The organism is Vreelandella aquamarina (assembly GCF_020075495.1).
Classification (GTDB): Bacteria; Pseudomonadota; Gammaproteobacteria; order Pseudomonadales; family Halomonadaceae; genus Vreelandella; species Vreelandella aquamarina_A.
The window spans coordinates 288358-345169 of the sequence record NZ_JABYQT010000002.1; the positions used below are offsets into that span (position 1 = coordinate 288358).

General features: G+C 60.2%; 53 protein-coding genes (2 of these 53 running past the window's edge). 46 read left to right on the forward strand and 7 right to left on the reverse strand.

Annotated features, from left to right (window positions below; genetic code table 11):
- The 8 genes from ftsW to lpxC form a co-directional block, all read left to right on the forward strand.
- Window positions 1–754 carry the 3' portion of a putative lipid II flippase FtsW gene (gene ftsW, locus HW452_RS04010; protein ID WP_224104812.1) on the forward strand. It extends 428 nt beyond the left edge of the window, so 754 of the gene's 1182 nt are visible here — the last part of the coding sequence; the start codon falls outside the window, past its left edge; the stop codon is at window positions 752–754.
- A 53-nt stretch (window positions 755–807) separates the two neighbouring features.
- Window positions 808–1872 carry an undecaprenyldiphospho-muramoylpentapeptide beta-N-acetylglucosaminyltransferase gene (murG, locus tag HW452_RS04015; RefSeq protein WP_425348084.1) on the forward strand — a complete coding sequence of 355 codons (1065 nt, stop codon included), beginning with the start codon at window positions 808–810 and terminating at the stop codon, window positions 1870–1872.
- Between the two features lie 53 nt (window positions 1873–1925).
- Entirely contained in the window at window positions 1926–3338 is a 1413-nt protein-coding gene (gene murC, locus HW452_RS04020; protein ID WP_224105081.1) for a UDP-N-acetylmuramate--L-alanine ligase, read from the forward strand.
- Complete coding sequence (locus tag HW452_RS04025; RefSeq protein WP_224104814.1) at window positions 3335–4267, forward strand: D-alanine--D-alanine ligase; 933 nt, start codon at window positions 3335–3337, stop codon at window positions 4265–4267. The genes murC and HW452_RS04025 overlap by 4 nt, the downstream gene beginning before the upstream one ends.
- 9 nt (window positions 4268–4276) lie before the next feature.
- Window positions 4277–4999 (forward strand): cell division protein FtsQ/DivIB, encoded by a 723-nt coding sequence (locus tag HW452_RS04030; protein ID WP_224104815.1) that lies wholly within the window; start codon window positions 4277–4279, stop codon window positions 4997–4999.
- A 312-nt stretch (window positions 5000–5311) separates the two neighbouring features.
- Window positions 5312–6601: a cell division protein FtsA gene (ftsA, locus tag HW452_RS04035; protein ID WP_106373103.1), complete on the forward strand. Its 1290-nt coding sequence runs from the start codon at window positions 5312–5314 to the stop codon at window positions 6599–6601.
- Between the two features lie 34 nt (window positions 6602–6635).
- Entirely contained in the window at window positions 6636–7811 is a 1176-nt protein-coding gene (ftsZ, locus tag HW452_RS04040; RefSeq protein ID WP_224104816.1) for a cell division protein FtsZ, read from the forward strand.
- Window positions 7812–7948: 137 nt separating this feature from the next.
- A complete protein-coding gene (lpxC, locus tag HW452_RS04045) occupies window positions 7949–8860 on the forward strand; it encodes a UDP-3-O-acyl-N-acetylglucosamine deacetylase (RefSeq protein WP_224104817.1) in 912 nt (303 codons plus the stop codon).
- A 75-nt stretch (window positions 8861–8935) separates the two neighbouring features.
- Here the strand turns inward: lpxC and HW452_RS04050 are convergent, their stop codons facing one another.
- The gene (locus tag HW452_RS04050) at window positions 8936–9394 is read right to left on the reverse strand and encodes a DUF721 domain-containing protein (RefSeq protein WP_224104818.1); all 459 of its coding nucleotides are present in this window, start codon (window positions 9392–9394) and stop codon (window positions 8936–8938) included.
- 107 nt (window positions 9395–9501) lie between these two features.
- On the opposite strand from HW452_RS04050, the gene HW452_RS04055 reads away from it, so the two are divergent.
- From HW452_RS04055 to HW452_RS04070, 4 genes are all read left to right on the forward strand, one after another.
- On the forward strand, window positions 9502–9864 hold the full coding sequence (locus HW452_RS04055; RefSeq protein WP_224104819.1) for a hypothetical protein: 363 nt from the start codon (window positions 9502–9504) through the stop codon (window positions 9862–9864).
- Window positions 9865–9932: 68 nt separating this feature from the next.
- Entirely contained in the window at window positions 9933–12671 is a 2739-nt protein-coding gene (gene secA / locus HW452_RS04060; RefSeq protein ID WP_224104820.1) for a preprotein translocase subunit SecA, read from the forward strand.
- 34 nt (window positions 12672–12705) lie between these two features.
- Entirely contained in the window at window positions 12706–13935 is a 1230-nt protein-coding gene (argJ, locus tag HW452_RS04065; protein WP_224104821.1) for a bifunctional glutamate N-acetyltransferase/amino-acid acetyltransferase ArgJ, read from the forward strand.
- Window positions 13936–14034: 99 nt separating this feature from the next.
- A complete protein-coding gene (locus HW452_RS04070) occupies window positions 14035–14991 on the forward strand; it encodes a Nudix family hydrolase (protein WP_224104822.1) in 957 nt (318 codons plus the stop codon).
- Between the two features lie 93 nt (window positions 14992–15084).
- Here the strand turns inward: HW452_RS04070 and HW452_RS04075 are convergent, their stop codons facing one another.
- Entirely contained in the window at window positions 15085–15999 is a 915-nt protein-coding gene (locus tag HW452_RS04075) for a carbon-nitrogen hydrolase (protein ID WP_317986314.1), read from the reverse strand.
- Between the two features lie 9 nt (window positions 16000–16008).
- Window positions 16009–17058 carry an agmatine deiminase family protein gene (locus HW452_RS04080; RefSeq protein ID WP_224105083.1) on the reverse strand — a complete coding sequence of 350 codons (1050 nt, stop codon included), beginning with the start codon at window positions 17056–17058 and terminating at the stop codon, window positions 16009–16011.
- A gap of 233 nt (window positions 17059–17291) precedes the next feature.
- On the opposite strand from HW452_RS04080, the gene HW452_RS04085 reads away from it, so the two are divergent.
- Together HW452_RS04085 and HW452_RS04090 are read left to right on the forward strand one after the other, a co-directional pair.
- On the forward strand, window positions 17292–18533 hold the full coding sequence (locus HW452_RS04085; protein ID WP_224104823.1) for a lipoprotein-releasing ABC transporter permease subunit: 1242 nt from the start codon (window positions 17292–17294) through the stop codon (window positions 18531–18533).
- Window positions 18534–18591: 58 nt separating this feature from the next.
- A complete protein-coding gene (locus HW452_RS04090; RefSeq protein WP_224105084.1) occupies window positions 18592–19302 on the forward strand; it encodes an ABC transporter ATP-binding protein in 711 nt (236 codons plus the stop codon).
- Here HW452_RS04090 and HW452_RS04095 read toward each other — a convergent pair.
- Entirely contained in the window at window positions 19299–19850 is a 552-nt protein-coding gene (locus tag HW452_RS04095; protein ID WP_224104824.1) for a DUF2062 domain-containing protein, read from the reverse strand. The two genes, HW452_RS04090 and HW452_RS04095, sit on opposite strands and share 4 nt — an antisense overlap.
- A gap of 97 nt (window positions 19851–19947) precedes the next feature.
- On the opposite strand from HW452_RS04095, the gene HW452_RS04100 reads away from it, so the two are divergent.
- The 6 genes from HW452_RS04100 to murB all read left to right on the forward strand — a co-directional run bounded on the left by HW452_RS04100 (window position 19948) and on the right by murB (window position 27237).
- Entirely contained in the window at window positions 19948–22215 is a 2268-nt protein-coding gene (locus HW452_RS04100) for a DNA internalization-related competence protein ComEC/Rec2 (protein WP_224104825.1), read from the forward strand.
- 55 nt (window positions 22216–22270) lie between these two features.
- Window positions 22271–24007, forward strand: a complete 1737-nt coding sequence (gene msbA, locus HW452_RS04105) for a lipid A export permease/ATP-binding protein MsbA (protein WP_224104826.1) — start codon at window positions 22271–22273, stop codon at window positions 24005–24007.
- The gene (gene lpxK, locus HW452_RS04110) at window positions 24004–24999 is read left to right on the forward strand and encodes a tetraacyldisaccharide 4'-kinase (protein ID WP_224104827.1); all 996 of its coding nucleotides are present in this window, start codon (window positions 24004–24006) and stop codon (window positions 24997–24999) included. The genes msbA and lpxK overlap by 4 nt, the downstream gene beginning before the upstream one ends.
- Before the next feature lie 13 nt (window positions 25000–25012).
- A complete protein-coding gene (locus tag HW452_RS04115; RefSeq protein ID WP_224104828.1) occupies window positions 25013–25222 on the forward strand; it encodes a Trm112 family protein in 210 nt (69 codons plus the stop codon).
- Complete coding sequence (gene kdsB, locus HW452_RS04120; protein WP_224104829.1) at window positions 25222–25992, forward strand: 3-deoxy-manno-octulosonate cytidylyltransferase; 771 nt, start codon at window positions 25222–25224, stop codon at window positions 25990–25992. The genes HW452_RS04115 and kdsB overlap by 1 nt, the downstream gene beginning before the upstream one ends.
- A gap of 216 nt (window positions 25993–26208) precedes the next feature.
- On the forward strand, window positions 26209–27237 hold the full coding sequence (murB, locus tag HW452_RS04125) for a UDP-N-acetylmuramate dehydrogenase (RefSeq protein ID WP_425348085.1): 1029 nt from the start codon (window positions 26209–26211) through the stop codon (window positions 27235–27237).
- 64 nt (window positions 27238–27301) lie between these two features.
- Here the strand turns inward: murB and rne are convergent, their stop codons facing one another.
- On the reverse strand, window positions 27302–30565 hold the full coding sequence (rne, locus tag HW452_RS04130) for a ribonuclease E (protein WP_224104831.1): 3264 nt from the start codon (window positions 30563–30565) through the stop codon (window positions 27302–27304).
- A gap of 660 nt (window positions 30566–31225) precedes the next feature.
- On the opposite strand from rne, the gene HW452_RS04135 reads away from it, so the two are divergent.
- From HW452_RS04135 to sppA, 3 genes are read left to right on the forward strand one after another with little or no spacing between them, the layout of a single operon-like run.
- Window positions 31226–32167 carry an RluA family pseudouridine synthase gene (locus HW452_RS04135; RefSeq protein WP_224104832.1) on the forward strand — a complete coding sequence of 314 codons (942 nt, stop codon included), beginning with the start codon at window positions 31226–31228 and terminating at the stop codon, window positions 32165–32167.
- A 27-nt stretch (window positions 32168–32194) separates the two neighbouring features.
- Complete coding sequence (locus HW452_RS04140) at window positions 32195–32845, forward strand: HAD family hydrolase (protein WP_224104833.1); 651 nt, start codon at window positions 32195–32197, stop codon at window positions 32843–32845.
- Between the two features lie 51 nt (window positions 32846–32896).
- A complete protein-coding gene (sppA, locus tag HW452_RS04145; protein WP_224104834.1) occupies window positions 32897–34006 on the forward strand; it encodes a signal peptide peptidase SppA in 1110 nt (369 codons plus the stop codon).
- Window positions 34007–34016: 10 nt separating this feature from the next.
- Here the strand turns inward: sppA and HW452_RS04150 are convergent, their stop codons facing one another.
- Window positions 34017–34616 carry a Maf family protein gene (locus HW452_RS04150; protein ID WP_224104835.1) on the reverse strand — a complete coding sequence of 200 codons (600 nt, stop codon included), beginning with the start codon at window positions 34614–34616 and terminating at the stop codon, window positions 34017–34019.
- A gap of 148 nt (window positions 34617–34764) precedes the next feature.
- On the opposite strand from HW452_RS04150, the gene HW452_RS04155 reads away from it, so the two are divergent.
- The 15 genes from HW452_RS04155 (at window position 34765) to HW452_RS04225 (ending at window position 47862) form a co-directional block, all read left to right on the forward strand.
- Window positions 34765–35313 (forward strand): YceD family protein, encoded by a 549-nt coding sequence (locus HW452_RS04155; RefSeq protein ID WP_224105085.1) that lies wholly within the window; start codon window positions 34765–34767, stop codon window positions 35311–35313.
- Window positions 35314–35348: 35 nt separating this feature from the next.
- On the forward strand, window positions 35349–35519 hold the full coding sequence (rpmF, locus tag HW452_RS04160; protein ID WP_224104836.1) for a 50S ribosomal protein L32: 171 nt from the start codon (window positions 35349–35351) through the stop codon (window positions 35517–35519).
- Between the two features lie 43 nt (window positions 35520–35562).
- On the forward strand, window positions 35563–36582 hold the full coding sequence (gene plsX, locus HW452_RS04165; RefSeq protein ID WP_224104837.1) for a phosphate acyltransferase PlsX: 1020 nt from the start codon (window positions 35563–35565) through the stop codon (window positions 36580–36582).
- Window positions 36583–36736: 154 nt separating this feature from the next.
- Window positions 36737–37696, forward strand: coding sequence for an ACP S-malonyltransferase (gene fabD, locus HW452_RS04170; RefSeq protein ID WP_224104838.1), 960 nt, complete (start codon window positions 36737–36739; stop codon window positions 37694–37696).
- 69 nt (window positions 37697–37765) lie between these two features.
- Window positions 37766–38509, forward strand: a complete 744-nt coding sequence (gene fabG / locus HW452_RS04175) for a 3-oxoacyl-ACP reductase FabG (RefSeq protein ID WP_224104839.1) — start codon at window positions 37766–37768, stop codon at window positions 38507–38509.
- A gap of 124 nt (window positions 38510–38633) precedes the next feature.
- Window positions 38634–38867, forward strand: coding sequence for an acyl carrier protein (acpP, locus tag HW452_RS04180; RefSeq protein ID WP_008956801.1), 234 nt, complete (start codon window positions 38634–38636; stop codon window positions 38865–38867).
- A 193-nt stretch (window positions 38868–39060) separates the two neighbouring features.
- Window positions 39061–40299 carry a beta-ketoacyl-ACP synthase II gene (gene fabF, locus HW452_RS04185; protein ID WP_224104840.1) on the forward strand — a complete coding sequence of 413 codons (1239 nt, stop codon included), beginning with the start codon at window positions 39061–39063 and terminating at the stop codon, window positions 40297–40299.
- A 6-nt stretch (window positions 40300–40305) separates the two neighbouring features.
- Complete coding sequence (pabC, locus tag HW452_RS04190) at window positions 40306–41106, forward strand: aminodeoxychorismate lyase (protein ID WP_224104841.1); 801 nt, start codon at window positions 40306–40308, stop codon at window positions 41104–41106.
- Window positions 41107–41130: 24 nt separating this feature from the next.
- Window positions 41131–42138: an endolytic transglycosylase MltG gene (gene mltG / locus HW452_RS04195; RefSeq protein ID WP_224104842.1), complete on the forward strand. Its 1008-nt coding sequence runs from the start codon at window positions 41131–41133 to the stop codon at window positions 42136–42138.
- Between the two features lie 61 nt (window positions 42139–42199).
- Complete coding sequence (tmk, locus tag HW452_RS04200) at window positions 42200–42853, forward strand: dTMP kinase (protein WP_224104843.1); 654 nt, start codon at window positions 42200–42202, stop codon at window positions 42851–42853.
- Window positions 42844–43830: a DNA polymerase III subunit delta' gene (locus HW452_RS04205; RefSeq protein WP_224104844.1), complete on the forward strand. Its 987-nt coding sequence runs from the start codon at window positions 42844–42846 to the stop codon at window positions 43828–43830. The genes tmk and HW452_RS04205 overlap by 10 nt, the downstream gene beginning before the upstream one ends.
- Before the next feature lie 23 nt (window positions 43831–43853).
- Window positions 43854–44183, forward strand: coding sequence for a PilZ domain-containing protein (locus tag HW452_RS04210; protein ID WP_224104845.1), 330 nt, complete (start codon window positions 43854–43856; stop codon window positions 44181–44183).
- Between the two features lie 45 nt (window positions 44184–44228).
- Window positions 44229–45059 (forward strand): TatD family hydrolase, encoded by an 831-nt coding sequence (locus HW452_RS04215; protein ID WP_224104846.1) that lies wholly within the window; start codon window positions 44229–44231, stop codon window positions 45057–45059.
- 32 nt (window positions 45060–45091) lie between these two features.
- On the forward strand, window positions 45092–45658 hold the full coding sequence (locus tag HW452_RS04220) for a DUF1285 domain-containing protein (protein ID WP_224104847.1): 567 nt from the start codon (window positions 45092–45094) through the stop codon (window positions 45656–45658).
- Window positions 45655–47862 (forward strand): ATP-dependent helicase, encoded by a 2208-nt coding sequence (locus HW452_RS04225; RefSeq protein ID WP_224104848.1) that lies wholly within the window; start codon window positions 45655–45657, stop codon window positions 47860–47862. Before HW452_RS04220 ends, HW452_RS04225 begins: the two co-directional genes overlap by 4 nt.
- 31 nt (window positions 47863–47893) lie before the next feature.
- On the opposite strand, the gene HW452_RS04230 is transcribed toward HW452_RS04225, so the two are convergent.
- The gene (locus HW452_RS04230) at window positions 47894–49558 is read right to left on the reverse strand and encodes an electron transfer flavoprotein-ubiquinone oxidoreductase (RefSeq protein WP_224104849.1); all 1665 of its coding nucleotides are present in this window, start codon (window positions 49556–49558) and stop codon (window positions 47894–47896) included.
- A gap of 384 nt (window positions 49559–49942) precedes the next feature.
- Between HW452_RS04230 and HW452_RS04235 the strand changes: the two genes are divergently transcribed.
- The 8 genes from HW452_RS04235 to HW452_RS04270 form a co-directional block, all read left to right on the forward strand.
- Entirely contained in the window at window positions 49943–50692 is a 750-nt protein-coding gene (locus HW452_RS04235) for an electron transfer flavoprotein subunit beta/FixA family protein (protein ID WP_224104850.1), read from the forward strand.
- A gap of 55 nt (window positions 50693–50747) precedes the next feature.
- Window positions 50748–51674, forward strand: coding sequence for an electron transfer flavoprotein subunit alpha/FixB family protein (locus HW452_RS04240; RefSeq protein ID WP_224104851.1), 927 nt, complete (start codon window positions 50748–50750; stop codon window positions 51672–51674).
- A 208-nt stretch (window positions 51675–51882) separates the two neighbouring features.
- Window positions 51883–52494: a superoxide dismutase gene (locus HW452_RS04245; protein WP_224104852.1), complete on the forward strand. Its 612-nt coding sequence runs from the start codon at window positions 51883–51885 to the stop codon at window positions 52492–52494.
- Between the two features lie 250 nt (window positions 52495–52744).
- Window positions 52745–52966 carry a glutaredoxin-like protein NrdH gene (gene nrdH, locus HW452_RS04250; protein ID WP_106373061.1) on the forward strand — a complete coding sequence of 74 codons (222 nt, stop codon included), beginning with the start codon at window positions 52745–52747 and terminating at the stop codon, window positions 52964–52966.
- Between the two features lie 9 nt (window positions 52967–52975).
- Window positions 52976–53413, forward strand: a complete 438-nt coding sequence (nrdI, locus tag HW452_RS04255; protein WP_224104853.1) for a class Ib ribonucleoside-diphosphate reductase assembly flavoprotein NrdI — start codon at window positions 52976–52978, stop codon at window positions 53411–53413.
- Window positions 53395–55578 (forward strand): class 1b ribonucleoside-diphosphate reductase subunit alpha, encoded by a 2184-nt coding sequence (gene nrdE, locus HW452_RS04260; RefSeq protein WP_263433544.1) that lies wholly within the window; start codon window positions 53395–53397, stop codon window positions 55576–55578. The genes nrdI and nrdE overlap by 19 nt, the downstream gene beginning before the upstream one ends.
- Window positions 55579–55649: 71 nt before the next feature.
- Window positions 55650–56621: a class 1b ribonucleoside-diphosphate reductase subunit beta gene (gene nrdF / locus HW452_RS04265; protein WP_224104854.1), complete on the forward strand. Its 972-nt coding sequence runs from the start codon at window positions 55650–55652 to the stop codon at window positions 56619–56621.
- A gap of 37 nt (window positions 56622–56658) precedes the next feature.
- Window positions 56659–56812: the start of an NUDIX hydrolase gene (locus tag HW452_RS04270; protein WP_224104855.1), read on the forward strand. 263 nt of this gene lie beyond the right edge of the window; only the first 154 of its 417 coding nucleotides appear in the window; its start codon is at window positions 56659–56661; its stop codon lies beyond the right edge, outside the window.

The window sequence follows — 56812 nt, forward strand, 5'->3', positions numbered from 1 at the left end:
ACGCCAGCGCGCATTTACGCTGTGGCGGCCTATCGCAGTGCTTGCGGTGCCCGCAGGGCTGCTGTTTCTGGCGCCGGATTTCGGCGGCATGGTGGTCTATACCACGTGCGTGATCGGCATGCTGATGATGAGTGGCGCATCGCTTGTGCTGCTGATCGGCAGCGGTGGGGTGCTTGCGTTCGGGGCGGTGATGCTGGTGGTGCTGGAGCCTTACCGTCTGGCGCGATGGACCAGCTTTCTGGACCCCTGGGCCGATCAGTTTGCGACCGGTTATCAGCTGACTCAGGCGTTGATCGCCTTCGGGCGTGGCCATGTGACCGGCACGGGGCTCGGTAACAGCGTACAGAAACTCCACTATCTGCCCGAGGCGCACACCGATTTCATCTTTGCCGTTATCGCCGAAGAGCTCGGCATGATCGGCGCCATTGTCGTCATCTTGATGTTTACGCTGCTGATTGGTCGGGCCATGTGGATCGGGCGCAAGGCCGAGCTTGCCGGCCACCTGTTCGGCGCCTACGTAAGCTATGGCATCGGGTTCGTTATCGCTTCCCAGGCATTCATCAACATGGCGGTGAGCTCGGGGCTTTTGCCCACCAAGGGGCTGACCCTGCCGCTGATCAGCTACGGTGGCTCCAGTCTTCTGGTCATTGGCATGATGATCGGACTTCTGCTGCGCGTCGATGCCGAGACGAGGCATCGTCCGCGCCGGGCGCCGACCCCCTACAAGTCACGTCGCGAACCGCGATTATCGTAATAACATACAAGGAGTCGTGTGTGACCACGAGCGCACCTAAACGCGTCTTGATCATGGCAGGCGGAACCGGCGGACACGTGATTCCCGCGCTTTCACTGGCGCGTGCGTTAAGTGCCCAGGGCGTCACCGTGGAGTGGCTGGGCAGCCCGCGTGGCATTGAAAACCGTCTGGTGCCCGAGGCGGGTATCAAGCTGCATACGATTGCAATAAGCGGGCTGCGCGGCAACGGCGTCGCCGGCTGGCTGAAGGCCCCGGTGAATCTGAGCCGCGCCGTGCTTCAGGCGCGAGGCGTCATCAAACGCTTCAAGCCTCAACTGGTGGTGGGGCTTGGCGGCTTCGCCAGTGGCCCGGGCGGGCTTGCCGCCTGGCTTTCGCGAATCCCGCTGGTCGTTCACGAGCAAAATGCGGTTGCCGGGTTGACCAACCGCGTGCTGTCCCGGCTTGCGACCCGTAGCTACGCCGCGTTTGCCGAAGCCTTTGGCAAGCGGGCGGAGGTGATCGGCAATCCGGTGCGCGAAGAAATCGCAGCGATTGGGGAGGCGCCACGCCGTGCTGACGAGCTGACAGGTCGTCCACTGCGTCTATTGGTGGTGGGCGGCTCGCTCGGAGCGGTCGCGCTCAACGAGCGCTTGCCGCAAGCCGTGGCCGCCCTGGCACGCGAGAAGCGTCCGGAGATACGTCACCAGGCAGGCAAGTCGCGCGAGGCGCAGACCCTTGAATGCTATGTTCAGCACGGCGTGTCGGCCGAAGTCACTCCCTTCATTGACGACATGGCCGCCGCCTACGCCTGGGCGGATCTTGTCGTGTGCAGGGCAGGTGCGCTTACCGTGGCCGAGCTTGCCGCGGCAGCCAAGCCATCGCTTCTGGTTCCTTTCCCGTTTGCCGTTGACGATCACCAGCGGGTAAACGCCGAGGTGCTGGTCAAGGCGGGGGCAGCGCTTTGTGTCGTCCAGTCGGCGCTGACCCCTGAGCGGTTGACCCACTATTTAAGCGATCTACTAGAGCCTGCAACGCTTGCGCTGATGGCCTCGCGGGCGCGCCAAGCGGCCCACCTTGAGGCCACCGAGCGCCTGGCCGATGGATGCCTGGCGATACTCAATAAAGGAGAAGCAGAGTGACCGACTCAGTAACCCAACCCCAAGCATCGCGCCTGAGCCCGAGTGGTCCGGGCATGCGTCGCATACAGCGTATTCATTTCGTGGGGATTGGCGGTGCGGGCATGTGCGGTATTGCCGAAGTATTGGCAAACCAAGGTTACAGCGTCAGCGGTAGCGACATGAAGGCATCGGCCGTCGTCGAGCGGTTGCGCGAGTGCGGTATTCAGGTAGCGATCGGTCATGCCGAATCGAACGTTACAGGGGCTGATGTAGTAGTGGTCTCAAGCGCGGTAGACGAGACCAATCCGGAAATTCGCTGGGCCCATGAGCATCGCGTGCCGGTCGTGCGGCGGGCGGAGATGCTGGCCGAGCTGATGCGCTTTCGTCACGGTATCGCCGTGGCCGGTACTCACGGCAAGACCACGACCACCAGCCTGACCGCGACGCTTCTGGCCGAAGGCGGGCTCGATCCGACTTTCGTGATCGGTGGCCGGCTGACCAGCGCCGGCGCCAATGCGCGCCTGGGCGAAGGCGACTACCTGGTAGCCGAGGCCGATGAATCCGACGCCTCCTTCCTGCATCTTCAGCCCATGATGTCGATCGTCACCAACATCGATGCCGATCACATGGCCACGTATGGCGGTGATTTCGAGCGACTCAAGAGTACCTTTATCGAGTTTCTGCACAACCTGCCGTTCTACGGGTTGGCCGTACTGTGCATTGATGACGGCCATGTACGCGGGCTGTGCGAGCAGATCAAACGCCAGTTCGTCACTTACGGCTTCGACGCCGATGCCGACTACCGTATCGTGGACTTCACCCAGCAGGGTGGCGAGGTCAGCTTCACTGCTCTGCGTCCGGGCGGCGCGGCGCCCCTTGATGTTCGCCTGGCCATGCCGGGGCGCCATAATGCCTTGAATGCCATGGCGGCCATCGTGGTGGCAACCGATGCTGGCGTCAGCGATGAGGCCATCCTGCGTGGGCTGGCAGGCTTTGCCGGGGTAGGGCGGCGCTTTCAGGTACACGGCCACTTCCCGGCGCCCAAGGGCGAAGGTCAGGTCATGCTGGTCGACGACTATGGCCATCACCCGCGGGAAGTGGATATGGTGATTCGCGCGGTGCGCGCCGGTTGGCCAGAGCGCCGATTGGTCATGCTCTACCAGCCTCATCGCTATAGCCGCACCCGCGACCTCTACGAAGACTTTGTGCGTGTTTTATCGCAGGTCGATACGCTGGTGCTGCTGGATGTGTACAGCGCCGGCGAAGCACTGATCGCCGGCGCCGATGGCCGGGCGCTGGCAGGCTCCATCCGTCAGCGTGGCGAAGTCGACCCGCTGTTTGTCGAGCACAAGCAGGAATTGCCCGCGCTGCTGGCCAACGTCCTGCGGCCTGACGACATTCTGATTACCCAGGGCGCGGGCGATATCGGCGGCATATCCCTTTGCCTGGCGCAAGCGAAACTGGCATTGAGCGAGGTGACACTATGAGCATCGGTGGCGTCTCCACGGAGAATGTGGTCGTGGTGTACGGCGGCTCGTCCGCTGAGCGCGAGGTTTCGCTGAAAAGCGGCGCGGCCGTTCTAGAAGCACTCAAGCGTCAAGGGATCGATGCCCAGGGGTATGATCTGCGCGACAAGGGGCTGGCCGGACTCGAGGCGCTGGCGCCGTCAGTGGTGTTCATTGCCCTGCATGGCCGGGGAGGCGAGGATGGCACCCTGCAAGGCGCGCTCGAACTTCTGGGCATTCCCTATACCGGCAGCGGGGTGCTCGCCTCGGCGCTGGGCATGGACAAGCAGCGTACCAAGCAGGTGTGGCAGGCAGCCAAGCTGCCCACGCCGCAGAGCATCATGCTCGCTGACGACGCAGACTGGGACGGCGTGGTGGCAACGCTTGGTCTGCCGATGATGGTCAAGCCCGTGCACGAAGGCTCGACCCTCGGTATCAGCATCGTCAAGACCCGGGAGGCTCTGAAAGCGGCCTATCGGGAAGCGTCCGAGTTCGATGCCCGGGTCATGGCCGAGCGGTTCGTGGTAGGCGATGAATACACGGTGGCACTGCTCGATGATCAGGTGCTTCCGGCCATTCGCGTGGAGGTGCCTGGCGGCTTTTACGACTATGAAGCCAAGTACGTTTCCAACACGACCCAGTACCATTTGCCTTGTGGGCTTTCACAAGCTGACGAAGCCGCGCTTGCCAGGCTCTGCCGCGACGCCTTTGTTGCTATTGGCTGTGAAGGGTGGGGGCGGGTGGATGTCATGCGCGACGCCATGGGCCAGTTCTGGCTGATCGAGGTCAATACGGTGCCAGGCATGACGGACCATAGCCTCGTTCCCCAGGCTGCTGCCCATGCGGGTATCACCTTCGATTCACTGGTGGTTCAGATTCTCCAGACGGCCGGCAAGCAGGGCGTGTCATGATGAGGCCGTATGAAAAAGCGTAATGCTTGGTTCGGCATCATTCTGCTGGCGTTGCTTGTGGGAGCGGGAGGGCGTGCTCTCTGGCTCTGGCTCGATCGGCCTATCGAGCGCGTATCGATCCGCGGCGAGTGGGAGTATGTCAGCGCCGATTATCTGCGTACCCAGCTTGCACCGCTGGTTCAGGGCGCGACCTGGCTATCGGTGGATCTGGGCGTATTGCGCAACCAGGCCATGCAGATAGGCTGGCTGCACGAAGTGCGTATCTCGCGTGAATGGCCCAACGCGTTGGTGTTCGAGCTGGTGGAGCAGGAACCCGTCGCCCGCTGGAACGATGACTTCCTGCTCAACCCCGAGGGCGAGCCGTTTCCCTACGCCCCGCTCGAGGTGCCCAAAGGATTGCCGGACCTCGCCGGCCCGGACGGCAGCAGTGAGGAAGTGCTAGCCTACTATTACCGTTTGACGCCCCATTTTGAAAGCCTGGCCCTAGGGCTTTCGCAGCTGCGCCTGGAACCGCGCGGCGCATGGCGCTTGCAGTTAAACAATGGCACATGGGTAATGCTGGGAAGACGCGATCACGAAGTTCGCCTGGCACGTCTGTCAGCCTCCTGGCAGCGCGAACTGGCGAGGTTTGGTGAGCATATTCGCTATATCGATTTACGCTATCCCAACGGCGTGTCGGTTGCTTGGCACGGCGAGAGTGATTTTGAAGCGACGGATGAGGAAGAAGAGTAAGGGAGAGTTTGGACGCTGTCTTCCTGGTCGATGTGAGTAATCGCCAACGCTGAAAAACCACGCCTGTGGGGTTTAAATTAACGTCTAAGCCCATTATTGTGGGCTCGAATCAGTCGTATTCTGGCGATTGTTTCTATAGTATGGGCATTTGAGGGGTTATATTGGATTTCTGCTCTTCCAGCGGCGTTTAAAGATAATTAGCAGTTAACGCTAATTAGCTGAACGAGTTGTATCCAAAGTGATGGGTTAGTTTACGGTTAATACCACTGTTTATTTTATTATCGAGAACATTACAAGGAGAATTCCCGGCTCATGGCAGGCTCACCCAATGCATCTAATATGGTGGTCGGGCTGGACATCGGAACGTCCAAGGTCGTCGCAATTGTCGGGCAACCTACTGACGATGGCGGCATAGAGATTGCTGGCATCGGCTCGCACCCTTCGCGTGGCATGAAGCGTGGTGTGGTGATCAATATCGAATCAACGGTCCAGTCCATTCAGCGAGCCGTCGAAGAGGCCGAGCTGATGGCTGGCTGTGACATCCACTCGGTCTATGTCGGTGTGGCGGGCAGCCATATAAGCTCGATGAACTCTGACGGCGTAGTGGCCATCAAGGAGCGCGAAGTCACTCCTTCCGATATCGATCGGGTAATCGACTCCGCCAGGGCACGCGCCATTTCGGAAGGCCAGCGAGTGCTTCACGTGCTGCCCCAGGAGTTCTCGATCGATGCCCAGGGTGGCATCCGCGAACCTCTTGGCATGTCGGGCGTGCGCCTGGAGGCGCAGGTTCACCTGGTAACGGCGGCGCTGAACGCCGTCCAGAACATAGAGAAATGCGTGCGGCGCTGCGGGCTGGATGTCGATGCCATCATTCTGGAACAGCTGGCCTCGAGCATGGCAGTGTTGACAGAAGACGAGCGCGAGCTGGGCGTCTGCATGGTGGATATCGGCGGTGGCACGACCGACATGGCCATTTTCACCGAAGGGGCGATTCGTCATACCGCAGTCATCCCGATTGCCGGTGATCAGGTCACCAATGACATCGCCATGGCGCTGCGCACACCGACTCAGCACGCCGAAGAAATCAAGGTAAAGTATGCCTGCGCGCTGACCCAGTTGGCCGCAAGCGATGAAATGATCAAGGTTCCCAGTGTGGGTGATCGTCCGGCACGTGACCTGTCACGGCAGGCGCTTGCCGAAGTGGTCGAGCCACGTTACGAAGAGTTGTTCACACTGGTAAGAGACGAATTACGCCGTAGTGGCTATGAAGACATGGTGGCCGCTGGTGTGGTACTCACCGGCGGTACCTCACGTATGGAGGGTGTAAGCGAGCTGGCAGAGGAGATTTTTCACATGCCCGTTCGTATTGCCTGTCCGCAAAACGTTAGAGGTTTGGCGGACGTAGTGCGTAACCCCATCTATGCGACAGGTGTCGGCTTGTTGCATTATGCGTTGCAAGAAGTGCGGCATGGGCAAGGTCTAGAAAGCCACGGGGGAGTGGTTGCTGCCCATAAAGGGCGCAACGAGCTTGCCCGGCGTGATATCAAGGAAGGCCATTCGGCGCTGGCGAGAATCAAGGGCTGGTTCAAAGGAAATTTCTGACAGGGCCGCAAATGCGGTTCAGGAGACGGGGCTTATGTTCGAATTAGTAGACAACGCACCCTCGAGTAGTGCGGTCATAAAAGTAGTCGGGGTCGGTGGTGGCGGTGGTAATGCCGTCAACCACATGGTCGAGAGCAATATCGAAGGCGTCGAGTTCATCTGTGCCAACACCGATGCCCAGGCGCTTAAACGCGTATCTGCAAAAACGGTTCTACAGCTTGGTGGTGAAATTACCAAAGGGCTGGGTGCTGGCGCCAATCCCGAAGTGGGACGCCAGGCCGCGATGGAGGATCGTGATCGGATTGCCGAACTTCTGGAAGGTGCTGACATGGTCTTCATCACCGCCGGAATGGGCGGTGGTACCGGTACCGGCGGTGCGCCGGTGGTTGCTCAAGTGGCCAAGGAACTGGGCATTCTCACAGTGGCGGTCGTGACCCGACCCTTCCCGTTTGAGGGTCCCAAGCGCATGCGTGCCGCCGAAGAGGGCATGAAGGAACTCTCGGAGCACGTCGATTCGCTGATCACCATTCCCAATGAAAAGCTTCTATCCGTACTGGGCAAGAACGCCACGCTGCTGACCGCGTTCAGTGCTGCCAATGATGTTCTGCTTGGCGCCGTGCAAGGCATTGCCGAGCTGATCACAAGCCCCGGTATCATCAACGTCGACTTTGCCGACGTACGCACCGTCATGTCCGAAATGGGCATGGCCATGATGGGAACCGGTGGCGCCACCGGCGAGAACCGCGCCCGTGAAGCGGCCGAAAAAGCCATCCGCAGCCCGCTGCTCGAAGATATCGATCTGCACGGCGCGCGTGGTATCCTGGTCAATATTACCGCTGGCCCCGATCTGTCGATTGGTGAATTCAACGACGTGGGCGCCACGGTTCAGGAGTTTGCTTCCCAGGAAGCAACCATCGTTGTCGGAACTTCCATCGACATGGAAATGTCCGACGAACTGCGTGTTACGGTCGTGGCAGCTGGCCTTGACGGCAGCAAAGCCAAGGTGGCTGCGCGTGAACCGGCTCGCCGTTCGGCAGCCGAATCTTCGGACTACCGCAAATTGCAGCAGCCAACCGTCATGCGTCAACAGGCAACTGCCCGTGCCGAAGCCCCGGAGCATGCGCCCAAACCGCGTCCAGAGAAGAGTCGCACAGCTGATGCCGACGATTATCTGGACATTCCTGCATTCTTGCGCCGTCAGGCGGATTGAAGTAATCAACGGTTCACGCGAGCAGCAAACGAGTGTTTTATTGATTAAAACGCTCGTTTGCTGTTAAAGTGAACACTGTTTGATAACTCCTATTCCTCCCTCGCGGTACTTCCGTCATTAGAGTTCGACCACTGCCCATGATCAGACAACGCACCCTACAAAATGTTATCCGCGCCACTGGAGTGGGTCTGCACTCCGGCAAGAAAGTCCATCTGGCTTTGCGCCCGGCGCCGGCAAACACCGGGATTGTGTTTGTAAGAACCGATCTGGAACCTGTGGTTCATGTACCCGCTCGCGCCGAGCTTGTCGAAGACACCAAGCTTTGCACGGCCCTTTCCTACGAAGGCGTCAAGGTCGCGACCGTCGAGCACTTGATGTCGGCTTTTGCAGGCCTTGGCATCGATAATGCCTACGTTGATCTGAGCGCGCCGGAAGTGCCCATCATGGATGGCAGCGCCAGCCCGTTCGTCTTTCTGATTCAGTCAGCGGGTATTCTCGAGCAGGAAGCGCCGAAGAAGTTCATCCGTATCAAGCGGCGCGTATCGGTCACCGACGGTGATAAAGAGGCCGTCTTTCTGCCCCACCAGGGCTTCAAGGTCTCGTTTGCGATCGACTTCGACCATCCTGTATTCGAACAGCAGAAGCAGACGGCACAGATCGACTTCTCGACTACCTCTTTCGTCAAGGAGGTTTCACGAGCCAGGACGTTCGGGTTCATGAAGGATCTGGAGTTCTTGCGCTCCAACAACCTGGCACTCGGCGGCAGTCTGGATAACGCGGTAGTGGTGGATGATTACCGGATCGTCAACGAGGGTGGCTTGCGCTACGAAGACGAATTCGTCAAGCACAAGGTGCTGGACGCGATCGGTGACCTATACCAGCTGGGACACAGCCTGATTGGCGAATTCCACGGCACCAAGTCAGGCCATGCGCTCAACAACCAGCTGTGCCGCGAGCTGATGGCTCAGCCAGATGCTTACGAAATCGTCACCTTCGAAGGTGAAAAGGCGGTGGCGCCGATCTCTTACGCCGCCTCTGCCATGGCCTGATGAGCGGGTAGCCTGCCTGACCTGAGTAAAAAGCACCGCCTGGCGGTGCTTTTTGCATTTTGACGCGCCGCTGTCCTACTGCCTGGGCGCATGCGATGCAAGCCGTTCGAGGGCCTTGCGCAGCGACGGGTCTTGGGTGTCGCTGGCACACTCGGCAAGTGTCTTGCCGGCATCGGCGGAAAGGCTTCGCGTATTGCGCGGCGGGGCTTGAACCGGACGAACAGGGCGCACCTTGAAGGTGAAGCCACTTACTGTCTCGAAGCCCGGCAGTTGATGAAGCAGCGCCAGGAGACGGCGCTGCTCGAAGCGCAGCCAGGTCAACCAGCTTGCCTGGCCGCTGATCAGCGTAAGCCGGCCTTCCTTGAAACCACCCACGAAGATATGACTGCGCATCTCTTCTGGCAAGTGGGCTCTTAGATGAGATTGGGCCTGATCGATCAAGCGAGATTGGCGCATAAGCTTGCCGATATCGCCCGACTTGCTGAGCAGTCGGGAGATGGGCTGTGCGTGAGAACGCTTAACCTTTATACTCATACGCTTGATTCCTGAGATAACCCTTTTAATTTTCTGAACCGTAACCATATAGATTGGATTGCGTTACTGGATGCAGAGCCTAACATGCCGAGGAGCCAACCCACAGTATGTCATCAACGCTTCATGACTTTTCAGCCATGCCGCGGCGTCAACGCCGACATGGTCTAGCGCGTTGGTGGCTGGCCGGGCTTCTGGTGAGCTGTCTGCTTCCCAGCAGTCTAGTTCCTTCCGATGCATTTCGCGCCGCCGAGCGCAGCATTCACGTCTGTTTTTGGGTGCCCGCCATCTTGCGAGCCCAGTCGCACTGGATCGCCAGGCGCAAGCGCGCGCTCAAGCGCTGGTCCCGGCGCATCAAACGTATTGCGACAGTACGCCTCGTTCTGCCTGAATACCGGGCTGATCATCGCCGTGTAGCCGCCTGGGATGTATTGACCCAGCGCGGCCCTCCAAGTGCGCACCTGGTTTTCTGACTTATCTTTTTTGCCTTTACAGAACAGGGCGAAACCCTTCGGGTCGCTCGTGATGATGTGGAAATTTCATGATTAATAATTTGTTACGCAAAGTAGTCGGCTCCAAGAACGACCGTGAAGTCAAACGCATGCAAAAGAGCGTGCAGAGTGTCAACGCGCTGGAAGCTGAATTTGAAAACCTCTCGGACGAGGCGCTGCAGGGCAAGACATTCGAGCTGCGTCAGCGTCTAAAGGATGGCGAGGCGCTGGACAACCTGTTACCCACTGCCTTCGCCATCGTGCGCGAGGCAAGCAAGCGTGTCATGGGCATGCGCCACTTCGATGTTCAGATGGTGGGCGGCATGACGCTGCACCGTGGCCGTATTGCCGAAATGAAGACCGGGGAGGGCAAGACCCTGGTGGCCACGCTTGCCGTCTACCTCAACGCGCTACCCGAAAAGGGCGTGCACGTGGTGACCGTGAACGACTACCTTGCTCGCCGTGATGCCGAATGGATGCGTCCGCTGTATGAATTCCTGGGTCTTTCCGTCGGCGTCATCTTTGCCGGGCAGACTGGCGAAGAGAAGCGGCATGCCTACAAGTGCGATATTACCTACGGTACCAACAACGAGTTCGGGTTTGATTACCTGCGCGATAACATGGCGTTCTCGCTGGAAGACAAGGTGCAGCGTGGACTGCATTACGCCATTGTCGATGAGGTGGACTCCATCCTGATCGATGAGGCTCGAACGCCGCTGATCATCTCCGGGGCGGTGGATGAAAACACCCAGCTCTATAACGTCGTCAACAAGTTGGCTCAGCAGCTCGAGAAAGGCGAGGTTTCTGAAGACGAAGACGTGCCCCCGACAGGTGACTTCCTGCTCGACGAGAAGCAAAAACAGGTCGAACTGACCGAGCAGGGCCATAACCGGGTCGAGGAGTTGATGCAGGCCGAAGGGCTGCTTAAAGAGGGTGATTCACTCTACGCGGCTCAGAACCTCAACCTGCTTCAGCATATGCACTCTGCACTGCGTGCCCGCCATCTCTATCAGATCGATGTCGATTACATCGTATCGGACGGCCAGGTGGTCATCGTCGATGAGCACACCGGGCGTACCATGCCGGGACGGCGCTGGTCGGAAGGTCTGCACCAGGCGGTCGAGGCCAAGGAGGGGGTTACCGTTCAGCGCGAAAGCCAGACCCTGGCCTCGACCACTTTCCAGAATTACTTCCGCTTGTATGAAAAGCTGGCTGGCATGACCGGCACAGCGGACACTGAAGCGTTCGAATTCCGTCAGATCTATGGTCTCGATGTCATCGTCATTCCGACCAACCGGGCGCTGGCGCGCAAGGACCTCAATGATCTGGTCTACTTGAGTGCGGAAGAGAAGTACGAGGCGATCATCAAGGACGTGCGTACCGAAACCGAAGCCGGGCGGCCCGTGCTGGTGGGTACGGCTTCCATCGAAACCTCTGAATACCTGGCACGCCTGATGCGCGATGCAGGTCTCAAGTTCAACGTCCTCAACGCCAAGCAGCACCAGAGCGAAGCGGAAATCATCGCTCAGGCCGGGCGCCCAGGGGCGATTACCATCGCGACCAACATGGCTGGCCGGGGTACCGATATCATGCTGGGCGGCAACTGGGAAGCCGAAGCTGCCAAGCTCACCAACCCTACTCAAGCGCAGATCGATGCCCTGAAAGCTGAATGGCAAAAGCGCCACGACGGTGTTCTGGAAGCGGGTGGTCTGCACGTGATCGGCTCGGAGCGTCACGAATCGCGGCGTATCGACAACCAGCTGCGCGGGCGCGCCGGTCGCCAGGGGGATCCAGGTTCCACTCGCTTCTTCCTGTCGCTGGAAGATAGCCTGATGCGTCTGTTCGGTTCGGATCGTGTCAAGCGCCTGATGCAGGCGCTGGGGCTCGAGCGTGGCGAAGCCATCGAGCACAAGATGGTCTCCAACGCCGTCGAGCGGGCCCAGAAGAAGGTCGAAGGGCGCAACTTCGATATCCGCAAGCAGCTGCTTGAGTATGACGATGTGGCCAATGACCAGCGCCGCGTGATCTATGAGCAGCGCAACGAGGTGCTTGCCTCTGACGATATCTCGGAAGCGATCGTCGGGATTCGTGAAGAGGTGATGGAAGACTCCATCAGCGACTACGTGCCGCCCCAGAGTCTGTCGGAGCAGTGGGATCTGCCCGGGCTTGAAGCGCATCTTAAAACCGAGTTCAACCTTGACGCGCCAGTGACCCAGTGGGCTGCAGAAGATGAGCGCTTCAGCGAAGAAAAATTGCGTGAACGCCTGCAGGCCATGCACAGTGAAGCCTATGCCGCCAAGGTCAATGTCGTCGGCGCGGCGCTGATTCGCCGCTTCGAAAAGCAGGTCATGCTGCAGGTACTGGACACCCGCTGGAAAGAGCACCTCCAGTCGATGGACCATCTGCGCCGGGGCATTCACCTGCGCGGTTACGCCCAGAAAAACCCCAAGCAGGAGTACAAGCGCGAATCCTTCGAGCTGTTCCAGCATCTGCTGACCAACATCAAGGCGGACGTGACGCGTATTCTCAGCCATGTTCAGGTGCGCCAGCCCGAAGAGGTCGATGCCCTGGAGCAGAAGCGCCGTGAAGATCTTGCTCGCGAGAAGCAGGCTGCCGCCAATCGCCATGATGAAGTGCCTGGGGAACCGATGGAAGGCGCGGGTGGCGAGGTTCAAGCCGAGCAGGACGTGCGCCCGGCACGCCGCGAAGGCCCCAAGGTGGGGCGTAACGATCCCTGTTCCTGTGGCTCCGGGAAGAAGTACAAGCAGTGCTGCGGTAAATTAAGCTAATCAGCCCTGCAACCTGCAGGTAAAGGAGACGATCATGGCGGTGGGAAACAGTCCTTTTCCAGTGATGCCCCCTCTCGCGGGGGTGCGCCTTGGAAGTGCAATGGCAGGTATCAAGAAGCCGGGTCGTCGTGACATGGTGGTGATCGAGCTGCCTGCCTCGGCCACGGTATCTGGCGTGTTTACACGCAATGCCTTTTGCGCGGCACCGGTGACCGTTGCCAAGGCGCATATCGAGCGCTGTCGAGAGGTGCGCTGCGCACCTCGCTACTGGCTGATCAATACCGGCAATGCCAATGCGGGCACCGGTAAGCGCGGTCTTGACGATGCCTACGCCAGCTGCAGGGCACTGGCTGAAGAAGCCGGTGTCGACGAGCATCAGGTGCTGCCTTTCTCGACCGGGGTGATCGGTGAGCCGTTACCCATGGAACGCCTGCTGGCAGGTGTTGCACCTGCCTGCGGCGCCCTGTCGGATGATGGCCAGGCCTGGCAGCATGCAGGTGAGGGCATTCTCACCACTGATACCCGTGCCAAGGGGGCCACGCTGAGCGTGGCGCTCAGCGGTGGCACCGTCACCATCAACGGTATTACCAAAGGCTCGGGCATGATCAAGCCGAACATGGCGACCATGCTGGCGTTCGTGGTGACCGATGCAACCATTGAACAGTCGCTTCTTGACCAGTTGCTGCGCGACACCGTGGATGCCTCGTTCAACTGCATTACCGTGGATAGCGATACTTCTACCAATGATGCCTGTATGCTCGCCGCAACGGGGTCCGGTGCTGTGGTGCAAAGCGAAGCCGACATCGCCCTGTTTCGTAACGCACTGCAGCAGGTCATGATGACGCTGGCCCAGGCGATCATTCGCGATGGCGAGGGTGCTACCAAGTTTGTCACGCTGCACGTGACCGGCGCCCAGAGCCGCCAGGAAGCGCTGGACGTTGCCTTTACCGTGGCGCATTCGCCGCTGGTTAAAACCGCGCTGTACGCCTCGGATGCGAACTGGGGACGTATCCTGGCCGCGGTCGGTCGGGCAGGTGTCGAAGACTTCGATGTCAGCCGGGTGGTGATTGATCTTGGCGATGTGCGGCTAGTAGAGCAGGGCGGGCGCGCCGACGGCTATACTGAGGCCAAGGGAAGCGCGGTCATGGCAGAGGCAGAGATCACCATCAGCATCGGCCTGGGGCGTGGAGAGCACGAGGCGACGGTCTGGACCTCCGACCTCTCTCATGAGTATGTGTCGATCAACGCGGACTATCGAAGCTAGTTGATAAACCCGCCGTTTATCAGCGGCCAGCAAACGAGCTCACGTAGCAAGTCAGCACCGGCGTCGAGCAGCCGGTGCGCACACAGTGGAAAAGACGTAATGAATGTAATGGTAAAACGACGGGTTCACGTGGCGGCAGCGGCCATGATCAGCGCCGACCAGAAAAAGGTGCTGATCGCACGGCGGCCCTCCAACGTGGACCAGGGTGGTCTCTGGGAATTCCCGGGTGGCAAGCTGGCGCCCTACGAAACTGGTCTTGAAGGGCTCAAGCGTGAGCTGCATGAGGAGTTGGGTGTCGAGATCGTGCGCGCCCAGCCCTTGATTCGCGTACATCACGAATATCCGGACAAGCATATCCTGCTGGACGTATGGCAAGTGCACGAGTTTGCCGGTGAGCCCTTTGGTCGCGAAGGGCAGGCGGTGCGTTGGGTACCGATGGAAGAGCTGGTCAATTACCCTTTCCCGGCGGCCAACCTGCCTATTCTGCGGGCCGTCATGCTGCCCACCGAATATCTGATTACCATGGAAGAGCCCAATGAAGCGCGCTTTGACGCATTTCTGGAGCGGGCGCTCAAGGAAGACAACATTCGGCTGGTTCAGCTGCGTGCCAAGGAGCTTGACGAGGAGAGCTACGTGGCACGCGCCGAGCGCGCCCTGGCGCTTTGCCGCCAGTACGATGCCAGCCTGCTGCTCAATGGGGAACCGTCGCTTCTGGAGCGCGTCGACGCTGACGGTATTCACCTGACCAGCGAGCGGCTAATGCAGCTTGAAAGGCGGCCGATCGCCGAGAACAAGTGGCTATCTGCTTCTACCCATGACCAGGCCCAGCTCTCTCAGGCTGCTGTTCTGGGCTGCGATTTCGTGACACTTTCGCCGCTGCGTACCACGCCTTCGCATCCGGAAGTCGCGCCCATGGGCTGGCACGATTTTCAGCAGCTGGTCGAGCGTGCTGGCATGCCGGTCTTCGCGCTCGGCGGCATGACGCGTTTTGATGCCAATCATGCTCGCGCCGTGGGGGCTCAGGGAATCGCCTCGATTCGCGATTTCTGGAAGTAAGCCCTAGCAACCAGAAAACGCCTGCCGGAACGCACGCTTGCGTGTGCCCGGCAGGCGTTTTTGTGTATTGCAGACGACTATCGAGAACGGCGTTTAATCGCGAAAGCGCCGTGTCAGATCGCCGTAGGCATCCACGCGGCGGTCACGCAGATACGGCCAGATACGGCGGGTATTCTCGCTGCGCGCCATGTCAATGGTCACCACCAGTTGTTCGGCCGTTTCACCGCCGTGGGCCAGTAACTCCCCCTGAGGGCCGCAGACAAAGCTTCCGCCCCAGAAATGAATGCCATCACCCACGCCGGAATGGTCGGCTTCGAAGCCTACCCGGTTGGCCACGATGACCGGCAGGCCGTTGGCCACGCCGTGGGCGCGCTGAATCAGTGTCCAGGCCTCTTTCTGGCGAGCTTTCTCGGCATCGTCGTCGTTCGGGTCCCAGCCAATGGCGGTGGGGTAGAGCAGCAGGTCGGCGCCCGCCAGCGCCATCAGGCGTGCGGCTTCGGGATACCACTGATCCCAGCAGACCAGCACACCCAGTCGCCCAAGCGACGTGTCGATCGGCGTGAAACCTTCGTTACGTGCCGCATCGTGATCGCCCGGGGTGAAGTAGAATTTCTCGTAGAATGCCGGGTCGTCCGGAATGTGCATCTTGCGATACTGGCCTACGCGCCCCTTGGTGCGGTCGTACACCACGGCGGTGTTGTGATAAAGCCCCGGCGCACGGCGTTCGAACAGCGATCCTACCAGCACGATATCCAGTTCGCGGGCCAGGGCTTCCAGGCGCTGGCCGGTCGGCCCGTCGAGTGGCTCGGCCAGGTCAAACAGCGCCGGGTCTTCAAACTGGCAGAAGTAGTGGGTGGCGTGCAGTTCCTGAAGCATGACCAACTGGGCGCCGCGGCTGACCGCCTCGCGAATCCCTGCTTCGCTGGCCGCCAGGCTTTGCGCCTTGTCAGGCCACGCGGGCTGCTGGACAACGCCAACCGTCAGGCCGGCTTTCAAGGACGTTGACATGGTGTCTCCTTAACGTTGGAAGGCCGCAAGCGTGCCGCGAGGCAGTTGCATGGTCAGGCAATGCAGGCTGCCGTGCTGGCGTATGACGCTTGAGCACTCAATGGGGATCAGCGCGTGGGCGGGAAAGGCATCGGCCAGCGCGTTGAGCGCGATAAGGTCTGCCGGGTCGCCATACGCAGGCACCAGTACTGCCTGGTTGATGATCAAGAAGTTGGCGTAAGTGGCTGGTAGTCGATGACCATCTTCGGGGTCATGGCTCGCCTTTGGCCAGGGCAGCGGTATCAGCCGGTAAGGCTTGCCATTGCGCTGGCGAAACGCCTGAAGCTCTTGCTCCATGGCAGCCAGTGCCGGGTAGTGCGAATCCGTCGGATCATCGCATCGAACATAGGCAATGGTTTCGGGATCGCAAAAGCGTGCCAGTGTATCGATATGGCTATCGGTATCGTCCCCTTCCAGATGTCCATTGGCCAGCCACAGTATACGGTCGACCCCAAGATCTTCCGCCAACTGCGCCTCGACGTCTGCGCGAGAAAGGTGCGGGTTGCGGTTGGGGTTGAGCAGGCAGGCTTCGGTGGTCAGCAGTGTGCCGTTGCCATCGGTTTCAATCGCACCGCCTTCCAGCACCATCTCCCGCGAGGCGATCGGACACGCCCAGATGCCTGCATCGGCCAGGGCCTGGGTCAGCTGGTTGTCGCGCTCGGCAGGAAACTTGCCTCCCCAGCCGGTAAAGGTGTAGTCCAGCAGCAACGGCTGGCCCTTCTCATCCAGCACCGTGATCGGGCCGTGGTCGCGTGCCCAGGTATCGTCGGTAGGAGCGACTACAAGGGTGAGTTTTTCGCTGGGTACGCCATAGGCGTCGAACGTTGCCTGCACGCGCGTGCGGGTAGCGTCATCCGATACGCCGATGACAACCCGCTGGTAGTCGACGGTAGCCAGCACGATACGCTCGAGAACGGCTTCGATACGCGCAAGCATCGCTTCCCAGTCGCCATCCGGGCGTGGCCAGGTAAGCTGCAGGCCGTCCTGGGGGTGCCACTCGGGTAGCAGGCGATAAGTCATGGTAGCCAACGTGGCAAAGTCTCCTGGCAGTGGAAAAGCGGGCATCTCAAGAAAAGAGCGTGCGCCGGGGGAAGTGGCATGAAGGGGCGCAATGTAGGGGGTTGCGAAGTAACTTGCAAGCCTTGCATGGTGTAACGCGACGGGCTGGCGAAGCATCGTGTTGGTAGCCGTTTTGCATGCAGTGTGCTGAAAAAAACCGTACCATGAGCCGCTTATTACTAAGGAATGACGCCATGCTTGATCGTTTGCCTTTTCTGGTGGGCCTGCGCTACGTGCGCGCCAAACGCCGCAACCACTTTATCTCCTTTATTTCGTTGACGTCCATGCTCGGGCTGATGCTCGGCGTCGCGGTCCTGATCCTCGTACTCTCCGTGATGAACGGTTTCGACCACGAGCTGCGCACGCGCATTCTGGGCATGGTGCCGCACACCAAGATCGAACTCTCCGAAGGGCTGGTTGAATGGGAAGCGCTGGCAGAGCGTCTGATCCAGCGCGAGCGCGTGATTGGCGCCGCTCCCTATGTCGAGCAGCAGGGCATGTTCTCGGCGGCCGGGCGTAATCAGGGCGCCATGGTCAACGGTATCAACCCGGACTGGGAAGACCAGGTGTCGATTATCGGCAAGCACATGCGCCAGGGAAGCCTTGATGACCTGGTGCCGGGCGAGTGGAACGTGGTGCTGGGCTCCATGCTCGCCCGGCAACTGGGCGTAGGCGTCGGCGACTACGTGACGCTGCTGGTGCCCGAGGCATCGATTACCCCGGCCGGCGTCTTTCCACGCCTGAAGCGTTTTACCGTCAGCGGCATCTTTAGTGTCGGTGCCGACCTGGATGCCAACCTGGCTTACGCCAATATCGAGGACATGCAGACCCTGGCGCGCCTGGGCAATGCGGTAGGTGGACTGCGGCTCGAGCTGGATGACCTGTTTATTGCGGGCAGCGAAACCCAGGATATCGTCAATGAACTTGGCCCCGGCTACCGGGGGACGGACTGGACAGCCTCCCACGGCAACCTGTTCCAGGCCATTCAGATGGAAAAGCGCATGATCGCGCTGCTGTTGACCGTGATCATCGCCGTGGCAGCGTTCAACATCGTCTCGACGCTGGTCATGGTGGTCACCGACAAGCGGGCGGATATCGCCATCTTGCGCACCATTGGTGCCACGCCACGCTCGATCATGGGAATCTTTATTGTCCAAGGGTTGGCGATTGGCCTGATCGGCATCGCCGTTGGGGTGGCCGTTGGCATTCTGCTGGCCTTGACCGTATCCGACCTGATCAGCTGGTTCGAAGCGACCTTTGGTATCCAGTTCCTGGATGCGGGTGTCTACTTCATCAGCGATCTGCCGTCTCAATTGCAGTGGGATGACGTGCGCGACATCGTCCTGGCGGCTTTCGGCCTGACGTTCTTGTCGACACTGTACCCGGCCTGGCGCGCCGCACGCGTTCAGCCAGCGGATGTCTTGCGCTATGAATAAGGATTCATCTATGTCTGTCAGTACGTCTTCAAGTACCTCTTCAACACTATCGTCACCGATGTCTCCACGCGTGTCGGAGCGCCCTGTCATGCTCGATTGCCAGGAGCTTACCCGGGTATACAGCGAAGGACCCCAGGACCTGACCGTACTCGACAGGCTCGAGTTGACCGTGCGTGCCGGAGAGCGCGTGGCCATCGTAGGCAGTTCCGGCTCGGGCAAGACCACGCTGCTTAACCTGTTAGGCGGGCTGGACCGGCCAAGCGAAGGGCGGGTAGTCATCGCCGGTGAGCCGCTCTCCTTGCTTGATGAGGCTGCGCTGGGCAAGTTTCGCAATCGCTATATCGGCTTTGTCTACCAGTTTCACCATCTGCTGGCGGAGTTTACCGCGGTCGAGAACGCCGCACTTCCGCTGATCATTCGCGGCCAGTCGAAAAAGGCGGCCGAAAAGCGGGCCATGCAGATTCTCGAGCGGGTGGGCATGAAGGCGCGTGCGGATCATAAGCCTGGCGAGCTTTCCGGCGGTGAGCGTCAACGGGTAGCGATTGCCCGGGCGCTGGTCACCGACCCTAGCCTGGTACTGATGGATGAGCCAACCGGCAATCTGGATCAGACCACGGCCGCCACCATTCTTGCGCTGATGGATGAGCTGGCCAAGGAGAGTGCCTGCGCCTTTGTGATCGTGACCCACGATGTAGGGCTGGCTGCGCATCAGGATCGCGTCTTGAGGCTGGAGGCGGGCAAGCTGGTGGAACAGCCCCCCGCTCCCTAGTCGTCGAACTCGGATTCGATGCGTGCCCGACGCCGTCGCCTGTTAAGGCGGCGGCGTTTCCAGTTATAGGAGACGTGCCAACGCCAGATCAGGCGAATGGCGATGTTGGCGACCAGCGCAAGTGCAATGGCGGTCACCAGCGACCCCACCAGCAGGGGGGGCAGCATGTCGTGCATCTGCTCGGCGATCCAGCGGGTCGAGATGCGCGAGGGCGCTTCACGCACCGGCGCGCCCAGCAGAAAGGTTCCCAGGCGGTAGTTGCCGTAGAAGATCAGCGGCATGGTCAGGGGGTTGGTGATCCAGACGAGGCTGACCGATAGCGCCAGATTGCATCTGCTCAGCCGTGCGCCTATCGCCGCGACCACCATCTGAAAGGGAATCGGCAGCATGGCGCAGAACAGCCCGACGCTAAACGCATTGGCAACGCTTCGGCGAGTTAAAAGCCACAGCCCGGGGTCGGCAATCAGTGGCGCCATGAAGCGCAATGACCGCTGTTGCCTCAACGTGTCGGGTCTAGGCATGTAGCGCTGCAGGAAACGGCGCGGCATGTCAGGTACTCTTGACCATAAGTGCCGCCTATTATCCATATAGCGCAGCGCTTCGGCTATGCCGAGCAGGTGAAGTTCTCATGCCAAGGAGAGTCGTATGCCGTTGGGCGTTGCGATACCGGCGGCGCTGGCAGCGCTGACTGGCGCGGTAGCAGCCGGTTGGGGCGGTAGTGTCGGTGCGTTGAATCCGCTTCTGGGGGCGGGTGTCATCGTTGCGCTATTGATCGTGGTTCGTCGCTTTACTGCCCTGTTCTGGGTGATCGTCGCCGGGTGGGTATTTATCTGCGTCCATGAGCAGTGGGCCAGCCAACTGCCGGATGGGCTCAGAGGTGAAGATGTCGTTGTCGAAGCGGTACTGCTTGGCGTGACGCCGCTGGGCGGGGCAGAACGCCTTGTTCTCGGCGTTGAGCACTGTCACGCCCCTGACCAGCGTCCGACGTGCCGATTGCTCCAAAAGGTGCGCGTTACCGCTTACGATGGCCATGACTATCATCCGGGCGAGCGGTGGCGCATGACCCTGCGGCTGCGGCCTCCGGGCGGCTTTGCCAATCCCGAAAGCTTCAACTTCGAGCAGTGGCTGTGGCGTGAAGGCATACACGCTACGGGGTACGTGCGTAGTGAGCCTGCGCCCGAGCGAATGGCGCCTGCCAGTTTCTCGTTGCGCCGGCATGCCCTCGCGATACTCGACGATGCGCCGCTTGAAGAGCGCACCCGGCGCTGGCTGGCGGCGCTAACCCTGGGCGAAGGCGACCGGTTGACCCAGGACGACTGGGTACTGCTCAATGCCACCGGCACTACCCACCTGGTCGTGATTTCCGGATTGCACGTTGGTTTGGTAGCCGGTTTTTCGCTGCTGCTTGCGCGCACCGCCGCACGATGGATGAGTCCCTTGAACTGGCGAATGAGAACATGGCCCTGGTGGACGGCAGCCGTGGTCGCCGTTGGCTACGCATGGCTTGCCGGCCTGGCGCCGCCGGCACTGCGCGCCATGGTCATGACGCTCGTTGGGCTCTGGGTGCTGAGTGGACGGCACGCGCCGAGCGCCTGGCAAGCCTGGTGGCTGGCGCTTGCGCTGGTGGTGCTGGTAGATCCGCTGTCGCTATGGCGTCCGGGGCTGTGGCTATCGTTTATCGCCGTTGCCTGGCTGATCATCATCTGGCAGGGGCGGGCACGTCCACAAGGTGTCAGGGGCTGGCTCTTTGCTCTTGTACGCTCGCAGCTGTTGTTATCGCCTTTGATGGCGGCCGCTGTGCTGGTCGCTTTCGGGCGGATGGCGCTGGCCGCACCCTTGATCAATCTGGTTGCGGTTCCCTGGGTCAGCTCGGTCATGGTGCCGCTGGCGCTGCTGGGGTGGTTGTTTGCGCCAGTGCCCTGGGTGGGGGTGGGCATATGGTGGCTGTTCGAGCAGGCGCTGACTATTTTCTACACCCTGCTGGCGCTTGCGGTCGATTTATGGCCACTCTGGGAGCCGGACCGCTCGCTGGTTTATCCATTAAGTGCGGCGCTGCTGCTTCTGGCGCTCAGTTGGGGGCTGCCGGGAATCTATCTCTGGATAAGAGCGGGCACTGCACTGCTTCTGGCATCGTTGCCCTGGTGGCTTTCTGCAAGCAATACCCCGGAAGGCGCGTTGCGCGTCACGGTGCATGATGTGGGGCAGGGCCAGCTCATTGAGCTGCGCAGTGCCAACTATCGTCTGTTGTATGATGCCGGCCCACGCTTTTCATCGGGTTTCATGCCGCTGCAAACGCTCTGGGCGTCTGATCAGCGGTTCGATGAGGTAATCGTCAGCCATGCAGACAGTGATCACGCCGGCGGCATTGGGGCACTTGTAGATGCGCATCATGTCACACGCTGGTATGCCCCGTTGGGGGAGGACCTGCCTGTGGCTGCCACTCCCTGCCAGCGTGGTCAGGCCTGGCAGCAAGATGGTGTCAGTTACCGCTTTCTGTGGCCGCCGGCTGGCCCGACGACCTATTCCGCCAATGACCGTTCCTGCGTGCTGGAAGTAAGCCAAGGCGAGCATCGCCTGCTGATTACCGGTGATGTGAGCCGGGATATCGAGCGCCGTTTTCTTCAGGATGTCGATTTGCCTGTAAGCGTACTGGTGGCTGGCCATCACGGCAGCCGCACCAGCTCCGGTGCCCAGTTCGTCCAACACGTCGCGCCGCGGCACGTGATATTCAGCGCCGGGCGTGACAACCCCTTTCGCCACCCGGTGGATAGCGTGGTGCGCCGCTTCGAGCGCGAGCATAGCTGCCTATGGAGTACCGGCCACGATGGTGCAGTGCGTTTCTGGTTTCAAAAAGACCAGCCGCTGCGCATCGAGACGACACGAAATCTGCCGGTAAGGGCTAAGCGGTGTTGAAGCGCCTCGCCTTCAGGTAGAATCCGCGCATTGCACACTATTGCCAGGAGCGCGTGTGACTGATTCAGGTTGGGTTCTTTATAGAAGATTGCTGGGCTATGTAAAACCGCACTGGCGGGCATTTGCCTTGGCAGTCGCCGGGTTTGTGATTTACGCCGCTTCGAGTACGGCGCTTGCGGAGATGATGAAACGGTTGATCGACGGTATCCAGAACCCGGACGCCTCGTTTCGACTGTTTCTGCCGCTGTTCGTTGTACTGATGTTCGCCGCGCGCGGGGTGGGGACCTTCTTGAGCACCTACTTCATGGCGTATGTAGGCCGCTACGTGGTGCATACCCTGCGCTGCGATGTGTTCGCTCACCTGCTCCATCTGCCGGGGCGTTTTTTCGATCATCACTCAAGCGGGCACCTCGTTTCGCGCGTTACCTACCATGTGGAACAGGTCGCCGGGGCATCGACCAATGCTATAACGATCATCCTGCGTGAAGGGCTGTTCGTGGTCGGGCTGATCGGCTATCTGTTCTGGACCAACTGGATGCTGACGCTGCTGTTCATGGGCGTGACGCCAGTGATTGCCGTCGTGGTGAGCTACGTCAGCAAGCGTTTTCGGCGCATTTCCAAGCGTATCCAGAGCTCCATGGGCGATGTGACCCATGTGGCTTCCGAGGCGCTGTCGGGCTACCGAGTGGTGCGTACCCATGGCGCAGAAGCATATGAATCAAGGCGTTTTGAACGCGTCAGCGAAGAGAATCGCAAGCAGAGCATGAAAGAGGCCATGACGCGAGCCATCAGTTCGCCGGTGATCCTCATGCTGGTGGCCATCTCCATGGCGCTGCTGGTGTGGCTGGCGATGGCCCCCTCGCTGATGGCCGACATGACGCCGGGCGAGTTCGTGGCGTTCATTACTGCCGCGGCCTTGATGATCAAGCCGGTGCGCCAGCTCACCGAAATCAACAGCGATATTCAAAAAGGTATCGCCGCCGCGTCTGAACTGTTCGGGTTGATGGATACGGCACCCGAGCAGGATACCGGCACGCATGCCCCTGAACGCCTGAATGGCGAGCTGGTCATCGACAACGTCAGCTTCCGCTACGCCGACGACCAGCCTGACGTGCTGCATGACATCGACCTCAAGATCGCCCCGGGCGAACTGATTGCCATCGTGGGGCGCTCGGGAAGCGGCAAGTCTACCCTGGCAAGCTTGCTGCCGCGTTTCTATCGGCCAAGCAGGGGGCGCATTCTGATCGATGGCGTGAACATCGACGAGTATGCGCTAGGGCCGCTGCGCCAGCAGATTGGCCTGGTTTCACAGCAGGTGACGCTCTTCAATGCCAGTATTGCCGACAACATCGCCTATGGCGCTGCCAGCCCGGACCGTGAGGCCGTCGTGGCCGCAGCAAGGGCGGCCTATGCCAGCGAGTTCATCGAAAAACTCCCGCTGGGTTATGACACCGTGGTGGGTGAAAACGGTGTCATGCTCTCCGGCGGCCAGCGCCAGCGTCTGGCCATCGCTCGGGCGATCTTCAAGGACAGCCCGGTACTGATTCTGGATGAGGCCACCTCGGCGCTGGACACCGAGTCCGAGCGCTATATCCAGAAAGCGCTCGAGCAGGTTTGCAAAGGACGTACTACCCTGGTCATCGCCCACCGGCTATCGACCATCGAGCGTGCCGACCGGATTCTGGTGATGGATCAAGGGCGAATCGTCGAGCAGGGCACTCATCAGGCGCTTCTAGCCTCCAAGGGTGCCTATGCGGCGCTGCACCAGCTGCAGTTTCAGGAAACACCATGACGCTAGCCGAGCGCTGGCTGAAAGGGGCCTACCACGATAGCCGCTGGCTGTGGCCGCTGCGCCCGCTGGGGGCGCTTTACCAGCGCATCATGGCAAACCGCGAAGCGACTTACCGGTGTGACCCGACTGCGGCATGGCGGGCGCCTGTACCGGTCATCGTGGTGGGTAACATTACCCTTGGCGGTACGGGTAAATCGCCACTGGTGGCCTGGCTGGGGCGGTGGCTGGTCGACAAGGGCTGGTCGCCGGGTATCGTGACCCGCGGCTATGGTGGCAAGGCCGAGCATTACCCGCTGCACGTGACGGCACGAACCGACCCTGCACAAGGGGGCGATGAACCCGTGATGCTGGCCCAGCAGACCGGGCTGCCCGTCGTAGCCGACCCCAACCGGGCCCGTGGCGCCAGGGCGCTGGTCGATGCGGGCTGCGACATCATCGTAAGCGATGATGGCTTGCAGCATCTGGCGCTGGGGCGCGATATCGAGCTGGTGGTGATTGACGGCCAGCGTGGGCTCGGTAATCGGCGCTGCCTGCCGGCCGGGCCGCTGCGTGAGTCGCCCGAGCGGCTTTTGCGCGTTGACGCCGTGATTGCCAACGGCGCGCTGGCCCATGCTCTACCGGTCGGTACTACGCCGATGCGGCTGCAGCCCACTTGCTGGCGCCGGTTGAGCGATGCCGAGCGTGCTCCCCTGGCACCACTGCCGTTTGACCTGCCGGTGTTTGGCGTGGCAGGCATCGGCAACCCCGAGCGCTTTTTCGCCACGTTGAGCGACCTGGGGGTAGCGGGTGACATGCGGCCCCTGGCCGACCATCAATCTTTTAGTACCGACACCTTTACCGCCGCCTGCGGGCGGCCTGTGGTAATGACGGCCAAGGATGCTGTCAAATGCCGCAACATCGCGCCGCCCAATAGCTGGGTATTGGAAGTGGAAGCAGTACTTCCGCTAGACTTCGAACACTGGCTGACAGCCAAGCTGTCGGCTTTATCCTGAAGGGGATCTACGCATGGACAAGGAATTGCTGGCAATGCTGGTCTGCCCGTTGTGCAACGGCAAGCTCAAGTACGACCGCGAGGCGCAGGAACTGCGCTGTCATTATGATGGGCTGGCCTACCCGGTGCAGGAGGGGATTCCCGTCATGCTACCAGAACAGGCGCGGGTAATGGACGCTGATGAAAAGCTGCCGTCGTCGCCAGGGCGTACGGGGGAAGCATAATGGCATTTCCTGGCTTCATTGCGATCGTGCCGGCCCGGTTTGGCTCTTCGCGGCTCCCTGGCAAGCCGCTTCTGGATATTGCCGGCGAGCCCATGGTGGTGCATGTATGGCGCCGAGCGTGCCAGAGTCAGGCAGCCCGCGTGGTGGTGGCGACCGATGATGCACGAATTCGCGACGCGCTGCTGCCTTATGGAGCGGAAGTCGTCATGACCCGCGCCGAGCATCCCTCCGGCACCGACAGGCTCGCGGAAGTTGCCCAACTGCTGGAGCTGCCTGACGATGAGCTAATCGTCAACGTGCAGGGCGATGAACCCTTGATTCCTCCCGCCTTGATCGATCAGGTAGCGCTGCGCCTTGCCGAGGATGAGGGCGCATCGATCGCCACCCTCGCTGAGCCAATCAGCGATGTAGAAACGCTGTTCAACCCCAATGTGGTCAAGGTGGTGCGCTCTTTTCAGGGCCGGGCGCTCTATTTTTCCCGTGCTCCCATTCCCTGGGATCGTGAACAGTTCGCGCAGACGCCTGCACTGCTTGAAACCGATGCCTGGCTGCGTCACATCGGCATCTATGCGTATCGGGCGAGCTTTCTGAGCGCGTACCGGGACTGGTCGGCCTCGACCCTCGAGCAGCTGGAACAGCTCGAACAGCTGCGCGCCCTGCAGCATGGCCATCAGATCCAGGTGGCACTGGCCTGCGAGGTCAATCCGGCAGGGGTCGATACCCAGCAAGACCTTGATCGGGTGCGCGCCTTGTTGGCAACGGCCAGCTAGGGCTATGTTTCATGTTCACTTTTCATGAGCAAGGAAGTCTCCTTTGACGCGGGTACCTTTCGTCCGTTTGAGTAATAGTGGCCGCTCGCTCGCGGCCCCGTCAGTATGCCATCGCGCTCTCGAAAAGCCCGTCATGCATGACCGGGTCGTGCTCGGCAAGCGCGAGCTGGCTTCGCCTGGGTTGCCTTCAACGCTGCAGGGCGGTCGTACGTGAGCATTTCCAAATGGCCGGCTGCTCCGTTGATCAAGCGCCACGTAGATCTGTCCACTGCCAACACGCTGCGCCTGCCATGCATCGCCGAGCGTTTTGCCGAACCCGCCACGCTTGGTGCCTTGCGCCAGACGCTTGCGGAAGCAAGCCGCCAGCAGTGGCCGGTCACGCTGCTTGGTGGCGGGAGTAACGTGCTGCTGCCGCCTGCACTCGACGGGCTTGCACTGCGCCCCAGGCTTCGCCAGTCATGGTTGATGCGTGAAGGCGATGAGGTGCTGGCCCATGTAGGGGCCGGGATCAACTGGCATGCGCTGGTATTGGATATCGCGGCGCGTGGTCTATGGGGGATCGAGAACCTGGCTCTCATCCCCGGTGATTGCGGTGCAGCCCCGGTGCAGAATATCGGCGCCTATGGCGTCGAACTCTCCGATAGCCTGCACGCTGTGCAGGTCATGGAGCTTGCGACCGGAAAGATACGCTGGCTGAGCAAGGCCGACTGTGCGTTTGGCTATCGGGATAGCGTTTTCAAGCACGAGCTGAACGAGCGTGCAGTCATCACTCGCCTGGTGTTGCGTCTTTCAAGGCAGCCAGCGCCCAAGCTGCACTACGGTGATCTTGCCGCGCGATTGAGCAAGACACCCACCGCCATGGACGTGGTCCGCGCCGTCTCGGCAATTCGTCAGGAGAAGCTGCCGGACCCTGCTCGTTTAGCCAATGCAGGCAGCTTTTTCAAGAATCCTCTGGTTGATGATCAACAGGCCAAGGCACTTTCATCGCGCTATCCCGGCATGCCGAGTTTTCCTCAACACAATGGGCAGACCAAGCTGGCGGCGGGTTGGCTGATTGATCAGTGCGGCCTCAAGGGCGTGCGCGAGGGGGCCTTTGGCGTACACGACCGTCAGGCGCTGGTGCTGGTGCATCAGGGCGGCGGCGACCGTGAAGGGCTTCTGGGCTTTGCCGGGCGCATCGTAGAGCGGGTCAAAGAGCGCTTTGGCGTCGCGCTCGAACCTGAGCCGCGGATCATTCAGCCCTAGCGAGTCCTGATGGAAGCCAAGAAAAAACCCCGCCGAGGCGGGGTTTTGCGTACCGGGCAATCAGTTACTCCTTGCCGGATTCCTGCTGCTTGCGCAGCTCGTGCAGTGCGCGCATTTCGCGCGGGTCGTTATGTGCCCGGCGGCGACGGCGACGAGGCGTCGGCGTGTCTTGCGTGGCAGGCTCTGCCTTTGCCTGAGACTCCTCCGGCGCTTCTTTGTCGCGAGGTGCTTCGTCAGGCAGCGGCTCGTCAGCCGTTTCGAAAGCAGGTGCTTTTGCTACCGGTTCACTGGCTTTGGGCGTTTCAATGGCCTCATCAGCAGCCGTCTCTGCGCTTGTCTCGTCGGTTGCAGTGGTGCTTTCTGCAAGCTCGGTAGGCGAGGGGGCAAGCGCTTTATCGGCGTTGCTGTCGGCTTCCGTGATCTCTTGAGGCATGATGTCGGCATCGCCCGTGGCCGGAATGGCCTCAGCCTGAGACTTTTCACCCGGCTGCTCGGTGGCTTCGGTTGGCGCCGTTTCTTTCACGCTTTCGGGCGTCTCTACCGGGGCAGAACGGGGCGGTAGCTCCTCCTGATGCGTCTCGGTCGTCGTATCCTGCTCCGGTGCCGGGGCGGCTTCTTCTGGCGCTTCGGCTGCATCCACGGCCGGCTTTTTAGCCGCCGCGAGGTCGTCGGTAGCCGTTGCATCGGACTCGGGCATGGCGTGCGGGATAGCGTCCTGCTCGGCACGGCTGACGTCGGCGCGCGGTGAGGCATCAGGCGCATCGGGCCGCTCATCAAGCGTTTCGCTGGCCTGAGGATCTGCAGCCTGGCTATCATCGTGCGCCTTGGACGCTACCGCCTCGGCCTGGGCAGTCGGCAGCTCGTCTTTGGACGGCTGATTCACTGGCTGCGCCTTTTCGGCTTCGACCTGTGTCGGCGCTTCGCTTTGAACGGCCTGCGGTGTCTCTGGCGCTTCAGAGGGCTGTGGCGTGTCGACGCCCTGTGTCTCGGCAGGCGCTTCGGCCTGAAGCTTCAACTGCTCGGCTTCTGCCTTGGGGTTGACTGCCTGCTTGCGCGAGCGATTGCGCGGATTGTTGCGCGTACGTTTGGGCTTGCCGTCATCCTTGGCCGTGGACGGCTCGGCTTCGTTGCGCGCCGCTTCCTTGGGCTGCCTGGGTTCGGCCGATTTTTCCTGACTGCGCTGCGCATCCCGGTTGGCCTCGCGGCGAGACTCTTTCTGGCCAGTCTTCGCCGGGGCGTCGCGGTTCTCTTCCTTGGCGACCGGAGCCTCTTTCTGACGGCTCTGCTTGGCCGTGCTATCCGGCGTTTTTGCATCCTCCTGCTGCGGATGACGACGACGATTGCGTGTCCGGGTCGGGCCGCTACGCTTGTCGCTGGCGTCATCGCCTGCAGCGCTGTTGGCCGTACTGCGCGGCTGGCTTGCGCGCGGCTCGTTTTTGGGAGCGTCACTCTTCGTGGAGTCACTGCGCTCGCTGCGCGCGGAGCGCTGTCGGTCGCCATTTGGCTGGGTGACGCGCTGACCATTGCGCTCGGACGGCTTGCGCGAGGCGGCGGGCTTGGGTTCGCTGGGTTGGGGGGGCGTATCTTGTTCATCGCCGCCCAGCAGCTTGGCAAATCCGCGGATGAACCGACCGATCACGCTTGGCTGCTCGGCGGCAGGCGCCGGGGCAGCGGCGGCAGCGTTGGATGAAGACTCTTCCGTCTGCAGTGAAGCCGGCGCCGGGGCGTTGTGGGCCACGCTCTTGACCGCAGCTTCAGCGCGCTGGGCAGGTGGTGCAAAGCTCGGGTCGGGCTCTTTGCCCACGTCGGTATCGGTAGACAGCTCGAAGCTCGAGAGAGCGTGGCTATCATCCTCGTCGAGGTGGTCATCGCGCAGGCGTTGAACATCGTAGTGCGGCGTGTCCATGTCCGGATTGGGCAGCAGCACCACGCGCACGCCCTGGCGCGACTCGATATCCGCCAGCACGCTGCGCTTTTCGTTGAGCAGGTAGGTGGCAACGGATACCGGGAGAATGGCGCGGATCTGGGCGCTGCGCTCCTTCATTGCCTCTTCTTCGATAAGACGCATGATGGAGAGTGACAGCGAGCGTACGTCGCGGATCGTGCCCTGACCATTACAGCGCGGACAGACCACACCGCTGGTTTCACCAAGCGATGGGCGCAGTCGCTGACGAGACATTTCCATCAGGCCAAAACGTGAAATACGGCCGATCTGTACCCGGGCGCGATCGAGCTTGAGTGCATCGCGCATGCGGTTTTCCACTTCGCGCTGATTGCGCGCTGGATTCATGTCGATAAAGTCGATCACCACCAGGCCGCCGATATCGCGCAGACGCAGCTGGCGGGCAATTTCGTCCGCCGCCTCGGAGTTGGTCTGCAGAGCGGTTTCCTCGATATCGCTGCCGCGAGTGGCACGGGCGGAGTTGATGTCGATGGAAACCAGCGCTTCGGTGTGGTCGATGACGATCGACCCGCCGGAGGGAAGCTTTACTTCGCGCTGATAGGCAGTCTCGATCTGGGATTCGATCTGAAAGCGCGAGAACAGCGGCACTTCATCGGTATAAAGCTTGATCTTCTGCTGGTAGGAGGGCATCACCTGGCGGATGAAGCCCAGCGCCTCGGCATGAATGTCGGGGCTGTCGATCAGTACCTCGCCGATATCCTGGCGCAGGTAGTCGCGCATGGCGCGGATGATGACGTTGGATTCGCGGTAGATCAAAAACGGTGCCGGGCGATTGGCTGCTTCGGCCGTGATCGATTCCCATACCTGAACCAGGTAGTCGAGGTCCCACTGAAGTTCTTCGGGATTACGGCCAATGCCCGCGGTGCGTACGATCAGGCCCATCTTGTCGGGTACGGTCAGCTGGCCCATGGCGTCTTTGAGCTGGGTGCGCTCTTCGCCTTCGATGCGTCGTGAAATACCGCCGGCGCGGGGGTTGTTGGGCATCAGGACCAGAAAGCGGCCTGCCAGGCTGATAAAGGTGGTAAGCGCGGCACCCTTGTTGCCACGCTCTTCTTTATCTACCTGGACGATGACTTCCTGACCTTCCTTGAGCACCTCCTTGATATTCGGGCGGCCGGAAACGTCCTTGACGAAGTATTCCCGGGCGATTTCCTTGAGCGGCAGGAAACCGTGGCGCTCGGCGCCAAAGTCGACAAAAGCAGCTTCCAGAGAGGGTTCCACGCGGGTGATCTTGCCGCGGTAGATATTGGCTTTCTTCTGTTCGCGGGCCCCGGACTCGATATCCAGGTCGTAAAGGCGTTGTCCATCCACCAGCGCGACCCGAAGCTCTTCGGGTTGGGTCGCATTGATAAGCATCCGTTTCATGTTGTCTCGCATGGCGTTGCGTACCGGCAAACCGTCTAGGGGTGAACGTAGACGAATCGCGGGTGCTGCGTGCTTGTGCTCGGCGCATGATTATGCTGACACGGCAAGCCGGGAGGGCGTAGCCGCCCACCCGGCTGACAGGTTGAGTACGTGGCGGAGGCAGGACGTGTTTCGGTGGCTGTCACGTCCATCCGGCCCTGCTGACACCGCCTACACCTAGCATTCTTCGATTCGCCCACGCTGGCCGCCGGCACAGCGTTGAACTTGGTCGCCCAGCGCAAGCCGGTATCCTGTGACGACAGGAGGAGGCTGCCCTGGACGTAGCGTTTTTTTAAGCATTTGCCCGCCGATGACGGCGAGGCATTCGCAAATCTGTCGGCGTCATGCCGCGACAGAGTGACTGCATTTTAATACGTTCGGAGACGGCCAATGCGTACACTGGCACCGTCTCTCGTGCTCAGGCCTGCGTGTTGGTCGGGCAGGCGCTTTGGCTAGACGCGGTATTGACGCTTGTGAAAACAGTAGTACGTAACAAGCTGCCGCGTCTTGCAAATGAACGCTCTGGAATATAACAGTAAAGACAACCACCAGCAATTGACGCAATGCCCTTTGGTCTACGCTAGAATGCGCTTTTTGGCGTAATGGCAGGAGTGCGCGGTAATGGCCGAAGGGCGTGAAGTACAGTGGGTGGAGATCGCCCCGGAGCAGGCGGGTCAGAGAATCGACAATTTTCTGATGACGCGCCTGAAAGGTGCTCCCCGAGCACTGATATACCGCATCGTGCGTAAAGGCGAAGTCCGGGTCAACAAAAAGCGCGTCAAGGTCGACTACCGCTTGCAGGCGGGTGATCTGGTGCGCGTGCCGCCGCTACGCCTGGCGCCTCGCGAGGCAGTGAAGGAAGTCAGTGATAACCTGCGCGATGTGCTGGTGGGCAGCGTGATCATGGAAGGCCCTGACTGGATGGTGCTCAACAAGCCCTCGGGGCTTGCAGTGCACGGCGGCAGCGGCGTCAAGATCGGCCTGATCGAGGCCCTGCGCCAGGTGCGCGATGACTTGAGCTTTCTCGAGCTTGTTCACCGTCTTGATCGTGATACGTCGGGATGTCTGTTGCTGGCCAAGTCGCGCGAAACACTGGTGACGCTCAATGAGTCACTCAAGAAGCATGGTATGGACAAGCGCTATCTGGCGCTGGTCAGCGGCCGCTGGCCCGCGCGCAAGACCTATGAAAGCGCGCGGTTGGACCGGTTCGACGCAGGTAACGGCGAGCGGCGTGTGCGTGTCGACCCCAATGGCAAGGTATCGCGTACCCACTTTGCGGTCGTGGAGACCTTTGAGAAGGCCACTCTGGTGGAGGCCGAGCCCGTGACCGGGCGCACGCACCAGATTCGGGTTCATGCAGCGCATGCCGGGCATGCGCTGCTGGGGGATGACAAGTATTCCACCCGCGAGAGCGCCAAGCTGACGCAGCAGCTGGGCGTCAGCCGTCTGTTTCTGCATGCGCGTTCACTGACGTTTCCTGAGCCCACCAATGGTCGTCCGGTAACCGTCAAGGCGCCGCTGCCGGAAGTATTGGAAGACATACTCACGCGAGCGCGGGGCTGACGCAAACGGGCAGACGAGGAGGCGACCATGCGCTACGAGCTGATCATTTTTGACTGGGACGGCACCCTGATGGATTCGGTGCCTAAAATTGTTGCCTGCATGCAGGCGGCTGCCCTTGAGGCTGAGTGGGGCGAGCTTGAGGCCGCGGCGGTTGAAGATATCATCGGCCTGGGTTTGCCCGAGGCGATTGCCAAACTGTGCCCCGGCATTGGTCCGGCGCAGGCCGAGCGGCTGCGCGAGCGCTACTCGCACCACTTTGTTTACGGCAACACGACCCCCATGCCGTTTTTTGCCGGCGTCGAGGCACAGGTGGCACGTCTTCGTGAGCGCCCGCAGCAGCGTCTGGCGGTCGCGACAGGCAAGAGCCGCCGGGGGCTTGACCGCGTGTTTGCCGAAACTGGCAGCGGTGCCTGGTTTCATGCCAGTCGCACTGCTGACGAGACGCGCTCCAAGCCTCACCCGCAGATGCTCGAGGAGATTCTTCAAGAGCTTGATGTGCCGGTCGAACGTGCCGTCATGGTGGGTGATACGGAGTACGATCTGGAAATGGCACGGGCTATTGGTATGGACCGTGTTGCGGTTACCTACGGCGTGCATGCTCCCGATAGGCTGGCTGCCAGTCAGCCCAGGTGGGTGGCACACGATGTAGCGAGCCTGTTTGACTGGCTCTATGGCTAAGCGACGGTTGGCTTGACCAACTGCACTGCTCCACATGGAAAAGGATGAGACATGAGCGATGATTCACGCCGTGATGAAACGGATGCGCCTCTCGGCGCAACTAGTGATCAGCCGCAGGATCGCTGGACCCAGGGGCCGGAAGTGGCGCCCCGCCAGCACGCATCGACAACGGCCGGAGCCGCAGGCGACAGTGCCGAAACGCTTCGCGAGCGTCAGCGGCTGGCACAAATCGAGATGATGGATCGCTGGGTAGGCGGTGTGCTTACCGAGCAGCGTCGCTCGCGTCGCTGGAAGCTGTTTTTCCGCTTGCTGCTGTTACTGGTCGTACTGCTGCTGGTGGCAAGCGTGGTGTACAACCTGTACTGGTCGGACCCTGCCGACGCGCCGCCTGCGCAGCGTCACCTGGCGGTTATCGAGGTCAACGGTGTGATTGCCAGCGATTCACCGGCGAATGCCGAGCGGATCATCAAGGGCCTTGAGCGTGCCTCGGCATCGGACAGCGCCGCTGCCATCGTGCTGCACATCGATAGCCCCGGCGGCAGCCCCGTCCAGTCCCAGCGCATCTATGCGGAAATCATGCGGCTGCGTGAGCACAGCGATAAGCCCATTCTGGCAGTGATCGAGGATATCGGAGCCAGCGGGGCGTACTACATCGCCTCAGCCGCCGACCAGATCATTGCATCCCGGGCAAGCCTGGTGGGCTCCATCGGGGTCATCTACGCAGGTTTTGGTTTCCAGGACGCCATCAGTCAGATTGGCGTCGAACGTCGGGTAATGACAGCGGGAGAGAACAAGGCATTTCTGGATCCTTTTCAGCCGCTTGATGAAGACGCCGCGGCCTTCTGGCAGGGCGTGCTGACGCAGACCCATCAGCAGTTCATCGACGATGTGCGCGCCGGGCGTGGTGATCGGCTGAGCACTCAGTCGGAGATCTTCTCGGGGCTTATCTGGAGTGGCGAGCAGGGGCTGGAGCTTGGTCTGGTGGATAGGCTGGCAAGTCTTGAGGAAATCGCCCGCGAAGAGGTGGGGGAGGCGAGCTGGGAGGACTATACACCGCGTCTTGATCCATTTGACCGGTTGACGCGGCGCTTTACCCAGATGGCCGCTGACGCGCTGGGCGTGAGTGCCTCAAACTCGCCGCTGCGCTATCAGGCCGAGTAGGCCTGCCACGCTAAGCGCCGAGCGGGTCCATGCCCGCTTGGCGCAGCATGTCGCAAAGGGCGATCAGTGGAAGTCCGATCAGCGAGTTGGGGTCTCGCCCTTCAAGCGCTTCAAACAGCGTGATACCTAGCCCCTCCATGCGGAAGCTGCCGGCGCTGTCCAGTGGCTGCTCCAGCGCCACGTAGCGCTCGATTTCTCGGTGGCTGAGCGTGCGAAAGAGAACATCGAAACGCTCGATATGGGTGTAGTGGCGCTGGTTGCGCGTATCGAGCAGCGCCAGGCCGGTCAGAAACGTGACCCGATTGCCCGAAAAGCGGGCGAGATTGGCGCAGGCGCGCTCGCAGGTGTGGGGCTTGCCAAGGATCTCGCCTTCAAACAGCGCAATCTGATCCGAGCCGATGATGCAGTGCTGTGGATAGTGCTCGGCCACCGCGTTGGCCTTGCCAAGTGCCAGCCTGTGCACCAGAGCGTCAGGTGTTTCATTGGCTTTTGGGGTCTCGTCGATATCCGGCGAGTGGCACTGATAGGGCAGGTGCAGGCGGTCGAGCAGCGCTTTTCGAAAGCGGGAGCTTGAAGCGAGCACCAGCGAAGCGTCTGGGGTAAGCGGCACGCGATGTCTCCTGGATGGTCTGGAATCAGAAACGAGTGTAGCGAAAGCTGGCCGTCATGCCTATTCAGCCGCTTTTACGCGAGAAACCATGAAGAAATGTGTCGATGGCTTTGACACCAGCAGGGGGAGTGCCTATCATTGCGCGCCTATGTTGACCTCACAACTCCCCAGCCGGGTTGAGCCTTATAAGCTTGCAGCCCGCCGCGAACGACTAGAGGGCCTAGTGGCGCTTGATAAGCTGCCACGCCTTGCCGAAGAGGCAGGGGACCAGACCGGCGACTGTCATGTCGTACTGGAATTTGGTGTAGATGCCCAAGGTCGGCGCGAAATTCGTGGCCATTTGCAAGCGACACTGGCGTTGGCCTGTCGTCGCTGCCTGGTGCCGCTGAGCCAAGACGTGTCCAGTGATTTCCTGCTTGGAATGATCAGTGACGAAGCCTTGGCTGCCGAGCTGCCTGCCAGCCATGAGCCGGTGCTGGTGGAAAATGAACAGCTGGACCTGCTGACGGTCATCGAGGATGAGCTTATCCTTAGCCTGCCGCAGGTGGTCTACCACGATGAGGCTGAATGCCATGTCTCGGCAGATCAGCTGGTCAGCAAGACAGACGGCGAGGCACAAGAAGCGAAGCCGGCCACGAACCCTTTCGCGGTGCTCAATGTCTTGAAAGGCAAAGACGCTTTGAAGGGCAAGAAGTAAGCACCATTACCTAACATACCCTGGAGTAAACACCCATGGCAGTTCAACAGAACCGTAAAACTCGTTCCAAGCGCGGTATGCGTCGTAGCCACGATGCGCTGAGCGCTCCGACCCTGTCTCAGGACAAGGAAACCGGCACGACTCACCTGCGTCACCACGTGGCGTCCGATGGTTTCTATCGTGGTCGCAAGGTAGTTGAGGTATAAGCCTTAACTATTCGACAAGGCGGCCAGGTAGGGTGGGTGCTCCGTGCGCCTAGCGATTGATGTGATGGGGGGTGACCAAGGTCCCCGTGCCGTTATCGAAGGCTCTGCAAGAGCAGTGATGGAGCACCCTGATCTCGAGCTGACTCTATTTGGTCCGCATCAGCAAGTTATTGCTGAGATTTCACGCTTGCCGCAGCCTCTGGCTGCGGCAACGTCACGTTTGGCGGTAAGTGATGCGCCGTTGAGTATCTCGCAGACGTCAAGCGCCGCGTGGGCGTTGCGCCACGCTCAGGCCAGCAGCATGGCGTGCATGCTGCAAAGCCTGAAAGATGGCGAGGCGGTTGCAGGTGTCAGTGCGGGCAATACGGCCGCGCTGGTTGCGCTTTCCCGGCGAGCGCTGGGAACGCTGCCAGGTGTATCCCGTCCGGCCATCAGTACCGCCATTCCGGCGCGCCATGGGCGGCGCTGTTATCTGCTGGATCTGGGTGCCAACGTGGACTCGCCAGCCCATCGACTGGTCGATTTTGCCGTAATGGGTGCGGCCATGGCGCAATGCGTTGATGAGGTAGCGTTACCCAGGGTTGCCCTGCTTAACGTAGGGTCGGAGGCGACCAAGGGCAGTGCCAGCGTACGGGAAGCCGACCGTCTGCTGCGCGAATCTCCCATGACCTCGGCCTTTTCTTATCAAGGGTATGCCGAAGGGGGTGATCTGTTCGATGGTGGTCTTGATGTAGTCGTGTGCGATGGTTTTGTTGGCAATGCGGTTCTCAAGGCAAGCGAAGGTTTGACCCGTATGCTGGTCGAGCGTGTGCAGATGGCGTTTGAATCTCGCCTGAGCGGGCGTCTGGCAAGCCTACTGGCCAAGCCTGTGTTGCGGTATCTCAAGCAGGAGCTGAACCCCGTGCGGTATAACGGCGCGAGTCTGCTGGGCTTGCAGGGCATCGTGGTAAAAAGCCATGGTGGTGCCCAGGCGGAGGGATTCTACTACGCCATTCAGCGTGCGCTGAGTGAAGTGGAGCACAACCTGCCTGTGCGAATGGCGGCCCGCTGGCAGCGCCGCTAGCAACAGATGCGTCTATCTTTCATGGGGTCGATATTCAGCGGGCGCCAGTAACGGCGCCGGCAATTTTTGCGGGTTATGAAAGGCAGCAGGATGTGCCGATAACCACGCCTATCGCTCAAATGAGCAAACGCCTACAAGAGCAAAGGTGAACGACATGTCTCAACCCCTTGCCCTCATTTTTCCCGGGCAAGGCTCTCAGCAGCTTGGAATGCTGCGAGAGCTGGCCGAGCGCTATAGTGTGGTGGGAACAACATTTGAGGAAGCGTCGGATGCACTCGGTTACGACTTGTGGAAAGTCGTGCAGGAGGGTCCTGAAGCGGCGCTGAACGCAACCGCCTGTACCCAGCCTGCGCTGCTTTCTGCTAGTGTTGCCATCTGGCGAGTATGGCAAGAGCTCGAGGGGCCGCGGCCTACCGTCATGGCCGGCCACAGCCTGGGCGAGTACAGCGCCATGGTGTGTGCTGGTGTCATGAGCTTTGCTGAAGGCGTACAGCTTGTCCGCCTGCGCGGTGAAGCCATGCAGGAAGCGGTGCCGGCGGGTGAAGGCGCCATGGCGGCAATTCTGGGGCTGGAAGACGCTGCCGTCGAGGCGGCCTGTGCCAAGGCGGCCCAGGGCGACATCGTTTCCGCGGTCAACTATAATTCGCCAGGTCAGGTAGTGATTGCCGGCAGCAAGGCGGCGGTGGAGCGTGCGATTGCTGCCTGCCAGGAAGCGGGCGCCAAGCGCGCCATGGCGCTGCCGGTGTCGGTGCCTTCACACTGTGAACTGATGCGCCCTGCGGCCGAGCGTCTAGCCTCGGCCATGCAGGAGATCGAGCTGCGCGCGCCGCGCTATACGGTCATCCAGAATGTGGACGCCCAGGCGCATGGCGACATCGACACGCTGCGCACGCGCCTGGTCGAGCAGCTTTACAAGCCGGTACGCTGGTCGGCATGCGTTGAAGCCGTGGCGGCACAATCTGTCAACGTGTTTATCGAGTGTGGCCCTGGCAAGGTGCTGACCGGGCTTAACAAACGTATCGTTCGTGCGGCCAAGGGGCTTGCGGTAAACGACCCGGACAGCCTGGACGCAGCGCTTGAGCTGGCGCGAGAAGGGCAGGCGAATAACGCCTGATACGCTACAATTTTCGCTACTCTTGCTTATTGGTAGAATCAACGAGCAAATGGTTAAAGGCTAAACATTATGACGCAGGAACGCAGGGTTGCACTGGTAACCGGGGCCAGCCGTGGCATCGGTAGAGCGATTGCTCACGAACTGGGCCGCCAGGGGCGTATCGTGGTGGGTACCGCGACCAGCGAGTCTGGCGCTGAGAAAATCGATGCCGACCTCAAGCAGCAGGGCATCGAAGGCGCGGGTCTTTGCCTTGACGTAACCGATCAGGCGAGCATCGATGCGCTGCTCAAGACGGTTGCGGAGCGCTTTGGCGCTCCGACCATCCTGGTCAACAATGCGGGCATCACCCGCGACAATCTGCTGATGCGCATGAAAGAGGACGAGTGGGATTCGGTAATGGATACCAATCTCAAGTCTGTCTATCGTGTCAGCAAGGCGTGTCTGCGCGGTATGACAAAAGCCCGGTTTGGCCGTATTGTGTCGATCAGCTCAGTAGTGGCTACCATGGGCAATCTGGGCCAGACTAACTACGCGGCCGCCAAGGCGGGTATGGAAGGCTTCAGTCGAGCTCTTGCTCGCGAAGTGGCATCGCGTGCCATTACGGTCAATGCAGTGGCGCCAGGCTTCATTGCTACCGACATGACCGAAGCGCTGCCTGAAGCTCAGCATGAAATGCTGATGAAGCAGATCCCCTTGGCGCGCCTGGGCGGGCCGGAAGAAATTGCTGCCGCCGTAGGCTTTCTGACCAGTGACGCCGCCGGATACATTACCGGTGAGACGCTGCACGTGAATGGCGGCATGAATATGCGTTGATGGCCTTGGGCGTAGCGGTTGCGTCTGCCCAAGGGCGTCTATAAACTACCCCGCAGCTTTTGGCTTGCGGTTTCCAAATAGCTGGTTGTAAAAAACGGCTAATGTGAACGACTGGAGTACGTTGATGAGTACTATTGAAGAGCGCGTGAAGAAAGTTGTGGCCGAGCGCCTGAACGTTAAAGAAGAGGACATCCAGAACAGCTCTTCTTTCACTGAAGACCTGGGTGCTGACTCGCTTGACACCGTTGAGCTGGTAATGGCTTTGGAAGAGGAATTCGATACTGAAATTCCTGACGAAGAAGCAGAGAAGATTACCACGGTTCAAGAAGCCATCGACTACGTAAACGCCCACCAGTAAGGGCACGTTGATGCGTTGAACGAGGGTATGGTGCTAGCACCTCCCTTAAAAGCCGCCCTCTTGAAGGGCGGCTTTTTTGCTTTGCGCTTACACAATGAACATGGCGTCCATTCTCCGTTATACTAGGCGTCTAAATTTCAGTCGTAACTGACCCAGATGGGTCGAGTCACCAAGGATGCCTGGAGGAAAGCTGATGGCGCGAAGAAGGGTAGTGGTAACTGGGTTAGGCCTGGTGACCCCAGTGGGTAATAACGTGGATGAGACCTGGGCGAATATCACGGCGGGCAAGAGTGGCATAGCGCCCATCGAACATTTCGATGCCAGTGGTTTCAATACCCGGTTTGGTGGTTCGGTCAAGAATTTCGATATTAGTCCCTACCTGAATCCCAAAGATGCTCGCAAGATGGACCTGTTTATCCAGTACGGCATGGCCGCAGGTGCCCAGGCGATCCAGGATGCCGGTATCATCTGTACCGATGAGAACGCATCGCGTATTGGCGTGGCCATGGGCTCGGGTATCGGCGGTTTGCCGATGATCGAGCAGAACCATAGTGCGCTGATCAAGGGCGGTGCCCGCCGCGTGTCGCCCTTCTTTGTACCGGGTTCGATCATCAACATGATCTCAGGCAACCTGGCCATCCAGCATGGCTTCATGGGACCCAATATCGCGATCACTACCGCCTGCACCAGCGGAACGCACAATATCGGTTACAGTGCCCGTACCATTGCCTATGGCGATGCGGACGTGATGATCTGCGGTGGCGCAGAAATGGCCACCACACCGCTGGGTCTGGGTGGCTTCTCTGCCGCCCGTGCGCTGTCGACGCGCAACGACAATCCCGAAGCGGCAAGCCGCCCCTGGGATGCCGACCGCGACGGCTTCGTGCTGTCAGACGGCGCCGGTGTGCTGGTGCTTGAAGAGTATGAGCACGCCAAGGCCCGCGGCGCACACATCTATGCCGAGCTAGCTGGTTTCGGCATGAGCGATGATGCCTATCACATGACTGCACCGCCTGAAGATGGCCGCGGAGCTGCGCTCTCCATGAGTAACGCGATCAAGGATGCCCAGATGGATCCTTCCGAGGTGCATTACATCAATGCCCACGGAACCTCTACCGCGGCGGGTGACCTGGCGGAAAGTCGGGCGGTCGAGCGCGTCATGGGCAGTGCGGCAAAAAGCGTCGCCGTGAGCTCCACCAAGTCCATGATCGGTCATCTACTGGGCGCAGCTGGCGCGGTCGAGGCTGTGTTCAGCATCCTGGCCATTCGTGATCAGATCGCCCCGCCCACCATCAACCTGGATAACCCCCAGGAGGGCTGCAACCTGGATTACGTGCCGCATACTGCACGCAACATGCGTATCGATGTCGCGCTCAGCAACTCGTTCGGCTTTGGTGGTACCAACGGCTCGCTGCTGTTCAAGAAGGTATAACGCTCGATGACGCTACCCCAGGTGCCGTTTGATGATCGCGGGTTGGCGTATGGGGATGGCGTGTTCGAAACGGTGCTGCTGCGCCAGGGTAAGCCGGTGTTATGGCCTTACCACCTGGCGCGGCTGACCCGCGGCTGCCGACGGCTGGGTATTCCGGTTCCCGGGCAGCAGGCGCTTGACGCTGCCTGGCAAGAGAAACCCCAGGCGCCACTTGAAGTGCTGAAGCTCATCGTTACCCGTGGAAGCGGAGGTCGAGGATACGCATTACCCGACGCTCCGCTGCCGCGGTTGCTCATTCGCCGCACGCCTTTCGTCCCCGCCGTGAAGCGCTGGCAGGAAGGAGTGACGGTGCGGCAATGTCGCCTGCAACTTGGGCATCAGCCTCTACTGGCGGGAATCAAGCATTTGAATCGGCTGGAAAACGTGCTGGCGCGTCGCGAATGGCACTCGTCAGAGATTGCCGAAGGGCTGCTTGGCGATACGCATGACCAGCTTGTTGAGGCCACCAGCATGAACGTTTTCTGGCAACAGCAGGGGCATATCTATACCCCGCGACTGGACAAGTGCGGCGTCGCCGGCACGCTGCGCGACGCGCTGATCGAAAAAGGCGAGGTGCATGAAGCGACGCTGCCCATGACGGCACTACCCACACTCGAGCGGCTCTGGGTAGCCAACTCGGTACAAGGCGTCTGGCCCGTGACCGCGCTGGTGGATCAGGCCAATGCCCGGCTAAAAAGCTGGTCGCTCGAGGCAGTGGATGATTTTCAGTTGGCGGCCCACCGGCTGCTGGGCTATGTGGCGCAATAGGCCCTTCCGTTCTGTTGAGGTGATATGTTGAAACGGTTACTGACCGCTGTTGGTATTGTATTGATACTGGGCACGGCGGCCGCGGCAGGCGGCTATTTCTATTGGCAAAGCCGCCTGCAGGCCCCGCTGGCGCTTGAGGAGCCTGTGCTTTATCAGGTGCCTGCCGGTGCAGGCTTCAATCAGGTGGTCGGGCAGTTGGAGGCTCAGGGGATCATTGACGATGCCTGGGCCTTTCAACTGCTTGCGCGTGTGCAGCCGGAACACGTGCCCCGGCTGCGTGTCGGCGAATATCGGCTTGCGCCGGGCATGAGCGGGCTCGAGATGATTGCGCTGCTTGGCAGTAACAACGTGGTGACCTATGCGCTGACGCTGCCTGAAGGGCGCACGTTCAGCCAGCTTCGTGATCTGCTGGATAGTGCCCCCAAGCTCGAGCATCGAACGACAGGCATGAGTGATGAGGACGTCATGGCTCTGCTGGACAGGGAGGGTGTCTTTCCCGAGGGCTGGTTCTTCCCTGATACCTACCGCTATCACCTGGGCATGAGTGATGTCGACATTCTGCGCCAGGCGTTGGCGCGCATGGAGCGCATTCTCGATGAGGTCTGGGCAGAGCGCGCTGAAGACTTGAGCATCGAGTCGCCTTACGAGGCGCTGATCATGGCGTCACTCATCGAGCGCGAAACCGGTGCTCCCGAAGAGCGGCGTGAAATCGCGGGGGTGTTCAAGCGCCGCATGGAGCAGGGCATGCGCCTGCAGACCGACCCGACCGTGATCTACGGCATGGGCGAGCGTTACGAGGGGCGCATCACGCGCGCCGACCTGCGCGAGGCCACGCCCTACAATACCTATGTGATCAACGGCATGCCGCCCACGCCAATTGCCATGCCGGGCAGGGCCTCGCTCGAGGCGGCAGTAGACCCGCTGCCGGGCGATACGCTCTACTTCGTATCGCGTGGTGATGGTACGCATCATTTTTCGCGGACGCTGCGTGAGCACAACAACGCAGTGAACCGTTACATCCGCAATCGTTGATGGCAGACGTTACGTTTATGAAGTTTATCTCGACGGTGTATGCGTTGATTAAGGGCTTGCAATGACTCAACGGGGACGCTTTATTACCCTCGAAGGCGGTGAGGGCGTGGGTAAATCGACCAACCTGGCGTTCGTGGTGGCCACGCTTGAAGCGCAGGGCTTCGAAGTGGTCAGCACGCGAGAGCCCGGCGGTACGCCCCGTGCCGAAGCGATTCGCACGCTGCTGCTCGACCCTACGCCTGAAGAGGCGCTCAATACCGACGCCGAGCTGCTGCTCATGTTTGCTGCCCGCGCTCAGCATCTGGCAGAAAAGATCATGCCCGCGCTTTCACGTGGTGCCTGGGTGGTCTGTGACCGCTTCACCGATGCCACCTTTGCCTATCAGGGCGGTGGACGAGGTGTGGCATTCGAACGTATTGCCCAGCTTGAAACCTTTGTGCAGCGAGGCCTTGCGCCTGACCTGACGCTGCTGCTCGACATGCCGCTGAGTGCGGCGCAGTCACGGCTGGAGTCTCGGCTAAGTAGCCGCCAGGAGCAGCGCGACCGCTTCGAACAGGAGCAGGGTGATTTCTTCCAGGCGGTGCGTCGTGCCTATCTGGAGCGTGCCGGCGCCGAGCCGAAGCGCTTTGCACTGATCAACGCGCATCAGCCGCTCGCCGATGTACAGGCAGATATCGAGCGTGAACTTGCCAAGCGGGTGGCTGCATGGCGTTAGAGGGCGTGCTGCCCTGGCATACGGCTACCTGGCAGCAGTTGGTGCGCTTAGCCGATGAGGGGCGCATGCCTCATGCCATTTTATTGAGCGGTGCGCATGGGGTAGGCAAGCAGCAGCTGGCCGAGGCGCTGATTGCACGTACTCTGTGTACACAGCCTGGCACGTCAGCGTGCGGGCATTGCCACAGCTGTTCGATGCTGGCCTCGGGCTATCACCCGGACCTGCTGCGCGTATCGCCCGAGGAGGGCAAGCGCCAGATACGCATCGATCCCATTCGCGAAGTCAACCGCTTTGTCTCGCAGACCGCGCAACAGGGCGGTTACCGGGTTATCGTGGTATCGCCTTCGGAAAGCATGAACGTGGCGGCCGCCAATGCCTTGCTCAAGAGTCTTGAAGAGCCGGGCGCCAGAACCCTGTTTATCCTGCTTGCCGATGTGCCCTCGCGCATGCTGGCGACCATTCGTTCGCGTTGCCAGCAGTGGCCGCTTTCAAACGTGACGTTCCAAGCGTGCCGCGGATGGTTGATCGAAAGGCTGGGTAGCCAGGATGAGGCGTATTTCTGGTGGCGGGTTTCCGGCGGACTGCCGTTGTTGGCCGTTGAGTTGGCCTCGCCTGACGAGCGGGCGCTGCGTCACCAGATTCATGACTGTTTCGAACAACTGGTGCGCGGTGCAGAGCCGGTTTCCGAGGCGGCGCGGCTTGATCGCCAGGCGATTGATGCCATCCTGTGGTACGGTATCGCCTGGCTTGAAGATCTGATTCGCCTGGGCGTTTCAGGCGATGCCAAGGCGCTTCATAACCCTGATCTTGAGCCTCTCTATCGCCAGGCGGTCAAGAATGGCCGCGTTCAGGACTGGTTTCGACTGCTCGACTATGCCCGCGAGCAGCGCCGTCTTCTGGCCATGGGGGCCAATCCCAATCCGCAGCTCGTACTGGAAGCCTGGCTGGTGCGCTGGGCGGCGCTGCTGCGCTCTTAACGGCCGATAGCCGCGAGGTTGCCATGAGTGTGCAGAAAGCCTTTGCCTTGAAGATCCCGGATATTGCCACACTGCAGGCGGCTTACATGCCTTTTCTGGAGCATGGTGGCATTTTTGTACCTACCGATACGCCAAAGGCCCTGGGCAGCCAGGTGCATCTGCTGCTGACACTGCCGGGCGCACAGGCGCCCACCGAGGTCATCGGCAAGGTAGCCTGGGTTTCACCGGCCCACGGTGCCTGTGAGCGTCTGCCGGGTATCGGTATTCACTTTACGCACGATGGCGCCCTGCGCGAGCGTATCGAAGTGCTGCTGGCCGGGCAGGATATGACAGCGCCCGGCTATACGTTCTAACTTGCTACCTGCGCTGTTTTTTCATTTGCCTGTATCGAGACGTACATGTTTGTAGATTCGCACTGTCACTTGGACCGCCTGTCCGAACATACCCATCAAGGCGACGTGGCTGCCACGCTGAACGCAGCGCGAGCCGCCGATGTCAGCCAGTTTCTGGCTATCGCCGTCACGCTCGAGGAGATGCCTGGGCTTGCCGCCATTGCCCGCGAGCATAAGGACGTGGTCATCTCCGCGGGCCTTCATCCGCTGCATGCGCCTGCCCAGGAGCCCAACGTCCGCGATATTCAGGATGCCGCCGAGCAGTATGGTGCCGTGGCGATTGGCGAGACCGGGCTTGATTATCACTACCGTGATCAGGTGCCGGCCGAGGTGCAGCATGAGCGCTTCAAGCGCCACCTGATGGCCGCTCGAGAGCTTGAGCTACCCGTGGTCGTGCACACTCGGGAGGCTCGCGACGATACGTTGACACTGCTGCGTGAGTACAGCGACCCGAAGGTGGGGGGTGTGCTTCACTGCTTTACCGAAGATATGGAAATGGCACGTGAAGCGGTGCGCCTTGGCTTCTATATCTCGTTGTCGGGTATCATTACCTTCAACAATGCAGCCGAGCTGCGCGAGTTGGCAAAGCGACTCCCGCTCGACCGCCTGTTGATCGAAACCGACAGCCCCTACCTTGCTCCTGTGCCGTACCGTGGCAAGCCCAATGAGCCGGCTTGGGTAGTGGAAGTCGCTGAATGCATTGCCAAGGTGCGGGGCATCAGCGTGGATGAAGTGGCCATGCAGACCACCGCCAACTTCTATCAGCTGTTCAAGGCGGCCGCTCCGGATGCGCCGGCGCATGTTCAGCAGGCGCTGGCCCAGGCCGGGCTGGTCTAATTCTCAAGTGGCGCAAGCGTCAGGCGGGTGCGATGAATATTGATCGATTACTTCAGCAGCGTCAGGGTGCAGCCAGCATTCCTCCTCTCGAGGCGTGGCAGCCTGCGCTTTCGGGGGATATGGACATTGTCATCCAGGCCGACGGCAGCTGGCTGCATGAGGAGCAGCCGTTCGCCCGGCCTGGCATTGCTCGCCTGCTTTCCACCCTGTTGCGCCACGACCCTGAGGGTTACTGCCTGGTCACGCCGGTCGAGCGCTGGCGGATTCAGGTGGAGGACCTGCCCTTCGTGGCGGTCGAGGCAGACTACCGTGACGATGCCTGGTGGCTGACCACCCAGTTCGACGATGTAGTGCGTCTGGATGCAGAGCATCCGCTATCCATAAGTGCGACGCCCCAGCAGGAGCAGGTGCCTGCCATCGACGTGCGTCATGGGCTGGCGGCCAGGCTGCATCGCAACGTGTTCTACCAGCTGGTCGAGGCGGCAAGTGTTCAGCCCCGAGCCGATGGGCAGAGTGAAATCGGTGTCTGGAGTGCGGGAAGCTGGCATGTGCTGGGTCTGGTCGATAGTGATGATGCCCCTTCAGGCGAGGTGTCGTGAAGCTGACCGCTGAACAGCATGCCGTCGTCCATCATCGCGAAGGTCACGCTCGCGTGGCTGCGGTGGCAGGGGCGGGCAAGACCACCACCATGGCTGCTCGGGTTCTGCACCTGCTGGAAAGCGGGGTGTCACCCAAGCGCATGCTGGTGCTGATGTTCAACCGCTCGGCGCGGGATGACTTTCAACACCGGCTTGCCAGCATGGCACCAGCCGGCCAGGCGCTGCCGGGGGTGCGCACGTTTCACTCGCTGGGTCACCGGCTGACCCAGAGCCTGTGTCGCTGGGGGGCACTTGCGCCACGCCGTCTGCTCTCTGCAGACTGGCAGCTGGAGCGTCTACTGCGTCAGGCGAGTCTCAACGTGTTGCGTGAAAGCGTCGAGCGTCGCGATGCGGCCATTGAAGGTGACCGCCTGGAGGCGCTTGCGCATTTCTGTAACCTGGTCAAGGCAGAGATGGCCGCACCGGAGGCTCTCTATCAGCGGCTTGGCTATGAGCCCGATACCGACTACTTTCCTGCCGCGTTCAATGAAGCCGAGCGCATGCTTCACGCCGAGGGCTTGATGACCTATGCCGACCTGCTCTATCGGCCGCTTCAGGCCCTGGAAGCCGATAGTGCGCTACGCCGGCGGGTCGAGGGCTTTCTCGATCACGTCATCATCGATGAGTACCAGGATATCAATGCTGCCCAGCAGCGGCTTTTGGCCGTTCTTGCCGGTGAGACGGCTTCGGTCATGGCCGTTGGTGATGCCAACCAGTGTATCTATGAATGGCGCGGCGCCCGCCCGGACACCATGCTCGAGGATTTTACCGCGACGTTCGGTCAGGCGACCGACTATCCGTTGTCTACCACCTTTCGTCATGGCCATGCGCTGGCGCTGGCTGCCAACCATGCGATCGTCGCCAACCAGCGGCGGCCGGATCAGCTGTGCCTGGCCGCCGCGGGCAACCCCGATACGCGGCTTGCGGTCGGGCAGGGCAGTGGTGGGCTGCTGGATACCCTGATGGATTGGCGTGCCCAGGGGCGGGCCTTCAATCAGGCAAGCCTGCTGGTACGCAGCTGGGCGCTGTCGGTCCCGTTTCAACTGGCGCTTCTTCAGGCGGGTATACCGTTTCGCCTGCTGCGTGAAGATCGCTTCGTGTTTCGTCTGCCGCTGGTGCAGGCTCTGGTCGGCTACCTCAAGCTGTCTCGTCGGCCGGCCCTGCTGCACGACCCTGAACACCTGCTGCTGCTGCTGTCCCAGCCCACACCGTTTGTCGGGCGGGAACGCCTGCAGCGTCTCGCCCATCAACTGGCGGTGACGCAAAGCTGGCCCGAACGGCATGATCCGGTGCTGACCGAGTTGAAACCGCTGCAGCGACGTACGCTGAAAAAGCGCTGGGCACTGCTCTGCGAACTTCCAGAGTTGAGCGCCTGGCCACCAGCCAGGCTGCTTGGCCATGTGGTAGACGCCATTGATGCAGAAAAGGTCTTGAAGCGTGCGGCGGCCCGGCGTGACAAGGGCGAAGAAGATGTGCGGCTTCTGGATGTGCTGATCGAGCAGGCGCAAGGCGTTCAGGACCCGGAGGCGTTCATCGAGCTTCTGGAGCGTCCGGTCGAGAACCAGGCAGATGGCGTGCTGATCTCCACCGTGCACGGAGCCAAGGGGCTGGAGTGGCCGCTTGTCGTGGTGGCGGGAGTCAATGAAGAGGATTTTCCTCATTACAGCCGTGACACGCCACTGAGCGACGAACGGCTGGAAGAGGAGCGCAGGCTTTTCTACGTGGCCATCACCCGTGCAGAAGAACGCCTTCTCGTGCTGCACGATGGTGGAGTGCACCGACCGAGTCGCTTTATCGCGGAAAGTGCCTGGCAGGAGAGCATGCAGGTAGCCGAATGCCTGGCCAGGCCGGTGCCTTGCACTACCACGCTACGCGTGGCTTCGCCGGCCATTGTCAAACGCTATCTCGAGCGTCTGGGGCGATCCGACATCACGTTAAGCGTGCCGGAGGTTCAAGAGCCCAGAGCAAGCTACGCTGCTCACGAGCACTTCTACCCCGGCCAGCGCCTGCATCATGCGGTGTTTGGGGAGGGCGAAGTGGCCTCGGTCGAGGGTAGCCCCGCCGACCCGGTGATCGATGTGCGCTTTGCGCAGGCCGGGCGGCGGCGCCTGATTGCCCGCCGCGCGCCCATCGAGCGTCTGGACCCACCAGCGCAGCAGGCTTGACGACTGCTTGCTGCGCCAAAGGGGATAAACGTTACATGTTCGGGTAGTTGGGACCACCGCCGCCTTCCGGCGCTACCCAGGTAATGTTCTGTGCCGGGTCCTTGATATCGCAGGTCTTGCAGTGCACGCAGTTCTGGAAGTTGATCTGAAAGCGCGGCTGCCCGGCATCATCTTCCACCACTTCATATACGCCGGCCGGACAATAGCGCTGGGCCGGTTCGGCGTATTTGGGCAGGTTGTGCTCGATGGGAATGTTCGGATCATCCAGGCGCAGGTGGCACGGCTGATTCTCTTCGTGATTGGTGTTGGAGAGAAACACCGATGAGGGCTTGTCGAACGAGAGCTTGCCGTCAGGCTTGGGATAGTTGATCTTCTCGAACTCGTCGGCCGGTTTCAGCGCGCCATGATCGGTGGTGGTGTCGTGAACTCTAGGCAGCTTGTTGCCCAGCAACTGGTTGACGAAATTATAGGCACCTCCGCCCACCGTGCCGTACTTGTGCATGGCAGGGCCGAAACTTGCGCTCTCCTTGAGCTCTTCATAGGCCCAGCTGGCTTCCCACTTCTGGGTAAAGTTCGTCAGCTCCTGAGCGCCTTCATCGCCTCCCTTGAGCGCTTCAAAAACGCTTTCAGCTGCCACCAGGCCCGATTTCATGGCGGTGTGCAGCCCCTTGATCTTGGAGAAGTTGAGCGTGCCGGCATCGCAGCCGATCAGCAGACCGCCGGCAAAGGTCATCTTGGGCAGGCAGTTGAAGCCTCCCTTGGTCAGCGCGCGGGCGCCATAGGCCACCCGCTTGCCGCCTTCCAGGTACTGGCTAAGCGCCGGATGATGCTTCATGCGCTGGAATTCGTCGAAGGGCGAGAGCCAGGGGTTCTGGTAGGAGAGATCCATGATCAGGCCCACCACCACCTGCTGGTTTTCCGCATGGTACAGAAACCATCCTCCGGGAGTGTTCTTGCCCAGCGGCCAACCCGAACCATGCACTACAAGGCCTGGCTCGTGCTTCTCGGCGGGTACGTCCCAGAGCTCTTTCAAGCCGATGCCGTAATGCTGCGGGTCACGCCCGGCATCTAGCGAGAAGTGTTCGATCAGTCGCTTGCCCAGATGCCCGCGGGCTCCTTCGGCAAACAGGGTATACTTGGCGCGCAGTTCCATGCCTGGCATGTAACCGTCCTTGGGCGTGCCGTCGGCAGCAACGCCCATGTCGCCAATGACAATGCCGCGTACCGCGTCATCTTCGATAATCACTTCCTGGGCGGCAAAGCCTGGGAAGATCTCGACTCCCAGTTCTTCGGCCTGTTCGGCCAGCCAGCGACACAGGTTGCCTGCGCTGATCACGTAGCGGGTCATGTCGCCGCCGGTGTTGTGCATGCTCTTGGGAACCAGGGAGTTCGGCAGTTTTTGTGCCTTTTGTGCGTCCTTGAGCAGATAGACATCGTCGCGTATGGCAGGCGTGTTCAGTGGAGCGCCACGCTCCTGCCAATCGGGAAAAAGCTCATCAAGCGCGCGTGGTTCGAACACCGCCCCGGACAGGATATGAGCGCCAACTTCTGAGCCTTTTTCCACCACACAGACGGTCAGCTCGTGCTCGGCGTCCTTGGCTTGTTGCATCAGGCGGCAGGCAGCGGCAAGCCCCGATGGTCCGGCGCCTACAATCACTACATCAAAGTCCATGACATCGCGTTCAATATTTTCCACCTGGCTTCTCCTTATTCTCATAAGTGCAGTGCCTTATAAAAACACGGCCTTAATTTAAAACGGTCGTTTGCTTCTGGTTATCTCCCATGATAGGCATAATACCTGCGTAAGGTCACGCCTACGATGGTAAAAGCGGTTTTCCCTTCGCGTGGTGGCAAGCCCGGGCCGGTGTGCGGCTTCGACCATTGCGCTAGAAAAAGGGTATTGTTGCCGTAAGCCAAGCTGTGGCAGATTAGTAAGGTTTTTCATTTGCGTACCTATCAAACGCTTGCATGAATATTCTGGCCGTCGCCACTGTCATGGCGAGGCTTTTTTTAAGCGGTATCCGCCAGGCGGGTGCCGGTTCTGGTTAACGGCTTATGCTTCAAGCCAAGCGAGGAATCCATGAAAGTACTCGTCGCGGTTAAACGCGTCATCGACTACAACGTCAAGATCCGCGTGAAGGCGGATCATTCGGATGTCGATCTGACCAACGTCAAGATGGCCATGAACCCCTTCTGTGAAATTGCCGTGGAAGAAGCCGTGCGCCTGAAGGAAAAGGGTGTGGCCACGGAAGTGGTGGCCGTGACCGTTGGTCCAAAGGCCTCTCAGGAGCAGCTGCGCACCGCGCTTGCCCTGGGCGCCGATCGCGCCCTTCAGATTGAAACCGATGAGCGGGTCGAGTCGCTGGCGGTGGCCAAGCTCCTGGCCAAGGTGGTAGATGAAGAGCAGCCGCAGCTGGTGATTCTCGGCAAGCAGGCCATTGATACCGACAATAACCAGACCGGTCAGATGCTTGCAGCACTGACTGGTCTGCCGCAAGGCACTTTCGCCTCCGCCGTGGCTGTCGAGGGTGACAAGGTCAACGTTACGCGTGAAATCGACGGCGGCCTGCAGACCGTGGCGTTGTCGCTTCCGGCGATTGTCACCACTGACCTGCGCTTGAACGAGCCGCGCTACGCCAAGCTTCCGGATATCATGAAGGCCAAGAAAAAGCCGCTTGACGTCAAGACGCCCGCCGATTACGGCGTTGAGGTAGCCTCCAGGGTCAGCCTTCTGAAAGTGGAATCGCCAGCCGAGCGCAAGGGCGGCATCAAGGTGGCCTCGGTAGACGAGCTGGTCGACAAACTGAAAAATGAAGCCAAGGTTCTTTAACTAAAGCCACGGTTCTCTAAGGCAGCGTTGAAGAGCTTTGATAGGAGCGGATTTCATGAGCATTCTGGTACTTGCGGATTTACACGAAGGCGCGCTCGCCAGCGCCACGGCTCACGTGGTGGCAGCGGCGAAAGCCATTGGCGGTGATATTGATGTTCTGGTAGCCGGTGAGGGCGTGCAGGCGGCAGGCGAAAAAGCGGCCAAGCTTGACGGTGTCAGCCGCGTACGCGTGGCGGACAATGCCGTGTATGCCTACCAGCTGGCAGAGCCCATGGGCGCACTGCTGGTGGAGCTTGCCGAGGGCTACACCCATGTGCTCGCCAGCGCGTCTACCACTGGCAAGAACGTGCTGCCTCGTCTGGCAGCCTTGAAGGACGTCAGTCAATTGTCGGACGTGATCGGCGTGGAGAGCAGTGACACGTTCTTGCGCCCCATCTATGCGGGTAATGCCATCGCCACGGTAAAAAGCGATGACGACCTGAAAGTGATGACGATTCGTGCAAGCGCCTTCGATGCCGTAAGCGACGGCGGCAGTGCCACGATCGAAACCGTCGATACGGTGGTCGAGAACACCCAGTCCCAGTTCGTGAACGAAGAGCTTGCCCAGTCCGATCGTCCAGAGCTTGGCGGCGCCAAGGTGGTGATCTCCGGCGGCCGCGGCATGGGTAACGGTGAGAACTTCAAGCTGCTCGAAGGCATTGCCGACAAGCTCGGCGCGGCGGTAGGCGCCTCACGAGCGGCGGTGGACGCAGGATTCGTGCCCAACGACATGCAGGTCGGCCAGACCGGCAAGATCGTGGCACCCGATCTCTATATCGCGGTGGGCATTTCCGGAGCGATCCAGCACCTGGCAGGCATGAAGGACTCCAAGGTGATTGTGGCGATCAACAAGGATGACGAGGCGCCGATCTTCCAGGTCGCGGATTACGGTCTGGTGGGCGATCTGTTCGAGATCCTGCCCGAGCTCGAAGCCAAGCTGTAAATCTGTCGTGCTCGTCGCGATGGCATGAGTGAATAAAGCCGGCTCACCCGAGGGCCGGCTTTTTCGTGCTCCATATTAGATAAACGCGCCGTAGTTAGCTAAAGTACTGGCACGATATGAGAAAACGCCACAAGGCGGTTGAAAAAGGTGTCGGCTAGCCGCACCTACTGTAGTGAACGCAACGAAAGCCACTCAAGGAGATGATAATATGGCACATACCCTTCCCGAACTGCCGTACGCATATGACGCTCTCGAGCCGAACATCGATGCGATGACCATGGAAATTCACCATTCGCGTCACCATCAGACTTACGTCAACAACCTCAACGCCGCTCTCGAAGGTACCGGCCTTGAAGACGTAGGTATCGAAGAGCTGGTTTCCAATCTGGATCGTGTGCCGGAAGCCAAGCGTCAGGCGGTCATCAATAATGGTGGCGGCCACGCCAACCACTCCATGTTCTGGCAGATGATGTCGCCAAACGGCGGTGGCAAGCCGCAGGGCGACGTAGCCAACGCTATCGAAAGCGAGCTGGGTGGGTTCGAAGCCTTCCAGGAAGAGTTCAAGAAAGCTGCCGTGGGCCGTTTCGGTAGCGGCTGGGCGTGGCTGAGCGTCACTCCCGAGAAGCAGCTCGTTGTCGAAAATACCCTCAACCAGGATAGCCCGTTGATGCACGGCAATACGCCGCTGCTGGGCCTGGATGTGTGGGAGCACGCCTACTACCTGAAGTATCAGAACAAGCGTCCTGATTATATTTCTGCGTTTTTCAACGTCGTGAACTGGGAAGATGTGGAGCGTCGCTATCAGGCTGCCATCGCCTGATAAACTGCTTTACCCGCCAGGACAGGGCGCTTCGGCGCCTGTTTCAAAGCCGCCCCGACGGGGGCGGCTTTTTTCGTGTCAGGGGGTAATGCTGGGCATGAATTGTCAATAACCTGTGGATGAAAAATACCATATATGCTTGAATTGATTTTCTCATGGGCTATATATAGTATGCGTGGTGTCTTGAGAGCGGGTAGGGCACTAGATATGCACTACCCCAAAAATGCTGCTATGAAAAGGGGAAATAGCCATGGAAATTCAAATTTATAGCAAGCCCGCTTGTGTTCAGTGCACAGCTACCTATCGTGCCCTGGATAAGCAAGGTCTGGAGTATACCGTTATTGATATTACGGCCGAATCCGGCGCCCAAGAAGAAGTAGAAGCCCTTGGCTACCGTCAGCTTCCCGTCGTGGTAGCCGGCGATGACCACTGGTCCGGCTTTCGTCCCGACCGTATTCAAGCATTGGCGTAACACATATTCATGTTGGTGGACGCCGCTGCTGAATCATCGAGCGCTGGCAGCATTGTCTATTTTTCCACCAAGTCAGGTAACACCCATCGTTTTGTGCAAAAGCTAGGCCTGGCCGCCCAACGTCTTCCGATCGGGCGCGAGGAACCGACGCTGCGCGTCACTACACCTTATATATTGATCACGCCTACCTACGGCGGTGGTGAAGTGAAGGGCGCAGTGCCAGGGCAGGTCATTCGCTTTCTCAACGATGAACACAATCGACGCCTTATTCGCGGCGTCATTGCTGCCGGTAACACCAATTTTGGCGATGCGTATGGCCTGGCTGGCCGCATCATTTCAGAAAAGTGCCATGTGCCCTTGCTATATCGATTTGAGCTATTTGGCACCGACGATGATGTGGCCAGGGTCCGCAAAGGAGTAGAAGAGTTTTGGAAACGACAAACCTAGCCCCGAAAAACGTGGCCGAAGCCAAGCGTCCTGCTTCAGGAGCGACCGAGGCACGCACGCTGGATTACCATGCGCTGAATGCGATGCTCAACCTTTACGGGGCCAACGGCGAATTACAGCTGGACAAGGACCGCGAAGCGGCGCGTCAGTATTTCCTGCAGCATGTTAACCAGAACACCGTCTTCTTCCACTCGCTTGAAGAGAAGCTCGACTACCTGGTCGAGGAGAGCTACTACGAAGCAAAAGTGCTGGACCAGTACAGCTTTGCCTTCGTGAAGACGCTTTTCGAGCAAGCATATGCCTACAAGTTTCGCTTCCCGAGTTTTCTGGGGGCCTTCAAGTACTACACCAGCTATACGCTGAAAACGTTTGACGGCAAACGCTACCTGGAGCGCTATGAAGACCGCGTCTGCATGGTAGCGCTGACGCTTGCCCGCGGTGATGAGGCGCTTGCCAGGTCGCTGGTGGATGAAATCATCAGCGGTCGTTTCCAGCCCGCCACCCCTACGTTTCTCAACTGCGGCAAGCAGCAGCGCGGCGAGCTGGTGTCGTGCTTTCTGCTGCGCATCGAAGACAACATGGAGTCGATCGGTCGTTCGATCAACTCGGCGCTGCAGCTCTCCAAGCGCGGCGGCGGTGTGGCCTTCCTGCTGACCAACATTCGTGAGGCCGGCGCGCCCATCAAGCGCATCGAGAACCAGTCATCGGGCATCATCCCGATCATGAAGCTGCTCGAGGATGCCTTCTCCTACGCCAACCAGTTGGGCGCACGCCAAGGCGCGGGGGCGGTGTATCTCAATGCGCACCACCCGGATATCCTGCGCTTTCTGGATACCAAGCGCGAAAATGCCGACGAGAAGATCCGGATCAAGACGCTGTCACTCGGCGTTACCATTCCGGACATTACCTTCGAGCTTGCCAAGCGCAACGACGATATGTACCTGTTCTCGCCCTACGACGTCGAGCGCGTATACGGCGTGCCGTTTGGCGATATCAGCGTCACCGAGAAGTACCATGAAATGGTGGCCGATGCGCGGATCCGCAAGCACAAGATCAACGCGCGTGCGTTCTTCCAGACGCTTGCCGAACTGCAGTTCGAGTCGGGCTATCCTTACATCATGTTCGAGGACACGGTAAACCGGGCGAACCCGATTGCCGGGCGTATCAACATGAGTAACCTGTGCTCGGAGATTCTTCAGGTCAATACCCCGACCTCCTATGACGATGACCTTGGCTACAAGGAAATGGGGCAGGATATTTCCTGCAACCTGGGGTCGATGAACATCGCCAAGGTAATGGATGCGGGTAATATCGGTACCAGCGTAGAGATTGCGATTCGTGGTCTGACCGCGGTATCCGAAATGAGCAACCTCAAAAGCGTGCCCTCCATCGCCGAAGGCAATGCCAAGTCACGCGCCATCGGCCTTGGGCAGATGAACCTGCACGGCTATCTGGCCCGTGAGCATATCTACTACGGTTCGGATGAGGGGCTGGATTTTACCAACCTCTACTTCTATTGCATCGCGTTTCATGCGCTGCGTGCCTCGAACCGTCTGGCGATCGAGCATGGCGACACCTTTGATGGTTTCAAGGATTCGACCTACGCCACGGGCGAGTTCTTCGACAAGTACATCGAGCAGGAGTGGTTGCCGCGTACCGAGAAAGTGCGTGGTCTGTTCGAGCGTAGCGGTATCGAGCTGCCTACCCAGCAGGACTGGCAGGAACTCAAGGCTTCCGTCATGAGTCACGGCCTTTACAACCGCAACCTGCAGGCGGTACCGCCTACCGGTTCGATCTCGTATATCAACCACTCGACGTCGAGCATCCATCCCGTCGCCGCGAAGATCGAAATTCGTAAAGAGGGCAAGCTCGGGCGCGTCTACTACCCGGCACCGTTTCTTGACGAAGCAAACTTCGACTACTTCCAGGATGCCTACGAAATTGGCCCCGAGAAGATCATCGATACCTATGCCGAGGCGTCCAAGCACGTCGATCAGGGGCTTTCGTTGACCCTGTTCTTCCCGGACACCGCCACTACGCGTGATATCAACAAGGCCCAGATCTACGCCTGGCGTAAGGGTATCAAGACGCTTTACTACATTCGTTTACGCCAGAGCGCGCTGGAAGGTACCGAAGTGGAAGGTTGCGTCTCCTGCACGCTGTGATCACCGTGCCAGCGGTATCGCCTTACCGCCTACTTCGTATCTAATGCGACGCTTTTGATGAGAGTTATTTGATGACCACCATGCAACGCTTATCGCGGGTCAATGCGATCAACTGGAACCGCCTTCAGGACGACAAGGATCTTGAAGTGTGGAACCGTCTGACCAGCAACTTCTGGCTGCCGGAGAAGGTGCCGCTTTCCAACGATATTCAGTCGTGGAATACGCTGACCCAGCAGGAAAAGCAGCTGACCATCCGTGTGTTCACCGGCCTGACACTGCTGGACACCATCCAGAGCAGCGTGGGCGCGCCTGTGCTGATGGAAGATGCCCGTACGCCTCATGAGGAAGCGGTATATACCAATATCGCCTTCATGGAGTCGGTACATGCGCGCTCCTACAGCTCGATCTTCTCCACGCTGTGTACCACGCGTGATGTCGATGACGCGTTTCGCTGGAGTGAGGAGAACCCGACCCTGCAGGCCAAGTCGGAGCTCATTCTGGAGCGCTACCGCTCCGATGATCCGCTGATGCGCAAGGTCGCCAGCGTCTTCCTGGAGTCGTTTCTGTTCTACTCCGGCTTCTACCTGCCGATGTACTGGTCAAGCCATGCTAAATTGACCAATACCGCCGACCTTATCCGCCTGATCATTCGTGATGAAGCGGTACATGGCTATTACATCGGTTACAAGTTCCAGCAGGCGCTGGCGGAAGCCACTCCCGAGCGTCAGCAGGAAGTGAAAGACTACGCCTACGAACTCTTGCTGGAGCTTTACGACAACGAAGTACGCTACACCGAGTCGCTGTACGACGAAGTGGGGCTTTCAGAGGACGTGAAGAAGTTCCTTCACTACAACGCCAACAAGGCGCTGATGAACCTGGGCTTTGAGCCGCTGTTCCCGAGCAGCGTCACCGACGTCGACCCGACCATCATGGCGGCCTTGTCACCCAGTGCCGATGAGAACCATGACTTCTTCTCCGGCTCCGGCTCTTCCTACGTCATTGGCAAGGCCGTGGCGACCGAAGACGACGACTGGTCGTTCTAGGCCCACTCAACGCACTGGCATATATACAGGAGCAAGCATGTCAGGTGAAAAGGGCGGCCAGGCGACACTGGAGATTGCTGCGGCCGTAATAAGCGATCCGGAAGGGCGACTCCTGCTGGTGCGTAAGCAGGGAACAGCCTTTTTCATGCAGCCCGGTGGCAAGATCGACGGTGGCGAGGCTCCGCTTGACG

What these genes read in the sequence shown, in the direction of transcription:
- murG (WP_425348084.1), top strand. Translation starts at nt 808, where the DNA reads ATGGCAGGCGGAACCGGCGGACACGTGATTCCCGCGCTTTCACTGGCG.
- murC (WP_224105081.1), top strand. Translation starts at nt 1,926, where the DNA reads ATGCGTCGCATACAGCGTATTCATTTCGTGGGGATTGGCGGTGCGGGC.
- HW452_RS04025 (WP_224104814.1), top strand. Translation starts at nt 3,335, where the DNA reads ATGAGCATCGGTGGCGTCTCCACGGAGAATGTGGTCGTGGTGTACGGC.
- HW452_RS04030 (WP_224104815.1), top strand. Translation starts at nt 4,277, where the DNA reads ATGAAAAAGCGTAATGCTTGGTTCGGCATCATTCTGCTGGCGTTGCTT.
- ftsA (WP_106373103.1), top strand. Translation starts at nt 5,312, where the DNA reads ATGGCAGGCTCACCCAATGCATCTAATATGGTGGTCGGGCTGGACATC.
- ftsZ (WP_224104816.1), top strand. Translation starts at nt 6,636, where the DNA reads ATGTTCGAATTAGTAGACAACGCACCCTCGAGTAGTGCGGTCATAAAA.
- lpxC (WP_224104817.1), top strand. Translation starts at nt 7,949, where the DNA reads ATGATCAGACAACGCACCCTACAAAATGTTATCCGCGCCACTGGAGTG.
- HW452_RS04050 (WP_224104818.1), bottom strand. Translation starts at nt 9,394, where the DNA reads ATGAGTATAAAGGTTAAGCGTTCTCACGCACAGCCCATCTCCCGACTG.
- HW452_RS04055 (WP_224104819.1), top strand. Translation starts at nt 9,502, where the DNA reads ATGTCATCAACGCTTCATGACTTTTCAGCCATGCCGCGGCGTCAACGC.
- secA (WP_224104820.1), top strand. Translation starts at nt 9,933, where the DNA reads ATGATTAATAATTTGTTACGCAAAGTAGTCGGCTCCAAGAACGACCGT.
- argJ (WP_224104821.1), top strand. Translation starts at nt 12,706, where the DNA reads ATGGCGGTGGGAAACAGTCCTTTTCCAGTGATGCCCCCTCTCGCGGGG.
- HW452_RS04070 (WP_224104822.1), top strand. Translation starts at nt 14,035, where the DNA reads ATGAATGTAATGGTAAAACGACGGGTTCACGTGGCGGCAGCGGCCATG.
- HW452_RS04075 (WP_317986314.1), bottom strand. Translation starts at nt 15,999, where the DNA reads ATGTCAACGTCCTTGAAAGCCGGCCTGACGGTTGGCGTTGTCCAGCAG.
- HW452_RS04080 (WP_224105083.1), bottom strand. Translation starts at nt 17,058, where the DNA reads ATGACTTATCGCCTGCTACCCGAGTGGCACCCCCAGGACGGCCTGCAG.
- HW452_RS04085 (WP_224104823.1), top strand. Translation starts at nt 17,292, where the DNA reads ATGCTTGATCGTTTGCCTTTTCTGGTGGGCCTGCGCTACGTGCGCGCC.
- HW452_RS04090 (WP_224105084.1), top strand. Translation starts at nt 18,592, where the DNA reads ATGTCTCCACGCGTGTCGGAGCGCCCTGTCATGCTCGATTGCCAGGAG.
- HW452_RS04095 (WP_224104824.1), bottom strand. Translation starts at nt 19,850, where the DNA reads ATGCCGCGCCGTTTCCTGCAGCGCTACATGCCTAGACCCGACACGTTG.
- HW452_RS04100 (WP_224104825.1), top strand. Translation starts at nt 19,948, where the DNA reads ATGCCGTTGGGCGTTGCGATACCGGCGGCGCTGGCAGCGCTGACTGGC.
- lpxK (WP_224104827.1), top strand. Translation starts at nt 24,004, where the DNA reads ATGACGCTAGCCGAGCGCTGGCTGAAAGGGGCCTACCACGATAGCCGC.
- HW452_RS04115 (WP_224104828.1), top strand. Translation starts at nt 25,013, where the DNA reads ATGGACAAGGAATTGCTGGCAATGCTGGTCTGCCCGTTGTGCAACGGC.
- kdsB (WP_224104829.1), top strand. Translation starts at nt 25,222, where the DNA reads ATGGCATTTCCTGGCTTCATTGCGATCGTGCCGGCCCGGTTTGGCTCT.
- rne (WP_224104831.1), bottom strand. Translation starts at nt 30,565, where the DNA reads ATGAAACGGATGCTTATCAATGCGACCCAACCCGAAGAGCTTCGGGTC.
- HW452_RS04135 (WP_224104832.1), top strand. Translation starts at nt 31,226, where the DNA reads ATGGCCGAAGGGCGTGAAGTACAGTGGGTGGAGATCGCCCCGGAGCAG.
- HW452_RS04140 (WP_224104833.1), top strand. Translation starts at nt 32,195, where the DNA reads ATGCGCTACGAGCTGATCATTTTTGACTGGGACGGCACCCTGATGGAT.
- sppA (WP_224104834.1), top strand. Translation starts at nt 32,897, where the DNA reads ATGAGCGATGATTCACGCCGTGATGAAACGGATGCGCCTCTCGGCGCA.
- HW452_RS04155 (WP_224105085.1), top strand. Translation starts at nt 34,765, where the DNA reads ATGTTGACCTCACAACTCCCCAGCCGGGTTGAGCCTTATAAGCTTGCA.
- rpmF (WP_224104836.1), top strand. Translation starts at nt 35,349, where the DNA reads ATGGCAGTTCAACAGAACCGTAAAACTCGTTCCAAGCGCGGTATGCGT.
- fabD (WP_224104838.1), top strand. Translation starts at nt 36,737, where the DNA reads ATGTCTCAACCCCTTGCCCTCATTTTTCCCGGGCAAGGCTCTCAGCAG.
- fabG (WP_224104839.1), top strand. Translation starts at nt 37,766, where the DNA reads ATGACGCAGGAACGCAGGGTTGCACTGGTAACCGGGGCCAGCCGTGGC.
- acpP (WP_008956801.1), top strand. Translation starts at nt 38,634, where the DNA reads ATGAGTACTATTGAAGAGCGCGTGAAGAAAGTTGTGGCCGAGCGCCTG.
- fabF (WP_224104840.1), top strand. Translation starts at nt 39,061, where the DNA reads ATGGCGCGAAGAAGGGTAGTGGTAACTGGGTTAGGCCTGGTGACCCCA.
- pabC (WP_224104841.1), top strand. Translation starts at nt 40,306, where the DNA reads ATGACGCTACCCCAGGTGCCGTTTGATGATCGCGGGTTGGCGTATGGG.
- mltG (WP_224104842.1), top strand. Translation starts at nt 41,131, where the DNA reads ATGTTGAAACGGTTACTGACCGCTGTTGGTATTGTATTGATACTGGGC.
- tmk (WP_224104843.1), top strand. Translation starts at nt 42,200, where the DNA reads ATGACTCAACGGGGACGCTTTATTACCCTCGAAGGCGGTGAGGGCGTG.
- HW452_RS04205 (WP_224104844.1), top strand. Translation starts at nt 42,844, where the DNA reads ATGGCGTTAGAGGGCGTGCTGCCCTGGCATACGGCTACCTGGCAGCAG.
- HW452_RS04210 (WP_224104845.1), top strand. Translation starts at nt 43,854, where the DNA reads ATGAGTGTGCAGAAAGCCTTTGCCTTGAAGATCCCGGATATTGCCACA.
- HW452_RS04215 (WP_224104846.1), top strand. Translation starts at nt 44,229, where the DNA reads ATGTTTGTAGATTCGCACTGTCACTTGGACCGCCTGTCCGAACATACC.
- HW452_RS04220 (WP_224104847.1), top strand. Translation starts at nt 45,092, where the DNA reads ATGAATATTGATCGATTACTTCAGCAGCGTCAGGGTGCAGCCAGCATT.
- HW452_RS04235 (WP_224104850.1), top strand. Translation starts at nt 49,943, where the DNA reads ATGAAAGTACTCGTCGCGGTTAAACGCGTCATCGACTACAACGTCAAG.
- HW452_RS04240 (WP_224104851.1), top strand. Translation starts at nt 50,748, where the DNA reads ATGAGCATTCTGGTACTTGCGGATTTACACGAAGGCGCGCTCGCCAGC.
- HW452_RS04245 (WP_224104852.1), top strand. Translation starts at nt 51,883, where the DNA reads ATGGCACATACCCTTCCCGAACTGCCGTACGCATATGACGCTCTCGAG.
- nrdH (WP_106373061.1), top strand. Translation starts at nt 52,745, where the DNA reads ATGGAAATTCAAATTTATAGCAAGCCCGCTTGTGTTCAGTGCACAGCT.
- nrdI (WP_224104853.1), top strand. Translation starts at nt 52,976, where the DNA reads ATGTTGGTGGACGCCGCTGCTGAATCATCGAGCGCTGGCAGCATTGTC.
- nrdF (WP_224104854.1), top strand. Translation starts at nt 55,650, where the DNA reads ATGACCACCATGCAACGCTTATCGCGGGTCAATGCGATCAACTGGAAC.